The 56,744-nt window shown below is 69.4% G+C and carries 51 protein-coding genes and 3 pseudogenes (3 of these 54 only partly in view); 21 read left to right on the forward strand and 33 right to left on the reverse strand.

Features of this window, described 5'->3' with window-relative positions:
- A protein-coding gene (locus tag OHB49_RS35465; RefSeq protein WP_329164970.1) for a helix-turn-helix domain-containing protein crosses the window boundary here: on the reverse strand, positions 1-257 show its 5' end (the start). Its footprint begins 325 nt before the window's first position; only the first 257 of its 582 coding nucleotides appear in the window; its start codon is at positions 255-257; the stop codon falls past the left edge of the window.
- A gap of 146 nt (positions 258-403) precedes the next feature.
- On the opposite strand from OHB49_RS35465, the gene OHB49_RS35470 reads away from it, so the two are divergent.
- From OHB49_RS35470 to OHB49_RS35480, 3 genes are all read left to right on the forward strand, one after another.
- Positions 404-850, forward strand: coding sequence for a DUF7144 family membrane protein (locus OHB49_RS35470; protein ID WP_030976501.1), 447 nt, complete (start codon positions 404-406; stop codon positions 848-850).
- A gap of 95 nt (positions 851-945) precedes the next feature.
- On the forward strand, positions 946-2,481 hold the full coding sequence (locus tag OHB49_RS35475) for an MFS transporter (RefSeq protein WP_329164971.1): 1,536 nt from the start codon (positions 946-948) through the stop codon (positions 2,479-2,481).
- On the forward strand, positions 2,459-3,448 hold the full coding sequence (locus tag OHB49_RS35480) for a glutathione S-transferase family protein (RefSeq protein ID WP_329164972.1): 990 nt from the start codon (positions 2,459-2,461) through the stop codon (positions 3,446-3,448). Before OHB49_RS35475 ends, OHB49_RS35480 begins: the two co-directional genes overlap by 23 nt.
- A 60-nt stretch (positions 3,449-3,508) precedes the next feature.
- Here the strand turns inward: OHB49_RS35480 and OHB49_RS35485 are convergent, their stop codons facing one another.
- From OHB49_RS35485 to OHB49_RS35495, 3 genes are all read right to left on the reverse strand, one after another.
- On the reverse strand, positions 3,509-4,099 hold the full coding sequence (locus OHB49_RS35485) for a hypothetical protein (RefSeq protein ID WP_329164974.1): 591 nt from the start codon (positions 4,097-4,099) through the stop codon (positions 3,509-3,511).
- Entirely contained in the window at positions 4,096-5,589 is a 1,494-nt protein-coding gene (locus tag OHB49_RS35490) for a sensor histidine kinase (RefSeq protein ID WP_443079595.1), read from the reverse strand. The genes OHB49_RS35485 and OHB49_RS35490 overlap by 4 nt, the downstream gene beginning before the upstream one ends.
- Before the next feature lie 101 nt (positions 5,590-5,690).
- Positions 5,691-6,380: a response regulator transcription factor gene (locus tag OHB49_RS35495; protein ID WP_030976511.1), complete on the reverse strand. Its 690-nt coding sequence runs from the start codon at positions 6,378-6,380 to the stop codon at positions 5,691-5,693.
- 247 nt (positions 6,381-6,627) lie between these two features.
- Here OHB49_RS35495 and OHB49_RS35500 point away from each other — a divergent pair, with 247 nt between their 5' ends.
- The 5 genes from OHB49_RS35500 to OHB49_RS35520 all read left to right on the forward strand — a co-directional run bounded on the left by OHB49_RS35500 (position 6,628) and on the right by OHB49_RS35520 (position 12,642).
- Positions 6,628-7,536 carry a DUF3152 domain-containing protein gene (locus tag OHB49_RS35500; protein WP_329164976.1) on the forward strand — a complete coding sequence of 303 codons (909 nt, stop codon included), beginning with the start codon at positions 6,628-6,630 and terminating at the stop codon, positions 7,534-7,536.
- 341 nt (positions 7,537-7,877) lie between these two features.
- Complete coding sequence (locus tag OHB49_RS35505; protein ID WP_329164978.1) at positions 7,878-8,801, forward strand: hypothetical protein; 924 nt, start codon at positions 7,878-7,880, stop codon at positions 8,799-8,801.
- Positions 8,802-9,173: 372 nt separating this feature from the next.
- Positions 9,174-10,580, forward strand: coding sequence for a peptidoglycan-binding protein (locus OHB49_RS35510; protein ID WP_329164979.1), 1,407 nt, complete (start codon positions 9,174-9,176; stop codon positions 10,578-10,580).
- Complete coding sequence (locus OHB49_RS35515; RefSeq protein ID WP_329164980.1) at positions 10,577-11,299, forward strand: ABC transporter ATP-binding protein; 723 nt, start codon at positions 10,577-10,579, stop codon at positions 11,297-11,299. The genes OHB49_RS35510 and OHB49_RS35515 overlap by 4 nt, the downstream gene beginning before the upstream one ends.
- Positions 11,296-12,642, forward strand: coding sequence for an ABC transporter permease (locus tag OHB49_RS35520; protein WP_329164981.1), 1,347 nt, complete (start codon positions 11,296-11,298; stop codon positions 12,640-12,642). The genes OHB49_RS35515 and OHB49_RS35520 overlap by 4 nt, the downstream gene beginning before the upstream one ends.
- Here the strand turns inward: OHB49_RS35520 and OHB49_RS35525 are convergent.
- The 8 genes from OHB49_RS35525 to OHB49_RS35560 all read right to left on the reverse strand — a co-directional run bounded on the left by OHB49_RS35525 (position 12,639) and on the right by OHB49_RS35560 (position 22,439).
- The gene (locus OHB49_RS35525; RefSeq protein ID WP_329166745.1) at positions 12,639-14,024 is read right to left on the reverse strand and encodes a diacylglycerol/lipid kinase family protein; all 1,386 of its coding nucleotides are present in this window, start codon (positions 14,022-14,024) and stop codon (positions 12,639-12,641) included. The genes OHB49_RS35520 and OHB49_RS35525 overlap by 4 nt on opposite strands.
- A 43-nt stretch (positions 14,025-14,067) precedes the next feature.
- The gene (locus OHB49_RS35530) at positions 14,068-14,211 is read right to left on the reverse strand and encodes a hypothetical protein (protein WP_329164982.1); all 144 of its coding nucleotides are present in this window, start codon (positions 14,209-14,211) and stop codon (positions 14,068-14,070) included.
- 26 nt (positions 14,212-14,237) lie between these two features.
- Positions 14,238-14,894 (reverse strand): HdeD family acid-resistance protein, encoded by a 657-nt coding sequence (locus OHB49_RS35535; RefSeq protein ID WP_052190174.1) that lies wholly within the window; start codon positions 14,892-14,894, stop codon positions 14,238-14,240.
- Between the two features lie 377 nt (positions 14,895-15,271).
- A complete protein-coding gene (locus OHB49_RS35540; protein ID WP_030980061.1) occupies positions 15,272-15,469 on the reverse strand; it encodes a hypothetical protein in 198 nt (65 codons plus the stop codon).
- A 125-nt stretch (positions 15,470-15,594) separates the two neighbouring features.
- Positions 15,595-16,125: a hypothetical protein gene (locus tag OHB49_RS35545; protein ID WP_329164984.1), complete on the reverse strand. Its 531-nt coding sequence runs from the start codon at positions 16,123-16,125 to the stop codon at positions 15,595-15,597.
- Positions 16,126-16,135: 10 nt separating this feature from the next.
- Complete coding sequence (locus OHB49_RS35550) at positions 16,136-17,773, reverse strand: MFS transporter (protein ID WP_329164985.1); 1,638 nt, start codon at positions 17,771-17,773, stop codon at positions 16,136-16,138.
- A gap of 224 nt (positions 17,774-17,997) precedes the next feature.
- Positions 17,998-20,658, reverse strand: coding sequence for a LuxR C-terminal-related transcriptional regulator (locus tag OHB49_RS35555; RefSeq protein ID WP_443079683.1), 2,661 nt, complete (start codon positions 20,656-20,658; stop codon positions 17,998-18,000).
- Positions 20,659-21,002: 344 nt separating this feature from the next.
- On the reverse strand, positions 21,003-22,439 hold the full coding sequence (locus OHB49_RS35560) for a DUF2252 domain-containing protein (protein ID WP_329164987.1): 1,437 nt from the start codon (positions 22,437-22,439) through the stop codon (positions 21,003-21,005).
- 252 nt (positions 22,440-22,691) lie between these two features.
- Between OHB49_RS35560 and OHB49_RS35565 the strand changes: the two genes are divergently transcribed.
- Positions 22,692-22,922 (forward strand): DUF6011 domain-containing protein, encoded by a 231-nt coding sequence (locus OHB49_RS35565; protein ID WP_329164988.1) that lies wholly within the window; start codon positions 22,692-22,694, stop codon positions 22,920-22,922.
- Positions 22,923-22,935: 13 nt separating this feature from the next.
- Here the strand turns inward: OHB49_RS35565 and OHB49_RS35570 are convergent, their stop codons facing one another.
- Both OHB49_RS35570 and OHB49_RS35575 read right to left on the reverse strand, forming a co-directional pair.
- Positions 22,936-23,808: an acyl-CoA thioesterase gene (locus OHB49_RS35570; RefSeq protein WP_329164989.1), complete on the reverse strand. Its 873-nt coding sequence runs from the start codon at positions 23,806-23,808 to the stop codon at positions 22,936-22,938.
- A gap of 49 nt (positions 23,809-23,857) precedes the next feature.
- Positions 23,858-26,371 carry a DEAD/DEAH box helicase gene (locus tag OHB49_RS35575; RefSeq protein ID WP_030980055.1) on the reverse strand — a complete coding sequence of 838 codons (2,514 nt, stop codon included), beginning with the start codon at positions 26,369-26,371 and terminating at the stop codon, positions 23,858-23,860.
- 138 nt (positions 26,372-26,509) lie between these two features.
- On the opposite strand from OHB49_RS35575, the gene OHB49_RS35580 reads away from it, so the two are divergent.
- Complete coding sequence (locus OHB49_RS35580) at positions 26,510-27,301, forward strand: metal-dependent hydrolase (protein ID WP_030980054.1); 792 nt, start codon at positions 26,510-26,512, stop codon at positions 27,299-27,301.
- 180 nt (positions 27,302-27,481) lie between these two features.
- Here the strand turns inward: OHB49_RS35580 and OHB49_RS35585 are convergent, their stop codons facing one another.
- The 3 genes from OHB49_RS35585 to OHB49_RS35595 all read right to left on the reverse strand — a co-directional run bounded on the left by OHB49_RS35585 (position 27,482) and on the right by OHB49_RS35595 (position 31,915).
- Entirely contained in the window at positions 27,482-28,204 is a 723-nt protein-coding gene (locus OHB49_RS35585) for an N-acyl homoserine lactonase family protein (RefSeq protein ID WP_329164992.1), read from the reverse strand.
- A 73-nt stretch (positions 28,205-28,277) separates the two neighbouring features.
- Positions 28,278-30,059, reverse strand: coding sequence for an ABC transporter ATP-binding protein (locus tag OHB49_RS35590; protein ID WP_329164993.1), 1,782 nt, complete (start codon positions 30,057-30,059; stop codon positions 28,278-28,280).
- Positions 30,056-31,915 (reverse strand): ABC transporter ATP-binding protein, encoded by a 1,860-nt coding sequence (locus OHB49_RS35595; RefSeq protein WP_329164994.1) that lies wholly within the window; start codon positions 31,913-31,915, stop codon positions 30,056-30,058. Before OHB49_RS35595 ends, OHB49_RS35590 begins: the two co-directional genes overlap by 4 nt.
- Positions 31,916-32,137: 222 nt before the next feature.
- On the opposite strand from OHB49_RS35595, the gene OHB49_RS35600 reads away from it, so the two are divergent.
- The gene (locus OHB49_RS35600) at positions 32,138-32,851 is read left to right on the forward strand and encodes a hypothetical protein (RefSeq protein WP_329164995.1); all 714 of its coding nucleotides are present in this window, start codon (positions 32,138-32,140) and stop codon (positions 32,849-32,851) included.
- 81 nt (positions 32,852-32,932) lie between these two features.
- Here OHB49_RS35600 and OHB49_RS35605 read toward each other — a convergent pair whose 3' ends face one another.
- Positions 32,933-35,857 (reverse strand): FAD-binding and (Fe-S)-binding domain-containing protein, encoded by a 2,925-nt coding sequence (locus tag OHB49_RS35605; RefSeq protein WP_329166746.1) that lies wholly within the window; start codon positions 35,855-35,857, stop codon positions 32,933-32,935.
- Positions 35,858-35,989: 132 nt separating this feature from the next.
- Entirely contained in the window at positions 35,990-36,433 is a 444-nt protein-coding gene (locus OHB49_RS35610) for a MarR family winged helix-turn-helix transcriptional regulator (protein ID WP_030980048.1), read from the reverse strand.
- A 117-nt stretch (positions 36,434-36,550) separates the two neighbouring features.
- On the opposite strand from OHB49_RS35610, the gene OHB49_RS35615 reads away from it, so the two are divergent.
- Positions 36,551-38,356: an ABC transporter ATP-binding protein gene (locus OHB49_RS35615; RefSeq protein WP_329164996.1), complete on the forward strand. Its 1,806-nt coding sequence runs from the start codon at positions 36,551-36,553 to the stop codon at positions 38,354-38,356.
- 226 nt (positions 38,357-38,582) lie between these two features.
- Here the strand turns inward: OHB49_RS35615 and OHB49_RS35620 are convergent, their stop codons facing one another.
- Complete coding sequence (locus OHB49_RS35620; protein WP_313936106.1) at positions 38,583-38,720, reverse strand: hypothetical protein; 138 nt, start codon at positions 38,718-38,720, stop codon at positions 38,583-38,585.
- Positions 38,721-38,870: 150 nt separating this feature from the next.
- On the opposite strand from OHB49_RS35620, the gene mltG reads away from it, so the two are divergent.
- Positions 38,871-39,722, forward strand: coding sequence for an endolytic transglycosylase MltG (mltG, locus tag OHB49_RS35625; RefSeq protein ID WP_329164998.1), 852 nt, complete (start codon positions 38,871-38,873; stop codon positions 39,720-39,722).
- A 39-nt stretch (positions 39,723-39,761) separates the two neighbouring features.
- Here mltG and OHB49_RS35630 read toward each other — a convergent pair whose 3' ends face one another.
- The 6 genes from OHB49_RS35630 to OHB49_RS45915 form a co-directional block, all read right to left on the reverse strand.
- On the reverse strand, positions 39,762-40,919 hold the full coding sequence (locus tag OHB49_RS35630; RefSeq protein WP_329164999.1) for an NAD(P)-binding domain-containing protein: 1,158 nt from the start codon (positions 40,917-40,919) through the stop codon (positions 39,762-39,764).
- A gap of 38 nt (positions 40,920-40,957) precedes the next feature.
- Positions 40,958-42,166, reverse strand: coding sequence for an LLM class flavin-dependent oxidoreductase (locus OHB49_RS35635; RefSeq protein ID WP_313936103.1), 1,209 nt, complete (start codon positions 42,164-42,166; stop codon positions 40,958-40,960).
- Positions 42,163-43,191 (reverse strand): ABC transporter substrate-binding protein, encoded by a 1,029-nt coding sequence (locus tag OHB49_RS35640; protein ID WP_329165000.1) that lies wholly within the window; start codon positions 43,189-43,191, stop codon positions 42,163-42,165. Before OHB49_RS35640 ends, OHB49_RS35635 begins: the two co-directional genes overlap by 4 nt.
- Before the next feature lie 61 nt (positions 43,192-43,252).
- Complete coding sequence (locus tag OHB49_RS35645) at positions 43,253-44,011, reverse strand: ABC transporter ATP-binding protein (RefSeq protein ID WP_329165001.1); 759 nt, start codon at positions 44,009-44,011, stop codon at positions 43,253-43,255.
- The gene (locus OHB49_RS35650; protein ID WP_329165003.1) at positions 43,984-44,868 is read right to left on the reverse strand and encodes an ABC transporter permease; all 885 of its coding nucleotides are present in this window, start codon (positions 44,866-44,868) and stop codon (positions 43,984-43,986) included. The genes OHB49_RS35645 and OHB49_RS35650 overlap by 28 nt, the downstream gene beginning before the upstream one ends.
- 208 nt (positions 44,869-45,076) lie before the next feature.
- The gene (locus OHB49_RS45915) at positions 45,077-45,160 is read right to left on the reverse strand and encodes a putative leader peptide (RefSeq protein ID WP_311307964.1); all 84 of its coding nucleotides are present in this window, start codon (positions 45,158-45,160) and stop codon (positions 45,077-45,079) included.
- 92 nt (positions 45,161-45,252) lie between these two features.
- On the opposite strand from OHB49_RS45915, the gene OHB49_RS35655 reads away from it, so the two are divergent.
- From OHB49_RS35655 to OHB49_RS35665, 3 genes and pseudogenes are all read left to right on the forward strand, one after another.
- A complete protein-coding gene (locus tag OHB49_RS35655) occupies positions 45,253-45,675 on the forward strand; it encodes a secondary thiamine-phosphate synthase enzyme YjbQ (protein WP_329165004.1) in 423 nt (140 codons plus the stop codon).
- Between the two features lie 719 nt (positions 45,676-46,394).
- Positions 46,395-46,804 (forward strand): annotated as a pseudogene (locus OHB49_RS35660) (FKBP-type peptidyl-prolyl cis-trans isomerase).
- 198 nt (positions 46,805-47,002) lie between these two features.
- A complete protein-coding gene (locus OHB49_RS35665) occupies positions 47,003-47,554 on the forward strand; it encodes a hypothetical protein (protein WP_329165005.1) in 552 nt (183 codons plus the stop codon).
- Positions 47,555-47,939: 385 nt separating this feature from the next.
- Here OHB49_RS35665 and OHB49_RS35670 read toward each other — a convergent pair whose 3' ends face one another.
- From OHB49_RS35670 to OHB49_RS35685, 4 genes are all read right to left on the reverse strand, one after another.
- Entirely contained in the window at positions 47,940-48,134 is a 195-nt protein-coding gene (locus OHB49_RS35670; protein WP_329165007.1) for a hypothetical protein, read from the reverse strand.
- A 128-nt stretch (positions 48,135-48,262) separates the two neighbouring features.
- On the reverse strand, positions 48,263-48,703 hold the full coding sequence (locus OHB49_RS35675) for a hypothetical protein (RefSeq protein ID WP_030980116.1): 441 nt from the start codon (positions 48,701-48,703) through the stop codon (positions 48,263-48,265).
- A 175-nt stretch (positions 48,704-48,878) separates the two neighbouring features.
- Positions 48,879-49,163 carry a hypothetical protein gene (locus OHB49_RS35680; protein ID WP_329165009.1) on the reverse strand — a complete coding sequence of 95 codons (285 nt, stop codon included), beginning with the start codon at positions 49,161-49,163 and terminating at the stop codon, positions 48,879-48,881.
- Positions 49,160-49,627, reverse strand: coding sequence for a helix-turn-helix domain-containing protein (locus OHB49_RS35685; RefSeq protein WP_329165010.1), 468 nt, complete (start codon positions 49,625-49,627; stop codon positions 49,160-49,162). The genes OHB49_RS35680 and OHB49_RS35685 overlap by 4 nt, the downstream gene beginning before the upstream one ends.
- Before the next feature lie 287 nt (positions 49,628-49,914).
- Here OHB49_RS35685 and OHB49_RS35690 point away from each other — a divergent pair.
- Positions 49,915-50,918 (forward strand): annotated as a pseudogene (locus OHB49_RS35690) (IS5 family transposase).
- Positions 50,919-51,052: 134 nt separating this feature from the next.
- Here OHB49_RS35690 and OHB49_RS35695 read toward each other — a convergent pair.
- Positions 51,053-52,303, reverse strand: a complete 1,251-nt coding sequence (locus tag OHB49_RS35695) for an IS701 family transposase (protein WP_329166300.1) — start codon at positions 52,301-52,303, stop codon at positions 51,053-51,055.
- Positions 52,304-52,946: 643 nt separating this feature from the next.
- Between OHB49_RS35695 and OHB49_RS35700 the strand changes: the two genes are divergently transcribed.
- Together OHB49_RS35700 and OHB49_RS35705 are read left to right on the forward strand one after the other, a co-directional pair.
- Positions 52,947-53,861 carry an endo-beta-N-acetylglucosaminidase H gene (locus tag OHB49_RS35700; RefSeq protein WP_329165011.1) on the forward strand — a complete coding sequence of 305 codons (915 nt, stop codon included), beginning with the start codon at positions 52,947-52,949 and terminating at the stop codon, positions 53,859-53,861.
- A 727-nt stretch (positions 53,862-54,588) separates the two neighbouring features.
- On the forward strand, positions 54,589-55,194 hold the full coding sequence (locus tag OHB49_RS35705; protein WP_329165012.1) for a class I SAM-dependent methyltransferase: 606 nt from the start codon (positions 54,589-54,591) through the stop codon (positions 55,192-55,194).
- Between the two features lie 244 nt (positions 55,195-55,438).
- On the opposite strand, the gene OHB49_RS35710 is transcribed toward OHB49_RS35705, so the two are convergent.
- Positions 55,439-55,612 carry a hypothetical protein gene (locus OHB49_RS35710; protein WP_199919343.1) on the reverse strand — a complete coding sequence of 58 codons (174 nt, stop codon included), beginning with the start codon at positions 55,610-55,612 and terminating at the stop codon, positions 55,439-55,441.
- A gap of 170 nt (positions 55,613-55,782) precedes the next feature.
- Here OHB49_RS35710 and OHB49_RS35715 point away from each other — a divergent pair, with 170 nt between their 5' ends.
- Entirely contained in the window at positions 55,783-56,223 is a 441-nt protein-coding gene (locus OHB49_RS35715) for an ATP-binding protein (protein ID WP_329165013.1), read from the forward strand.
- 363 nt (positions 56,224-56,586) lie between these two features.
- Positions 56,587-56,744: pseudogene (locus tag OHB49_RS35720) on the forward strand (transposase) (its annotated part continues 7 nt past the right edge of the window); the annotation flags it as partial.
- Positions 56,719-56,744: the 3' portion of a hypothetical protein gene (locus OHB49_RS35725; RefSeq protein WP_158711316.1), read on the reverse strand. Its footprint extends 205 nt past the window's final position; only the last 26 of its 231 coding nucleotides appear in the window; the start codon falls outside the window, past its right edge — the gene reads right to left on this strand; the stop codon is at positions 56,719-56,721. The pseudogene OHB49_RS35720 and the gene OHB49_RS35725 sit on opposite strands and share 33 nt — an antisense overlap.

The raw sequence follows: 56,744 nt of genomic DNA on the forward strand, positions 1-56,744 counted from the left end.
ACCAGCTGCGGGGGCTCCGCCTCCACCTCCGTCAGCAGCCGTGACATCGTCCGCTCGTAGACCGTGCACAACCGCCCGAGCTGGGCGGCGGTCGGGCTCAGCTCGCCGCGCTCCAGGCGCGACAGCGTCGAGCGGCTGACACCGCTGCGCCGGGACAGCTCGTCCAGGGACCAGCCGTGCTCGGTGCGGAGCTCACCCAGCCGGGCGGCCAGCCGGGCATCGACGGAAGTCGGTTCCACCCCTTCGGACCCTCTCACATCAGAGATGGTATCCGTGATGTGAGAGGACTCGTGGGTGGGATCGGCCGGAATGCCGACGGAGGGCCGTCGTGCCACGCTGAGACGGGGGATCGCGCCGGTCCGGCCTGCTCGGCCGGATGGCCCTGCCACCCGAGGAGACCGACATGGCCAGTGACGCCACCAAACCCGAAGTGGGCAGCCCCGGCCCCAGCCCATGGCATGCGCCCACGTCCGGCACCACCGTCCTCGCCGCAGCCCTGATGATCTTCGGTGGAGCGATGGCGATCCTCGAGGGGATCGCGGCCATCGCCAGGGACGACCTGTTCGTCGCGACGCGTCATTACGTCTTCCAGTTCAGCCTGGCGGGCTGGGGCTGGGTCCACCTCATTCTGGGCATCGTCATCGTCCTCGCCGGCTGCGCCGTACTCACCGGAGCCCTGTGGGCGCGTTACTTCGGTGTGGCGGTCGCCGGACTGGGCGCGATCGCCAACTTCCTCTGGGTGCCGTACTACCCCTTGTGGGCCATGACGCTGGTGGCCGTCAACATCTTCATCGTCTGGGCGCTGTGCACGGGCATGCACCGTGAAGCGGGCCAAGGCTCGGCGCCCTGACCCGGCCGTGCCCGGCGGGCGGCGAGCGTCACGCGTTACGGCACTCGGCCCTGTCCCGGGTGAGGAATGGCGACTCGCCGCCTAGTGTGCGAGTCATGCCGGAGAGCGCAACGTCCCAGGGAGGCGCGGCGGGGCGCGAGAGCGAGATGGCCCCGGCGCCCGACCCCCGCCGCTGGCAGGCACTTGCCGTGTGCCTGGTGGCGGGCTTCATGACGCTGTTGGACGTGTCCATCGTCAACGTCGCCCTGCCTTCGATCCGCAACGACCTGCGGAGCCCGGAATCCGATCTGCAGTGGGTCCTGTCCGGCTACTCCCTCGCCTTCGGGCTCCTCCTCATCCCCGCCGGGCGGCTGGGCGACGCCCGGGGGCGACGTGAGGTGTTCCTGGCGGGGCTGGCCGTGTTCACGCTGGCGTCGGTGGCCTGCGGAGCCGCCCCGTCCAGCTTCTGGCTGGTGGTTGCCCGGGTGGTTCAGGGCCTCGGCGGAGCCTTGATCTCGCCGCAGATCTCCGCGTTGATCCAGCAGATGTTCTCCGGCCAGGAGCGGGGCCGCGCCTTCGGCATGTTCAGCACGGTGGTCGCCATCTCGACCGCCGTCGGCCCCCTGCTGGGCGGGCTGCTGATCCAGGCGGCGGGAAGGGAGGGGGGCTGGCGCTGGGTGTTCTTCGTCAACCTGCCGCTCGGCCTTGTCTGCTTCCTGCTGGCCCGGCGCCTCCTCCCGGACACACCGGCAGCGGGCCGCGTACGGCCGAGGGACCTCGATCCCGTCGGCGTACTCCTCCTCGGTGCGGGCGTGCTGGCCCTGCTGCTGCCCTTCATCCAGGCACAGCAGTGGCCCGGCGACGGGAAGTGGCTGCTGGTGGCCGTGGCCGTGGTGCTGCTCGGCGTCTTCGCCTGCTGGGAGGCCCGGTGCGGCGGGCGTGGAACCGTGCCCGTCCTGGACATGTCGCTGTTCCGGATGCACTCCTACTGGCTGGGCTGTCTGCTGAGCCTGCTGTACTTCGCCGGATTCACCTCGATCTTCTTCATCAGCACTCTCTACCTTCAGGCCGGACTGCACTGCACCGCCCTCCAGGCCGGACTGGCCATCACGCCGTTCGCTCTGGGGGCGGCGGCCGCCGCCGGACCAGGTGGCCGGTTGGTAGGCCGCTACGGGCGACCGCTGGTCGCCGTGGGGCTGTCCATGGTGGTCGTCGGACTCGGCGCCACCGTGTTCGCCGTGCACTTGGTCCCGGGCAGCGGTGTCGCCTGGGCGATGGCGGCCCCGCTGCTCCTGGCGGGTGTGGGCAGCGGCCTCGTCATCGCCCCGAACCTGACCCTGACCCTGTCCCAGGTGCCGGTGGTCGGCGGCGGGAGCGCCGCGGGCACGCTCCAGACCGGCCAGCGCGTCGGCTCGGCGATCGGGATCGCCGCGGTCGGCTCGGTCTTCTTCGCGCGGCTTCCCTCCGCCGGCTGGAGGGCCGCGTTCGACAGCGGGCTCATCGTCTCCGCCGCCTTCGTGCTGGGCGCGCTCGTCCTGGCGATGACCGATGTGGGGATTTCCCGGCGGAACACGAGACGTACCCAGGGCCTGTCCGGCCCCGGCCCGTCCGACTGGAAGGGAGACCACGATGAGCCCCCCCACCGGCAGTGAGCCGGACGGCAACGCAGCGTACGGACACAAGCCGTTCAAGCGGTCCAGGAGCCACTTCGCCGACCGGATCACGGCCGACGGCCGCGACGGCTGGCCGGTCGAGGCGGGCCGCTACCGGCTAGTCGTCAGCCGTGCCTGCCCCTGGGCGAGCCGGTCACTCGTCTCCAGGCGGCTCCTCGGCCTGGAGGATGCCCTGTCGCTCGCCGTGGCCGACCCGATCCAGGACGACCGCAGCTGGCGCTTCACCCTGGACGAGGGCGGCCGCGACCCGGTGCTCGGTATCGCCTATCTCAGCGAGGCGTACGAGGCGCGCGAACCCGGCTACCTCGGCGGTGTCAGCGTGCCCGCGATCGTGGACGTACCCAGCGGGAAGCTCGTCACCAACGACTTCCAGCAGATCACCCTGGACTTCGCGACCGAGTGGACCGCGCTGCACCGGCCCGGAGCGCCCGATCTCTACCCCGAACGGCTGCGGGACGAGATCGACGAGGTCATGGACGGCATCTACCGCGACGTGAACAACGGCGTGTACCGCGCCGGATTCGCCAGCGGTCAGGAGGAGTACGAAGCCGCGTACCACGATGTGTTCCGCAGACTCGACCTGGTCTCCGAACGCCTCAAGGACCAGCGCTACCTGGTGGGGGACACGCTCACCGAGGCCGACATCCGGCTGTTCACCACACTCGTGCGCTTCGACGCCGTCTACCACGGCCACTTCAAGTGCAACCGCTCGAAACTCACCGAGATCCCGGTGCTCTGGGCCTACGCCAGGGACCTTTTCCAGACCCCCGGATTCGGCGACACCGTCGACTTCGACCACATCAAGCAGCACTACTACCGGGTGCACACGGGCATCAACCCCACCGGCATCGTGCCCCTGGGCCCCGACCTCTCCGGCTGGCGCACGCCGCACCACCGCGAGGAGCTCGGGGGCCGCCCGTTCGGCGACGGCTCCCCACCCGAGTAGGGGCTACAGACCGGTCGAGCGATGGTCTGCACCGGGACCGGGGTCGTGCCCGGGCTCCTCCTACGGCTGGAGAGGGTCGGGACAGGAGTCGTCCGACTGCTTCATCGACCATCCGTCCCCGAGCACATGGACGCTCGTGTGTCCGGGGGAGCGTTGCGCATCGACGGGCGGAGCCGAAGTGGCGCCGCCCCGATTCGCGTCCGCGGACAGCGTGGCGAACGGCAGGGCCACGTGAGCCACCGTGCACGCCAACTGCCGCATGGCCGGGTGGCTGAGGGGAGGGACACCTTTGGGGAGCTGGATGGAGAAGGTGTTGTCGCCGCTGATCGCCACGTCCGGTGTATCCGTCAGGCGGGGCAGCTCCGTGGTGGCCGTCACGGCCTCGCTCGTGGTCGGTCCGCCGAAAAGCAAGCGCACGACGGCCCCGAAGTCCGCGGGGTCGCCGACCTTGCGGGAATAAGGCGCCAGATCACCGTTGTGCAGGAAATAGAGCGGGATGACGGCCGGCGGCGAGGGCTTCGGACCGGGAGAGTACATGCCGCTCGCCGGTGCGCCGGCCTGGATGACGTCGGACGGGGGGACTCCGCACGCCGAGAGCGTGAGCGCGGCCGTGAGCCCGGCCAGCAGCGCCGCCATGCGCGAGCCCCTCACCAGGCACTCCCTGTGGCGTCGTCGGCGGCGGCCGCGGAGTCGCGGTGCAGGGGGAGTTCGACCGTGAACACCGCGCCGCCCTCGGGCAGGTTCGCCGCACTGATGCGTCCTCCGTGCAGGTGCACGTTCTCCGCCGTGATGGCCAGGCCCAGCCCGCTGCTCTCGCTTCTGGTCCGTGTGGTGCCGGCCTTGTAGAAGCGTTCGAAGATGTGCGGCATCGCTTCCTCCGCGATCCCCGGTCCGTTGTCGGTCACCTCGATGACGGCCCACGCCACGTCCGCTCGCTCCTTCCTCACGTCCATGCTCAGCCGCACCGGCGGCGCCCCGTGCCGCAGCGCGTTGCCGACCAGGTTGGCCATCACCACGTCGAGCCGGCGCGGATCCACGCGTGCTCTGAGCACACCTGGTCGGGGCAAGCGGGTCTCCACCTGGCCCTGCCACCCCCGAGAGGCAAGGGTGTGCTCTACGAACTCGGCCAAGTCGATCTCGTCCAGGTTGAGTTCAGCCGCGCCCGCGTCGAAGCGGGAGATCTCCATCAGGTCGTTCACCAGCACGCTCAGCCGACCGGTCCCCTCGCTGATGAGCTGCAACGCCTCGCCGGTCTCCCGGTCCAGGCGCAGCGCCTTCTCGTCCAGCACGTCGGTGACCGCCGACATCGCCGCCAGCGGCGTGCGGAGCTCATGGGAGACGTCCGCGACGAAGCGGCGCGCCTGGGCCTCCAGGCGGCGCAACTCCGCGACCGACTCCTCCAGCGCGGCCGCCGTGTGGTTGAAGGATTGCGAGAGGTCGGCCAGTTCGTCGGAGCCGTTGACGGCGAGCCGGACGTCGAGGTGCCCCTCGGCCATCCGGCGTGTGGCCCGGCGCAACGCCCGCACGGGACGGAGAACGCCGCTCGCGGCCAGCAGCGCCAGGACGACGGCGAGGCCGAGTGCCACCAGGGTGGCGTGCTCGATGGCGCTGACCATCGCTTCGACGTAGGCCTGTTCGGTGTTCTGCGGCACCACCAGGTACATCACGAGGCCCGAGAGCTTGGAGTCCGTACCCTCGCCGCTGTCGTACGTGACCGGCATCCCGACGACGAGGTACGGATGCCCGTCGACGTTCACCCGCTGGAACACCGCGGCACGTGTGGTTGCCACGGACCGGCGCAGTTGCGGGCTCAGCATGTCGAAGTCGGCACTCGGCGCGAAGGCGCGGAGGCTGCCGTACGTGGCCATCACCCGCCATCCTTGTGCCTGGTTGGCGTGGAGCACCTGGTTCACCGCCGTCTGCAAGGCCGGCTGGCTCGGCGGCAGGGGAGTGTAGACAGACACGGCGTCGATACTGGTCCGGAACTGCCGGATGACGGAGTCCTGGCTCTGCTGCAGCACCCCCGTGCGTGCCTCCCGGAAGGCGAGGGCTCCGGTGCTCAGGGCGCCGGCCACGGCGACCAGGGCGAAGGCCACCACCAGGCGGGAGCGCAGGCCCCGCAGTGCAAGCGGGACGTGCACCAGGGCCGACCGAAGGAACCGCACCGGCCGGGGTCCCCGCCCGGCTGTGACGGCCTCGGGCTTCCGTACGGTTCTTCGTGGCCGTACGGATGTCCGGCCGCTCACCGGTTACCGAAGCGGTAACCGAAGCCGCGAACGGTCTGGATGTACCGGGGGTCCCCGCCCAGCTCACCGAGCTTGCTGCGCAGTCGCTTCACACAGGCGTCCACGAGCCGTATGTCGCCGTGGTAGCTGTGCTCCCAGACCGCTTCCAGCAGCTGCTGGCGGCTGAACACCTGGGCGGGCGAGGCCGACAGGGTCAGCAGCAGCCGAAGCTCGGAGGGGGCGAGCGCGACGGGTTCACCGCGGTGTGTCACCACGAGCCCGGCCCGGTCGATGACCAGCTCGCCGTGCGACTCCGCCCTGGGTCGGACGGCGTCGGAGACCGTCGCGTCCTGCCTGCGCAGCACGGCCCGTATTCGCGCGTCGAGCACCCGGGCCTGCACGGGCTTGACCACGTAGTCGTCCGCGCCGGCCTCCAGCCCCACGACCACGTCGATGTCGTCCCCCTTGGCGGTCACCATGATGATCGGCACCTGGTCGCGATCCCTTATCCGCCGGCACACGTCGAGGCCGGACATGCCGGGCAGCATGAGGTCGAGCACGACGACGTCCGGATGGAAGGGGCGGAGCTGTTCCAACCCCTCTTCACCTGTTCCGGCGGCGAAAACGTCATGCCCCTGATATCGCAACGCCAACTGGACGGCCTTACGGACATCTGGGTCATCTTCGACAAGTAGGACTCGTGGCACTTTGACAGTATGCACAGATCGTGTTCGGTGACCGTTCTGGAGGAGGGTCACTTCCGGGAGCTGTTACAGAAGGATCACAACGGATGGGGATGTGCGGGCGGTCTCCGGTCGGCGTGCCGTCGGGCGGACAGTCCTGTCGAACCGTCCTGCCGGTATGAGCGGCGCGAGTCGCCGGAAGGTCGCTCGTTACTCTTTCGTGACCATCCGAACCAATGGCGATCATCTGACCTGACCAGTGTCAGCTGCCATGCATTCGGCACGAGAGCGGGAATCCGCACCGCCCACCGGCAGCGCCGTGGCCTCCGACCGCGTCGGCCGTCAGCACCGGTCATCCCATCGCGGTGGCCGTCGGCGCCGTTCCTCCCATCGCCGGGGTCTTCCGCGCCGCCGGGGCCGGAGCTATCTGGCCGGTGTGCTGGTGGCCGCCGGCCTGCTCGGCTCCGCGGTGTTCTTCCTGGACGGCGGACGAAGCGACGCGTCGAGCGGTGCGCCGCGCCCGCGGAGCACGATCATCACCCCCACCCCGACCCCCACCCCCTCGCCGACGCCCTCGCTGACGCCGACCCCCACCAAGATCGACGTCCCCTCGACGGGCACCGGCACGTTCGTCACCGCGCATGCCAGTGGCGCGAAGGTCGGTCATGGTTCGCATCTGCTCCGCTACGTGGTGGAGGTCGAGACCGGGCTCGACATCTCGCCGACCCAAGCGGCGAACGAGATCGCCGACATACTTGCCGCCCCCCGGGGCTGGACCCACAACGGGGTTTCCTCGTTCCAGTTGGTGGGCGCGGGGGAGCCCTACGACCTCACGGTGAAGATCGCGACACCGGGAACGGCGGACGCCTTGTGCTGGGAGGGCATCCACCAGGACACCGAAGGCGAATACAACTGCGAGATCCACAACGGGGTGGTGGTGAACCTCAAGCGCTGGGTCGAGGGCTCGCCCACGTTCGAGGGGCCGATCCATGACTACCGGGCGCTGATCATCAACCACGAGATGGGGCACTTCCTGGGCCACCCGCACATGACCTGCGCGGGGCCGGGGCAACTGGCCCCCGTCATGATGCAACAGATCAAGGGCCTGCACGGATGCATCGCCAACGCCTGGCCCTATGACAAGAGTGGTCACTTCGTCTCCGGGCCGCATGTGACGTGAACCGGCGGCGACCAGGCGCGCTTCTGACGGTGCGCACTCGCAGCGGGCCGCTTTGCGGCCTGCGTCGGGGCGACACCTGGCGGGCAGCCGGAAAACCGGCGTTACAGCTTGGTCATGGTCCGAACCAGCGGCCATCACCTGCGGACACCAGTCTTGGACTCAGTGACAACGCCCCGGTCGTCAAGGCCGGCGGGTGACTCTCACGGTGCAGTGTTCCGGTGCGAAGACGCGCCGGTGCTGTCGGTGTGAGGAGTGGGCAGCGCCTCTCGATCCCAAGCTTCCCCTGGCTTCCCCATGGCCTGTCACGGGACATCAACACCCTCTCGATCGGATGGAAGAGAATGTCTGGATCCCGCACTGTTCGGAAACTGGCCGTAGCGGTGAGTCTGCTGCCGCTGCTGGCGGCTTGCGGCACCGAGGCGGCTTCTCACTCGGCGGGCGGCGGGAAGGCCCCGGCCGGGTCGTCGGGGCAACTCGACGTTCCCGCGGACGCCGGCGCGGACCTCAAGAAGCAGTACCTCATGGAGAACGCGATCGCGTCCTGCATGAAGAAGCAGGGGTTCACCTATACCCCCGAACCCCCCATGGATCCCGTGTCCTCCTGGGCCCATGACGGGGCGGACTACGAGCTGACCAAGAAGTTCCGGCAGAAGTACGGCTTCGGCTACTCCGCGGCCGCTGTCTACCCCGATGATCCCCAGGTGCCGGGCAGCAAGGCGGCGACCAAGCCCTCGGCCAACGCGGAGTACGTCGCCACGCTCACTCCCGCGCAGAAGACCGCCTACGACAAGGCGATGGGAGGCCCCCCGGACCCGAAGGTCGGCGCAAAGGACTGGACCGGTTGCGAGGGGACGGCCGACAAGAAGGCCTACGGCTCCGCATCTGCCCAAGAGCGTAGCGCCGCAACCGCGTCCCGGAACCAGGCGAACGCGCAGGCACTCAATGGCGATCAGAAGCTGGTCAGCCTGGCGCAGTCGTACGCCTCGTGCCTGAAGAAGGACGGCATCCCCGTCACGACCACGCAACCGACCGGCATCGGGGAAATGGTGAAGCTCCAGGCGGCCACGTCCGTTCCCGCCGGAGCCCGTGGGTCGGGCGCCGCTGCGGACGAAACCTCCGAGGAACCCATGAGCAAGGAAGAAGGTCTGCCGCTGCTCACCAAGGAAATCGACCTGGCGATGAAAGACCTGGAGTGCGGCAAGGAATTCCGGGCCGCCTACTTCCCGAAGTTCCTGAAGGCGCCGGGATCCACCGGTGCCGGGTGAGGCAGCACCGGAACCGGGTGAGCAGCCGTCCCCAGCAGTCGGGGAAGGCAGCTTGAACAGCCTGTGACCACCTGGTCGTCCGCGTCGGCTGCACGGGACAGCAGGGGAAAGGAACAGCCCGGTGCCGCCCACAACGACGGCACCGGCTGTTCGTGACCTGTTTCGCCGTTCCCGGACAACACCCACTCTCGTGATCGAATGGAAGAGAATGTCTGGATCCCACACCGTTCGGAAACCGGCCGTAACGGTGAGTCTGTTGCCGCTGCTCACGAAGGACATCGCCTTGGCGATGCAGGACCTGGAGTGCGGCCAGGAACCCCGGGCCGTCCACTTCCCGGAGTTCCTGAAGGGCTCGTTCCACGGAGGTGCCGGATGAGGCAGCGCCGGAAACGTGAGAGCAGCCGTCCCAAGCAGCTGGGGATCATCATTGCCGCGGTGGCGCTGGTGGGAGTGGGCGGTTGGTTCGCCGGATCGCAGATGCAGTCGCCGGCGGATGCGGCTGCCGCACACCGGGCGCCGAAGGCCGGACCGGTCACCGCTGCGGTCGAGCGGCGTTCGCTGACCGCGAGTGTGGTTGCCCAGGGCTCGGTGGAGTTCGCCTCACCGCAGAGTCTGCTCCTGGCCGGGCCTGTCGGCCCCCCGGATGCCGGCTCCGGGGGTTCCGGGTCCACCGACGCCATCGTCCAGCGGGTCACCAAGGCACCGGTCGCCGGGTCTGAGGTGAAAGAGGGCGACGTGCTGATGCAGGTGAGCGGCAGACCGGTTCTGGTACTGCGTGGATCCGTACCGATGTACCGCACGCTGGGGCCCGGCACGTCCGGGGACGACGTCAAGCAGCTCGAGCAGGCTCTGACCCGGCTCGGATTCAACTCCGGTGGGAACACCGGGAACTACGGGCAGGGGGACGCCGCGGCGGTGAGCCGCTGGTACAGGAGCAAGGGCTTTCACGCGCAGGAGCCCGGTGTCGCGGACAAACAGCAGCTGGGAACGCTTGAAGCGGCGGTGACCAGCGCACAGCAGGCTCTCCTCGCGGCCAAGAATCCGGGCAGCGGCTCCGAGGGTTCCAGCAGCGGCACCGGCACCGGTGGTGAATCCGGAAAGCTGCAGCTCAAGGCAGCGCAGCAGCAGTTGGACGCGGCCAACGCCGCGCTCTTCGCCTTCCAGGCCGGCTACGGAACCAAAGTCCCCGCAGGCGAGGTCGTCTTCCTGCCGGATCTGCCGGCCCGGTTGGACAAGGTGTCCGTGAAGATCGGTGACACCCCGTCCGGGCCGGTCGGCACCGTGACCAGCTCCAAGGTCGTGGTGCAGGCCGTGGTGCCGAGCAATGATGCCAAGTTGCTCCACAAGGGCATGACAGCGCAGGTGGAGACCCCCGACGGCAAGAAGGTGGAGGGGGAACTGGTGGCGCTCGGCGACGATGTGCCGAAGAACGATGCGGGGAACGGTAAAGACCCGGCGGGCACATCGGGTGGCGGAGGCGATGATGCGTCGGCTCCTGTACCGGTGCAGATTTCCATCCCGTCGGGCGAGCTGACCAAGAACGCCAACGGGTCCGCGAAGGTGACCATCAAGGTGGGCGCGTCGAACGGGGACGTGTTGACGGTGCCCATCGCCGCGCTCCACACATCGGCCGACGGGCAGGCCAAGGTACAGGTCCGGCGCGGCAGCAAAGTGGTGGATGTCTCCGTCAAGGCGGGTCTCTCCGCGGAGGGACAGGTGGAGGTCACGCCGTCCGGTGACGCCCTGAAGGAGGGCGATCAAGTGGTGGTCGGGCAATGACCGAACTTCTGACGTCCTTCGTGCCCGACGCCGATACCGTCATCCAACTGGTCTCCGTCGACCGGACCTTCGACTCCGAACCGCCGGTGCATGCCCTGCGGGACGTGAACCTGACCGTCCGGCGAGGCGAGCACCTGTCGATCGTCGGTCCGTCCGGTTCCGGCAAGTCGACGCTGCTCAACACCCTGGGACTGCTGGACCGCCCCACTTCGGGCGCCTACTGGCTCGACGGCGTGGAGACCAAGACGCTCGGTGACCTCGAGCGCACCTCGCTGCGCGGCAGCCGGATCGGATTCGTCTTCCAGTCCTTCCATCTGCTGCCCTACCGGACGGTGGACGAGAACGTCATGTTGGCCGAGGCCTACCGTCGGCCGCGCCCCGGGCACGGCCGTGCCGGCCGCCGCACCAGGGCCGAGGAGGCGCTGGAACGGGTGGGCCTGGCGCACCGGTTCGGCTTCCGGCCGGACAGGCTCTCCGGTGGTGAAAGGCAGCGTGTGGCGATCGCCCGTGCGCTGATGAGCGAGCCTGCTCTGCTGCTCTGCGACGAGCCCACCGGCAACCTCGACAGTGAGAACACCGAGTCGGTGCTGGACCTCTTCGACGAACTGTGCGACCAGGGCATGACTCTGGTCGTGATCACCCATGAAGAGGCGGTCAGCAAGCGGGCCGACAGGCGCGTAAGGATCAGCGACGGACGGCTCACGGAGGAGAACCGATGAGGGCCCGAGCACGTGTCCTGGAGCCGGCCGCCCCGGTGGATCCGGCAGACCCGCGGATCGCCGACCGGTACGCCGACGGACGGCACACCGCGCGCCGGGGACGTGCACGGCGTCGCGGCAGGGCCAGGGTCGTCGAGCGTCCCTGGATGGACTTCAGGGACCTGTGGACCGAGGCGCTGGCGGGGGTACTCGCCCGTCCGATGCGCTCCGCCCTGACCACACTGGGCACGGTTCTGAGCATCACCACCCTGGTCATCACCATCGGGGTCTCGTCCACGGCGGGCAATCAGATAGTCGGCCGGTTCGATGCCCTCACCGCCACCTCGGTCACGGTGGTGGTACCCCCGCCGCCCCCGTCGGCCGATCCTGTCCCTCTCGTGGACTGGTCGGGTGTCGACGCGGTCCGGCGGCTGGCCGGGGTCGATTCGGTGGCGGCGATCGCCGACTCCACCGCAACCGCGAGCGTCCAGGTACGTGCAAATGACGTGGTGTCCCCCGGGGACGTCACCGGTCAGACCATGGCGGTCGTCGCCGCGTCCCCCAGGCTGCCCGCCGCGGTGCGCGGCAGGATGACCGCCGGGCGCTTCTTCGACGACGGCAACATCGCCAGGCACGACCGGGTGACGGTGCTCGGCGACCAGGCCGCACGACTCCTCGGCATCAGCTCCGTACAGGACTCTCCCGCGGTCTTCCTGAAGGGCCAGCCCTACACCGTGATCGGGATTCTCGGCGGAGCCGAGCGGGAACAGCAGCTCTCCACCGCGGTGATCCTGCCGCCCACGACAGCCGAGGACCAGTTGGGCCTGGGAACGGTGACCCGGGTACTGATCAACACCGCACTGGGCGCGGCGAAGCAGGTTGCCCACCAGGCACCGATCGCGCTGGCTCCCGGAGCCGAGGACGCCCTCGCCGTAACGGCACCGCCCGACCCGGCCAAGGCACGCAAGGGAGTACAGGGCGACGTCAATGGCCTGTTCCTGGTACTCGGACTGGTCTCGCTGGTGGTCGGGGCCATCGGTATCGCCAACGTGACGCTGGTGACGGTCATGGAGCGGATCGGGGAGATCGGACTGCGCCGCGCCCTCGGCGCCTCACGACGGCAGGTCGCCGGCCAGTTCCTGGTGGAGTCGACGACCATCGGACTCCTCGGCGGCGTCATCGGCGCCGTCCTGGGCATGGTCGTCGTGGTGGCCGTCTCCGCCATCAGGAACTGGACTCCGGTCCTGGACGTCCGTCTCGCTCTCGGCGCTCCGGTCGCCGGGGCCCTCGTCGGTCTCCTGGCCGGTCTCTACCCGTCACTGCGGGCCTCCCGCATGGAGCCCGTCGACGCTCTGCGCTCCTAGGTCGTGTCCGACGAATAGCGCCTCATTCGTGCCGCGCGGTGCTGTTTTTCCCGGCCCGGGAACAGACGGCCCAGCGCCAGTCGTGCCACGCGCGGCCAGTCGGCCGCCGCCCCGCGGATCCGCGGCGCGTGGGGGCGACGGCGCGGCACGCGGACCCGGAGCGCCCCGGGCGCGCTGCGGCACACGACGGGTGACGGCAGAACGACGTGCTCTCCGTCGATGCCGACAGGGAGGGTGTCTGTGTCGGCATCGACGACAACCATGCCGGCGCTCAGCCGGACGAGTCCCCCGGACCGCCGCGGACCGCGCACCATGCGCGCCGCCTGAGCGGTGTTGCCGACCCGCACGCACACGACACCGAGCAGTCCCGAGTCCAGCCGCTCCCGGCGCCCCGGATGGGCCGCGTCGACGGCACGTCCGTAGGGATTGTTGCTCACGAGCAGCGCCTGAAGTGCATCGACGTACGTCCGGTCGGCCCGCGTCCGCAGCCTGGGCGCGTCCTCGCCGGTGAGGAGGCCGGGGAGGGTTCGCAGGGTTGTGCGGGCTTTTGCATCCCGGTACGCGGGGTCGGTGACGACGGACGCGTACGTGCCGAACGAGGCGTTGTTGACGAAGACCCGGTCCGCGGCGTACCCGAGGTCGATGCGGAGTTCGACACCGAGGGTCAGGGCTTCCAGGGCGGCCGCCGGATCGTCGCGGTCGAGGCCGAGATCGAGGGCGAAGTGGTTGCGGGTGCCGGCGGGAATCACCACGAACGGCAGGTCGTGGCGCGCCGCGACCTCGGCCACCAGCGCCTGGGTGCCGTCGCCGCCCGCCACCGCCAGCAGATCGGCTCCCTCTGCGACGGCCTGCCGGGCCAGCCCGGCGACATCCTGGCCTGCGTCGAGCAGGGCCACCCGGCAGCCTGCAGCCCGGGCCTTCTCCACCAGGCCGAAACGACCCACCTTGCCTCCGCCGGAGCGCGGATTCATAAGGACCCAGGGGGCGTGGGGCGCCTCGGCGACAGCCTGTTCGGACGCGGCGTGACCACGTGCCAGGGCCGTACGTGCCGCCGTGACGGCCAGCAGCCACAGGCCCAGGGACAGCAAGGCCGGCCCCAGCATGCCGAACGTGGCATACAGGGCGAGGACAGCGACCGGCGCGGTCACCGACAGAACCGCCCCGAGGGCACGGAGCGCACCGGTGTGCGCCAGGGTCCACCACACCCCGACGGCGGCGAGTGCCAGTGCGGCGATGCCGGCCAGCGCCCACAGAACGCTCCGCAGACCGGCGGCGACGAGCGGTACCAGGATGCTGCCCAGCAGGGCGAGTACGGCGAGGCGGGCGCGTCCGGCGTCGCCGTCGCGCGAGGTCGAGGCCCTTGCCTTTCGCGCCCTGTTGATATCACCGCTCTGTGGCCCCACTTGTCGGCCCTCCGCTTCCGTCTCACGCCTTGTGCGTCGGACGTTCCTCAGACAGGTCGTGGATGTTGCCGCGCTGAACCACGCTCAGGGCCCGGATGATGAAGCCCGACATCGCGATCATCACGACCGACCACACCGGGCGACCCGAGGACGTGGTCGGGGCCATGGCTGCCCCTTCCGCGACCGGCGCGGTCAGGCCGTCGCGGCGGGCGCGCCTGGTCTGCGAGGGCGTGCTCGGCGGAACGCGGCCCGCCAGGCGAGGGCGACCACCGCCTCGGCCAGACCGAGCAGGATCAGCCAGAGGCCGAGCAGCCGGGTCAGGGCCCGAGCCGATTCGGTCGGCAGGGCGAGGACCACGATCCCTGCGACGATGGCGAGCACCGCCGCTCCCAGGACGACGCCGCGGTGTGGCAGGTCCTCGGCCGTGAGGGCCGTGTAGAGGGTGAGGATCCCGGACACGAGCCAGACGACCCCGACGACCAGTGAGAGCGCGGCGATCGTCTGCAACGGGTTGCGCAGGCAGAGGACCCCGGCCAGGACGTACAGCACCGCCAGCAGGAGCCCGGGCAGCCGTTCGTGCCCCTGACGCGCGAAGACGGCTACGAACCGGAACGCTCCGGTCGCCAGTAGGTACAGGCCGACGAGGACGGCCAGGACGTGCAAGGTTGCCTCCGGCCAGACCATGACCAGGACGCCCGGTACGAGCGTCGCGACAGCCGAGCCCAGGAGCCAGGTCCAGGAACCGCCGAGCCGTGTGAGCGCGTATGCGGTTCCATCTCCCGGACCGGGGACCTCCCCGTCGGGCTGGTCCGGCCCGGTAGGCGATGCCGGGTTACGCGGCATGGTCATGGCTCCTCCTCCCGTGAAACGGCCGGACGCCTTCGCATCTACCGCCGCGCCGTGGGTGGGACTCCAACCGGTGTGCGTGGGACGCCGGGGGTGCGCGTGCACGAGAGACGGTGTGCTCTGCGCAGCCTCTCTGGCTCCACTGTCACGCCTGCCACCGGGTGCCGGGTCACCCGCCACGGGTGATCTGTCGGCGCATCGCGCGGCCCCAGGGCCCGAAGTCGCGCCGTGCGCCGGGCGGGCCAGGCGGGACTCCGCGACTCGGCCCAGGCCGTTGGGCTGCGCCTGCTCCCCCGTTCGACCGGATGTACGGGGCGGTGGTGGGCGGAGCCGTCCTGAAGCGAGAAGTCGTGCAAGATGGCCCGCACCACCCGCCACCCTCACTCCGGCACCTGCCGCATCTCCATGACGCGCAGACCCAGCGACTGGCAGCGAGTCAGCAGGCCGTAGAGGTGAGCCTCGTCCACGACCGTGCCGAAAAGGACGGTCTGGCCGGACATCACCACATGGTCCAGCTCCGGGAACGCGTTGGCCAGCGTCTCCGAGAGGTGCCCCTCGACTCGGATCTCATAACGCACGAGCGGTCCTCCCACCGGACTTGCCTGGACGCTCTTCACCGACTGGCTCGGGACAGGCGGACGGCGCCCGTCCCTGCGATCCTCCGCCGCTGCGCACCTCACGGACCTCACCCCGTAGAGGTGACTCAATGAGTCAGAATGATCTTGAAAGAGATGATCAGCAGGCCCAGCAGCAGGTTGACCGATGCGGTGATGGCCACCAGCCGCCGTGAGGCGCCGGCGCGGCGGGCCGCGGCGACGGACCAGCCCACCTGCCCTGCGACGGCTACGGACAGTGCCAGCCAGAGGGCACCGCGTACGTCCAGTCCCAGGAGCGGGCTGACGGCCACCGCGACGGCCGGCGGGACAGCGGCCTTGACGATGGGCCACTCGGCACGGCACACGAGCAGGATCCCCCGACGGTCCGGAGTGTGCTGGGCGAGCCGTGCCCCGAACAGATGGGCATGTACGTGTGCGATCCAGAACACCACGCCGGTGAGCAGCAGCAGCAGCACCAGCTCGAAGCGGGGGAACGACCCCAGGGAGCCGGCTCCGATCACCACGGAGGCCGCGAGCATGGAGCCGTAGACGCCACCCGTGTAGTCGGCGCGTGTCCGGCGTTCGGCACGGCGCGCCCTCCGCTCCGCCGGTCCTCCCTCGGCTCTCGTCCTGTCCACCGGTGGCCCCCTACGCTCGGTCCGTGGATCCGTTCGCCCCGGCCGGAGCGGCACCGGAACCGGGCTCAGGCGGGCGGCCGCTCCGTGCGGTCGGCAGATGCGATGTCATCAGGAAACTGACGAGAGCGACGCCGCCCGTGGCCAGGATCGCCGCCTTCAGACCGTCGAGCTGCGCCGAGGCATAGGAGTCCGTGACGGCTTCGACTTCGGACGGTGGCAGTCCGGCCCGCTCGGCCGCCGAACGCACCTGGTCGGTGGAGACGAAGGTGATCCCGGCCTCGAGGCGGACACCGACCTGCTCGCGGGTTTCCGCGGACAGCCGGGGTTCGTCCGCGACCTGCGTGGTGAAGGCGTGGGCCAGCGCGCCGACCAGGATCGATCCGATGAGCGCGGTGCCCAGCGCCGAACCCAGGTTCTGGGCCGTGAACTGGAGTCCTCCCGCCTCGCTGCGTTCCTCCTCGCCGACGCCGGACTGGACGATGTTGCCGAGCTGCGAGGCGAGCAGGCCGATGCCCACACCCAGCAGGGCCATCGCCCCGGCGAACTGCGCGTCGTCGATGACCGGGTCGATGGTGGCCAGCAGCCACACGACGGCCGCCGCCAGGATCGCCAGGGCCAGCCGTACCACCCGGCGCGGTCCCATCACCCGCCCCAGCGGGGACGCGCACAGGGAGGTCACCAGCATGGTGGCGGACACCGGGAGCAGGCGCAGGCCCGTCTGGAAGGCGTCGAAACCCTGTACCACCTGCAGGTACAGCGGGATGGCGAAGAACAGTCCCAGCAGGATGAGGTTCTGGCTCAGCAGGGTCATCAGGCCGGCCCGCAGCACGGGTCTCCTCAGCAGGGACAGGTGCACGAGCGGGTCGGTGCCCCGGTCCTCCCGCCGTCGCTCCCAGTGCCGGAAGACGGCCAGGACGGCCACGCCGGCGCCGACGACGAACAGTGTCGGGGCGAAGCCGAGGACGGTGAAAGGAGGGTTACGGGGCTGCACCCAGCCCCACGTACTGCTCTGCAGCACGCCGAGCACGCCCAGCGCCAGCCCCACCGCGGAGAGCGCCGCCCCGACCCCGTCGAGCCTCGGCCGCGGTCCGGCCGGGGCGGGCGACGGGATCACGCGGCGGCACAGCAGGACGGCCAGGACGACCACGACCTCGCCGGCGAAGACGAGCCGCCAGGTGAGGTACGTCGTCATCCAGCCGCCCAGCATCGGGCCGACCGCGATCCCGGCGCCGGCGAGACCCCCGATGACCGCATAGGCGACGGCCCGGTCCCGGCCGCGGTACGACTCCGCCACCAGGGCGGCCATGGCCGGCAGCACCATGGCGGCGCCGAGTCCCTCGATGACGGACCAGCCCAACGTGAGGACCCACAGCGTGGGCGCCACGGCGGTCAGGGCGGACCCCACGCCGTAGACGACCAGCCCCACGAGGAACATGCGGCGCCGCCCCAGGATGTCTCCGAGCCTGCCACCGACGATCATGAACGCCGCCATGACCAGCGCGTACAGGGTGATGACGGCCTGGATGGCGGTGACCTCGGTGTCGAAGTCCTCCACCAGTTGGCTGATGGACACGTTCATGACTGAGGTGTCCAGAACCATCAGGAACTGGGCCGTACCGAGGGCGACCAGGGCCCACCAGTGCTTCACGCTGTCCCACCTCGCCGAAATCGGGCCCTGTACGCCGGCGGAGCCGGTCAGCCGGCGACCGGCAGATGTTCCGCGTTCCTGCGATCGCCTCCGACGTACGTTTCCCCCATCGCACCCGACGCGGGCACCGCGCGCCTCACCCGTCACGGGGGAGGGCCGCCCCTGACGCCTGCCCGCGCCGCTACCGGTGGGCGGGGTGCGCACCGAGCGCTTCCCCGCGTCCGTCACAGAAGTCCGAGGTCGCGTGCCCGGCGCACCGCGTCGTTGCGCCGGTTCACGGCCAGCTTCCGGTACACACTTTTGAGGTGGGTCTTCACCGTGTTGACCGATACGTAGAGATCGGCGGCGATCTCCTCCGTGGACATCATCCGGGCCAGCCGCTGGAGTACGTCCCGCTCGCGTCCGCTCAGCTCGACCGCGACCAGAGGCGGGGGCCCGGGCTCCGGCCGGAGCCGTTCACCGCCCCGGCGCGGCGGGCCGGGGCTGAGCCAGCCCTGTGCCAGCTCGTGCAGCGGAGCCGAGGCCAGCAAAGGCTGGACCCACGCTCCGGCCCGGAGAAACGGGCGCCGCAGCCGATCGCGACGTGCGTCGAGGAGCGCCCGCGCGACGAGCTTGCGGGCAGTGACCGCGTCTCCTGCCTCCGCTGCGGCCCGGGCCTTGACCAGTGCCGCCCCCACGGTCACCGCAGGGCCGGACCTGCCATCGGTGCGGATGTTGTCGAGCAGGCGCACGGCGGCATCGGTGCGTCCTGCCGCGATCTGGATCGCTGCGGCCTCCACGGCGCATACCGCTTGTTCACCAAAGACACCTCGGAGCGCCTCGGCCGCGCTGTCCGGCCGCCCGTCGGCGAGATGAGCGGCGGAGGCGACGACGGCCGCATGACTCGCGACCCAGGGCGAGGCCACGGCGGCGGGGACCGCCAGGTTCGTCGCCTCGACGGCGGCGCGCGCTTCTCCTCTGTCCAGGAGCAGCCGGGAAGCGGCGATGGCCCGTGCCGCCGCCGGCACCGGATCGCGTGTTCCCGCAGGCGCCCGGGCAGTTTCCTCCAGGAGGTCCTCGGCTCTGCCCAGTTCGTGACGGTCCACGGCCACAGCGGCCAGGACCAGACGGCCGATACCGGAACCGTACGGCTGGGGCAGGCCGCCCCGCTCCCCCTCGGAGACCGCGGCCAAGGCCTTGCGCTCCGCCCGGCCGGGCCAGCCGTTCAGATAGTCGATCAGAGCGAGGTGCCCCATGGCCTCCTCCCGGGGTAGCACGGTGGCGGCCCCGCCGGCAGCTGCGGCCGCTTCGGTCAGGGCGGCGCGCGCGTCCTCGTAACGCCCCGCCCACAGACGCGCCGAGCCGAGATGGGTCAGCAGTAGAGCGATCAGTTCGGGGTGCTTGTCCAGCAGACGGGTCGGGATCTCCTGCCGCAGCTCGGCGGCTGCGGCGGCGGCCCTCTCGGCCTTCGGCGTACTACCGGTCAGCCGGGCGGCCAGCGCTTCCAGCAACGCACAGCTCAGCCGGACCTCCGCCAGGTTCGGCGTGTCGTCGGCCAGATGCCCCTCTGCACGGCGCAAGCGGCCCAGACCGTGATCCAGGTCGTGCCGGGACAGGGCGTGGGCCGCCCGGACGAGGTCGGCCGCCGGGCTTCTCGCTTCGGGCCCCATGCGGGCGAACACATGGGACGGAGCACCCGAGCGTAGACCCGTGAAGAGCTGGCCGATCGCGAGGTCGTCGACCAGGGCTCCGGCGGCGAGGTCCCAGTCGCCGGCGGCGGCGGCGTGGGCGAGTGTCTCGGACAGAAGCCCGGAACGGCGCAGCCACCGCGCGGCCCGCCTGTGCAGTTCCGGTTCCAGGCCGGGCATGCGCTCGCGCAGGTGGGCCCGGAGGATCTCCCGGAAGAGCGGATGGAGCCGGTACCAGGAGTGTCCGAGCCGCTCGACGAACGCGTTCTCGCGGTGCAGCCCGGCAAGGACGGGTTCGGCGTCGGTCCGCAGGGTCAGCGCGTCGGCCAGCTCGGGGCGGAAACGCTCCAGGACGCTGACGCGCAGCAGTAGGTCCTGGGTCTCGTCCGTTCTTCCCCGCAGGACCTCGGCCAGCAGGAAATCCGCGACCGCGCCGTGGTCCGCCTCGAACTCCTTCAGGTAGAGCTCCGGGTCGGTGCTCTCGCACGCGGCCAGGGCAGACAGGCGCAGTCCGGCGGCCCAGCCCCGCGTGCGCTCCACGAGGGCGCGTACGGCGTCAAGTGGAAGGACCAGACCGTGCAGTTCCAGCAGCGTGACGGCCTCCGCCGGAGTGAAGGCCAGCTCGGCGCCACGGATCTCCGTGAGCTCCCCGGCCGCCCGGTAACGGTGCAGAGGCAGCAGAGGCTCGGTGCGGGTGACGAGGACGAGGCGCAGCCCCTGCCCGGCGTGGTGCAGGACGAACTCCAGCTGCTCAGCGACTTCCGGAGCGGTCATCCGGTCGTACTCGTCGAGCACAAGGACCACGGGCCGCTCACGTGCGTTCAACTCGGCGGCGAGTGCTGTCAGTAGCCTGCGGTCCACCCCGTCGGCATCCGCAGGCGCCCAGGCCACTCCGGTCGCCGGCGCGCCGCAGGCCCGCAGGGACTCGACGACGTACGCCCAGAAGACCCCGGGACGTCGGTCTCCCGCTTCGCCGGTGAGCCAGGCGACGGGCTGGCGCAAACCGGCGGCCCAGTCGGCGGCCAGCAGGGTCTTGCCCGCCCCGGCTGCGCCGTTGACCAGCGTCAACGGCGTTCGGAGAGCCTGATCGAGATGGTCGAGAAGCCGCTTGCGCCGCAGGAACGTGTCGGGCCGCGTGGGAAGGGCGAACCGGGTGCGCAGGAACGGATCCCCCAGGGGATCGGAGTAGGAACCAGCTGGAACGATCGACACGTGCACTCCTCGTTCGTCCCGGTCGGTCCCGGCCACGACGCTCACCACCCCTGTCAGCCAGGGGCACGCCACGGGTGGAGTCGTCCATCGCCAGCATCCCAGCCTCACGCCCGGCGCGCGCGGTGGCGCAGGTGCTGCGACGGCTCGCGGAGTGCGCAGACGGTCGGCCGGCCACTCGCTCACGCTGCCGTATCCGTCAGGGGCCTCAGCGTCAGAGCCCTCAGGCAGGCGCCGGCCCGCGAGCGTTCAGAACGTGATACCACGCGGGGGTGATTCGCCCGGGACGCCGGACCGTAGCCCTGCGGTGGGTACCGCACTTCACCCCCCATGGACCCGGGCGGGCGTACGGATCACCGTCGGTCGCCGGCCGGCTCCGACGCGGAGAGCCGGCCCGCGCGTACCGCCTCGACCAGACCCTGATGGTCCCGCTCGTTCAGGTCGGCGTACGCCTCGGCGAACGTATGGAGCGCACGGTCGAACGCGTCGCCGCGGCCCAGGTACGCGGCGATGGCGATGCGGTCGCCGGATCTCGCGTGGGCACGGGCCAGCGTGCTGCCGCAGACCTCGCCGAACGTCCTCAGGCCGGCCGGCGTCATCAACTCCGGATCGAGGCCGCCCTTCCAGTCGCGCAATTGGCGTACGTAGAAGTCGCGGCGCCGCCCGTCGATCCCGTCCGCCCGCGTCCAGCCCAGAAAGATGTCGCTCGCGGCCTGCATCAGTCGCTGCCCCGCAACCACCCGCTCGCCCTCGCTGCGGTACTCGCCGGCACCGACGTGCGGAGCGAGCACCGAGGTGCAGGCCTCCTTGGCCTGCAGGAAGAGCGGGTCCCGGCCGTCCCTGCCGGTCAGGAGGATGATCCAGCACCGGGTGCCGACGCTGCCCACGCCGACCACCTTGCGGGCGGCGTCCACGAACCGGAAGTCCCCGAGGAGGGAACGCCGGTCCGACTGGAGACTCCGGGCGTAGCCCCTGATCAGCCCGCGCAGCCGCTCCTCCAGTGCGTCGCGCTCGACCTCGGGCAGCAGATCGGTCAGCGGAACCAGCAGCGGCGGGTCCGCGGCGATCCGGACCTGCCCCTCGACCGTTTCGGTCAGCTTGGCGAAGGCCTGCAAGCTGTCCCGGGTACGGGCCTTGTCCAGGGCCCGGCCCAGGTTCTTTCGGCCGCCCGTGGTCAACTTTCGGGACGCCATGGCTACAAGGCGGTCCGCGTCGATCCTCGCGTACCAGACACCGAGATTGGTCATGCAAGCGAACCGGATCATCGCCTCGCGGTACGACCGGACCGCCGCCGGCACCACGCGGGCGCGCTCCCGGTCCGTGAAGCCGTTCGCACGTCCGGCGACCGCGAGACTGGCCGCCAGCCGCTTCACGTCCCATTCCCAGGGGCCGGGCAGCGATTCGTCGAAGTCATTGATGTCGAAGACCAGCTGCCGTTCCGGGGAGGCGAGCAGCCCGAAGTTCAAGAGGTGTGCGTCTCCGCACAGTTGGACCCTGATACCGGAGTCCTGGGTGGTGGCCAGATCGGCGGCCATGATCGCGGCGGCGCCCCGGTAGAAGCGGAACGGCGACTCGGCCATCCGGCTGTAGCGGATCGGGACGAGCTCGGGAACCCTGGTCGCGGACTGGGCGCCGAGGATGCCCAACGGGTCCGGCCGGTCCGACGACGGTGCGAACCCTGCGTGGCCGGAACGGGGTGTGCGGCGGCGGGCGGCCTTCCCACGGGCGGCCCGCTCCGCGGGCGTCAGGGGCGGTACGGCACCGAGCGTCGACGCACTGTCCCGGCTCATCGAAGACCCTCCTGACCGCTTCCTTCCCCGATCATCGCGGGCCGTGCCGGTTCCGGCATCATCTGGTGGGCCGTGCCCCGGGCAGCGGCGGAGGGCGCAAGGACCGAGACCCGTTGCCGGTCACTTCCGCCGTCGTCCCAGGGGGTCCCGAGCCAGCTGTCGAAGCTGCGCAGAAGTGCCACCAGCGTTGCGCCCGCCGCTGTCTGCGTTCGGATGTCGCAGATCAGACCGGGGACTTGAGAGGATCGATTCGTGGAGTCCTCTGAACCATTGCCCGGGTCCGACATCGAGCCCCTGCCCGAGGCCGGACGGGCCGTGAACCGCCGACTGGTCCGGTGCCGCCTCTGCGGCCGCCCGCTCACCGGTACGGACTCGCGCCGAACCGGTCTGGGCCCCGCCTGCAACGCCAAACTGCACCCCGCCGCACCGGACATCCGCACCCGCCGTCACGAGGTCGAACAGGACCCGCTGCCCGGTACCTGAGCGGCGATGGCGGCTATGAGTCGAGGCGGCGGAACAACCCCTCCTGCACCACGGACACCAGCAGATTGCCGCCGCGGTCATAGATCCGGCCGCGCGCCAGTCCCCGTCCACCCGTCGCGATCGGCGACTCCTGGTCGTACAGGAACCACTCGTCGGCCCGGAACGGCCGGTGGAACCACATCGCGTGATCCAGCGACGCCATGTCGAAGCCGCGTGGTCCCCACAGCGGCTCCACCGGGATGCGGACCGCGTCCAGGAGCGTCATGTCGCTCGCGTACGTCAGCGCGCATGTGTGCACGAGTGGGTCGTCGCCCAGCGGGCCGACCGCACGCATCCAGACGGCGCTGCGCGGGTCCGCGTCCTTGGTCTCCTCGTGCGTCCAGCGAAGCCGGTCGACGTACCGGATGTCGAACGGCTGGCGCCGGGCCATCCGCTCCAGCGCGTCCGGCAGCGCCCCGAGGTGCTCGCGGACCTCTTCGGCGACCGTCGGCAGCTGCTCGGGGTCCGGGACGGTCCGGGCGGGCGGCAGCTGGTGCTCGAAGCCGGCCTCCTCCGGCCGGTGGAAGGACGCCGTCAGATTGAAGATCGTCCGGCCCTGCTGGACGGCGGTGACCCGGCGGGTGGTGAACGACCGCCCGTCCCGCACCCGTTCCACCTCGTAGACGATCGGGATCCCGGGCCGGCCCGGCCGCAGGAAGTACGCGTGCAGCGAATGGACCGGCCGGTCCCCGTCGGTGGTGCGGCCGGCCGCCACCAGCGCCTGTCCGGCGACCTGGCCGCCGAAGACCCGCTGCAGGGACTCCTCGGGGCTGCGCCCGCGAAATATGTTGACCTCGATCCGCTCCAGGTCGAGCAGGTCGACCAGGCGCTCGGCGGGGTTCGTCATGCGTTTCGTCTCCACTCTCGCAGCGCTGCCGTGCGTATGGCGAGCGCGGTCACAGCTGGCCGACCGAGGTGACCCTGACGACCGCCCGGCCCTCTTCGTCGGAGGCCGCCAGATCGATCTCCGCGCTGATGCCCCAGTCGTGGTCGCCGTTCGGGTCGGCGAACGTCTGCCGCACCCGCCACAGGCCGTGCGCGGCGTCCTCGTCGATCTTCAGTAGCTTCGGCCCGCGGGCGTCCGGACCCGTGCCCAGGTCCTCGTACTCGTCCCAGTACGCGTCCATCGCCTCGCCCCACGCGTCCTCGTCCCAGCCCGCGTCGCCGTCCAGGTCGCCGAGCTCGGCGACCTTGTCCAGCGCGGCCAGCTCCACCCGGCGGAACATCGCGTTGCGGACCAGCACCCGGAAGGCGCGGGCGTTGGCGGTGACCGGCTTGACCTCGTCGGCCCGCTCCTGCGCCTCCTCGGCGGTCTCCACCTCCGGGTTGGCGAGCTGCTCCCACTCGTCGAGGAGACTGGAGTCCACCTGCCGCACCATCTCGCCGAGCCAGGCGATCAGATCCTCCAGGTCCTCGGACTTCAGGTCGTCCGGGATGGTGTGCTCAAGAGCCTTGTACGCGCTCGCCAGGTACCGCAGCACGATCCCCTCGGTACGGGCCAGCTCGTAGTTCGACGTGAACTCCGTGAACGTCATGGCGCGTTCGTACATGTCACGGATCACGGACTTCGGCGAGACGGGGTGGTCGCCCACCCACGGGTGGCTCTTGCGGTACACGTCGTACGCGTGCCACAGCAACTCACTCAGCGGCTTCGGGTACGTGACGTCCTGGAGCAGCTCCATCCGCTCCTCGTACTCGACACCGTCCGCCTTCATCTGGCCGACCGCTTCGCCGCGCGCCTTGTTCTGCTGGGCGGCCAGGATCTGCCGCGGGTCGTCGAGCGTCGACTCGACGACGGAGACCATGTCCAACGCGTACGACGGCGACTCGCCGTCCAGCAGGTCGAACGCGGCCAGCGCGAACGTGGACAGCGGCTGGTTCAGCGCGAAGTCCTGCTGGAGATCGACGGTGAGCCGCACGATGCGGCCCTCCGCGTCCGGCTTGTCGAGCTGTTCCACCACACCGCCGTCCAGCAGCGAACGGTAGATCGCGATGGCCCGGCGGATGTGGCGCAGCTGCGCCTTGCGCGGCTCGTGGTTGTCCTCCAGCAGATGCCTCATCGCCGCGAAAGCGTTGCCGGGACGCGCGATCACGGACAGCAACATCGTGTGCGTGACCCGGAATCGGGAGGTCAGCGGTTCCGGATCGGACTGGATCAGCTTGTCGAACGTGGTCTCCGACCAGGCGACGAAGCCCTCGGGGGCCTTCTTGCGGACCACCTTGCGCTTCTTCTTGGGGTCGTCGCCCGCCTTCTTGACGGCCTTCTCGTTCTCGATGACATGCTCCGGCGCCTGCGCGACGACGAAGCCCGCCGTGTCGAAGCCGGCCCGGCCCGCGCGGCCGGCGATCTGGTGGAACTCACGGGCGCGCAGCGTACGGACCCGGGTGCCGTCGTACTTGGTGAGCGCTGTGAAGAGCACCGTACGGATCGGGACGTTGACGCCGACGCCGAGGGTGTCCGTACCGCAGATCACCTTCAGCAGACCGGCCTGGGCGAGCTTCTCCACCAGCCGCCGGTACTTCGGGAGCATGCCCGCGTGATGCACCCCGATGCCGTGTCGCACATAGCGGGAGAGGTTCTGGCCGAACTTCGTGGTGAAGCGGAAGTTGCCGATCAGGTCGGCGATCTTCTCCTTCTCCTCCTTGGTGCACATGTTGATGCTCATCAGCGACTGCGCCCGCTCGACGGCCGCGGCCTGCGTGAAGTGCACGATGTACACCGGTGACTGCCGGGTGTCCAGCAGTTCGGTGAGCGTCTCGGTGATCGGGGTCAGTCGGTACTCGTAGCTCAGTGGGACCGGCCGGGTCGCCGAGCGCACCACGGAGGTGGGACGGCCGGTGCGCCGGGTCAGGTCCTGCTCGAACATCTTGACGTCACCGAGCGTGGCCGACATCAGGATGAACTGGGCCTGCGGCAGCTCCAGGAGCGGGATCTGCCAGGCCCAGCCGCGGTCCGGCTCCGCATAGAAGTGGAACTCGTCCATCACGACCTGGCCGATGTCGGCGTGCTTGCCGTCGCGCAGCGCGATGGACGCGAGCACCTCGGCGGTGCAGCAGATCACCGGGGCGTCCGCGTTGACCGAGGCGTCGCCGGTGAGCATCCCGACGTTCTCCGTACCGAACAGTTTGCACAGGTCGAAGAACTTCTCCGAGACCAGTGCCTTGATCGGTGCGGTGTAGAAGGTGACCTTGTCCTGGGCCAGCGCCGTGAAGTGCGCACCCGCCGCGACCAGGCTCTTTCCGGAGCCGGTGGGGGTGGACAGGATCACGTTCGCCCCGGAGACCACCTCGATCAGCGCCTCCTCCTGAGCAGGGTAGAGGGTGATGCCCTGGGTCTCGGTCCATGACGAGAAGGCCTCGAAGAGGGCGTCCGGGTCGTCGGTCGGGGGCAGCTGATCGATAAGGGTCACGCCCCCATCTTGCCTGCCTTCTGCCCGGATGAGGGAACCGGACGACCGGACGAAGATCACGGACGATACGCTGCCCACTCAACTCGGCCGCATCGCAACGGCGATGGCGGCCGGACAACTCTGGGGGCGGGAAGAACCATGATGGGACCGGCACACTCACTGTCCGGGGCGGCGGCCTGGCTGGGGGTGGGCGCGGCGGCGGCTGCCGCGGGCCATACGATGCCGTGGCCCGTCCTGGTCGTCGGTGCACTGATCACCGCGGGCGCCGCGCTCGCCCCGGACCTCGATCACAAGTCGGCGACCATCTCGCGGGCCTTCGGACCGGTCTCGCGCGGACTCTGCGAGATCGTCGACAAGCTCTCGCACGCTGTCTACAAGGCGACCCGGGGCCCCGGTGACCCGCGCAGGAACGGTGGCCACCGGACCCTGACGCACACCTGGCTCTGGGCCGTCCTGATCGGTGCCGGGGCCTCCGCCGCGGCGATCGCCGGCGGCCGATGGGCGGTCCTCGCGATCCTCTTCGTCCATCTGGTGCTCGCTGTCGAAGGACTGCTGTGGCGGGCCGCCCGGATGTCCAGCGATGTCCTGGTGTGGCTGCTCGGCGCGACCAGCGCCTGGATCCTGGCGGGTGTCCTGGACAAGCCGGGCAACGGCTCGGACTGGCTCTTCAGCGGGCCCGGCCAGGAGTACCTCTGGCTCGGGCTGCCGATCGTCCTCGGTGCCCTCGTGCACGACATCGGCGACGCGCTGACCGTCTCCGGCTGCCCGATCCTGTGGCCGATCCCACTGGGCCGCAAGCGCTGGTATCCGGTGGGGCCGCCGAAGGTCATGCGCTTCCGGGCCGGCAGCTGGGTGGAGCTGAAGGTGCTGATGCCGGCGTTCATGGTGCTCGGAGGAGCGGGCGCGGCGGCCGCCCTCAACTTCATCTGACCGCCGTACCGTCGGCCGGCCGATGAGCACCGACTCGATGACCTGCAGTAGTCGCAGTTTGCGCTGAGTCACCGAGGCGAAGAGCCGGTCCGGACAGCCGGCTGCTCTTCGGTCCGGACGATCGCGTCCGCAGTGCTCCCTTCGCGGCAGTCGTGAGCGGGACGTTCGGCCGGGGCGGCGTCAGCAGTTGAAGTCGTCCGCTGCGCGGGACGGTTCCCAGACCGCGCAGTCGTGCGCGAAGAGCACACGTCGCGGGTCGAGGCCGGCCAGCCTCTCGACCCACGGTCGATAGGTGGGCAGCGGCTGTTCCAGACCTTCGAGCTGTGCGTGGCGGGCCAGCTGGTCCGCTGCGAAGTCGGAGGCGAAGTCGTGTGCCTGACCGGCGAGCACGACGGTGCCGTCGCTCTGCCGGACCACCAGCGACTGGTGACCGGCGGTGTGGCCAGGGGTGGGAATGATCCGCACTCCTGGCCAGACCTCGGCTTCTCCGCTGATCTCCTCGTAGCTCGCGTCGGGGAAGTCGACGAGTTCGTCGATGGTGTAGCCGCCCCGGCGCGCGGCGGCCAGCTCCACGTCCTGCACCAGGATCGGCGTGCCGCCCAGCAACCTGTTGCCCCCGCAGTGGTCGAAGTGGAGGTGGCAGTTCACCACCAAGGAGACATCCGAGAGAGAAACTCCGGCGTCTGCGAGGGCGCTCTCCAGCCCTCGGCGCCGGGGGCGGTAGTGAGCTTCGGTTCCGGGATCGGCGGCCCCGATGCCGGTGTCGAAGAGGATCAGTCCTTCGTGGCGCCGGACCAAGTAGGCGAGCACGGGTTCGACCCGCGGCTGCGGGCCGCCCGTCTCCGACGCGGGTCGGACGAAATAGCCCAGGTCGAGGCGGCGGATCTCCGTGTTGTCGGCCATCCGGCCATGGTGGCAGCCGGTGCTCCTCTCCCCTTCATGTTTCGCTGTCCGGAGAAGCCGCCGGACACGCCGGTCAGCCGTGCCAGGACCGCCACAGCGCCGCATAGGCGCCGTCCGCCGCCACCAGCTCGTCATGGCTGCCCAGTTCGCTGATCCGGCCGCTCTCGACCACCGCGATCACATCCGCGTCGTGCGCGGTGTGCAGCCGGTGCGCGATCGCCACGACCGTACGGCCGTCCAGCACCCGTGCCAGCGAGCGTTCCAGATGCCGGGCCGCCCGCGGGTCCAGCAGCGAGGTCGCCTCGTCCAGCACCAGCGTGTGGGGATCGGCCAGCACCAGCCGGGCCAGCGCGATCTGCTGCGCCTGCGCCGGGGTCAGTGACAGACCGCCCGAACCGACCTCGGTGTCCAGCCCCTCGTCCAGCGCCTTCGCCCAGCCGTCCGCGTCGACAGCGGCGAGCGACGCCCACAGCTCGGCGTCCTCGGCACCCGTACGGGCCAGCAGCAGATTGTCACGCAGCGAACCGACGAACACATGGTGTTCCTGGTTGACCAGCGCCACATGCGTACGTACCCGCTCCGCCGTCATCCGGGACAACTCCGCACCACCCAGCGTGACTTCACCGGTGCGTGGGGCGTAGATCCCGGCAAGCAGCCGCCCGAGCGTGGACTTGCCCGCACCGGACGGGCCGACCAGCGCCAGGCGCGTGCCCGGGGCGACGTCCAGCGACACCTTGTGCAGGACGTCGACCCCGTCGCGGTAGCCGAAGTGCACATCACCCGCCCGGACGTCCCGGCCGTCCGGCACGACCGCCGTCTCGCCCGCGTCCGGCTCGATGTCCCGGACGCCGACCAGCCGGGCCAGCGACACCTGCGCGACCTGCAACTCGTCGTACCAGCGCAGGATCAGACCGATCGGGTCGACCATCATCTGTGCGAGCAGTGCACCGGTCGTCAGCTGTCCGACGGTGAGCCACCCCTCGATGACGAACCAGCCGCCGAGCATCAGGACCGCGCCGAGGATCGTCACGTACGTGACGTTGATGACGGGGAACAGCACCGAACGCAGGAACAGCGTGTACCGCTCCCACGCCGTCCACTCCTTGATCCGCCGGTCCGACAGCGCCACCCGGCGTGCGCCGAGCCGGTGCGCCTCCACCGTGCGCCCCGCGTCCACGGTCTCCGCGAGCATCGCCGCGACCGCGGCGTATCCGGCGGCCTCCGAGCGGTACGCGGACGGCGCCCGGCGAAAGTACCAGCGGCAGCCGAGGATCAGCACCGGCAGGGCGATCAGTACGGAGAGCGCCAGCGGGGGAGCGGTCACGGTGAGCGCACCGAGCAGCAGCCCCGCCCACACCACACCGATCGCCAGCTGCGGCACGGCCTCACGCATCGCGTTGGCCAGCCGGTCGATGTCCGTGGTGATCCGGGACAGCAGATCACCGGTCCCGGCCCGCTCCAGCACCCCCGGCGGCAGTCCGACCGACCGGACGAGGAAGTCCTCGCGCAGATCGGCCAGCATCTCCTCGCCGAGCATGGCGCTGCGCAGCCGCATCATCCGCGTGAACACGGTCTGTACCACCAGCGCGAGCGCGAACACCACGGCGGTGCGCTCCAGATGGAGGTCGGCGACCCCGGTCGACAGGTCCTCGACCAGCCCGCCCAGCAGATACGGCCCGACGATCGAGGCGATCACCGCGACCGCGTTGAACGAGATGAGCACGGCGAACGGCTTGCGGTGGCGCCGCATCAGCTCCTGTACATAGGCCCGTACGGTGGCGGGGGTGCCGACCGGCAGGGTCGTGGCCGACTCCGGGGCGGCCGGGTCGTACGCCGGTTGTGCGACGCCGATCATGCCCTCTCCTCGATTTCTTCGATCGATTCGATCGATTCGATCTCGTCGATCTTGTCCAGTGCGGTCAGGGCCGCGATCTCGTCCTCGGTCTCACGGGTGACGACCGCCCGGTACCGCGGTTCGGTGCGCAGCAGCTCGCGGTGTGCACCGACCGCGACGACTGTGCCGTCGTGCACCAGCACCACCCGGTCCGCGAGATCGAGCAGCAGAGGCGACGAAGCGAAGGCCACCGTCGTACGACCGGCGCGCAGCGCCTTGATCCCGGCGGCGACCCGGGCCTCGGTGTGCGAGTCGACGGCGGACGTGGGCTCGTCCAGAACCAGCGCCTCAGGGTCGGTGACCAGCGAGCGGGCCAGCGCGAGCCGCTGGCGCTGTCCGCCGGAGAGCGACCGGCCTCGCTCGGTGATCCTGGTGGTCATCGGGTCGCCGTCGGTGGCGACCGAGGCCTGCGCCAGCGCGTCCAGCACATCACCGCACTGGGCGGCGGACAGCGCGTCCTCGGCGGTCACCAGACCGGACGACGGCACATCGAGCAGCTCCCGCAGTGTCCCGGAGAGCAGCACCGGGTCCTTGTCCTGGACCAGCACCGCGGTCCGGGCGGCCGCCAGCGGAAGCTCGTCCAGGGGCACGCCGCCGAGCAGGACGGACGGGGTCTTGTCCGGCGCTTCCTCGGGGGCGTCGTCCGCCGTGTCCGGTTCCGCGCCCACCTGGGCGTGTCCGCCGAGCCGTTCGGCCAGCCGGCCCGCCTCGTCCGGGTCGCCGCAGACCACCGCGGTGAACAGACCCGACGGTGCCATCAGCCCGGTGACCGGGTCGTACAGGTCACCGGCCGGCACCGCGTCGACGGTCGAAGGCTCGGCGGTGCGGTGCAGCGAAAGCACTCGGACGGCCCGCTGCGCGGACGGCCGCGAGAAGGAGTACGCCATTGCGATCTCCTCGAAGTGCCGCAGCGGGAACAGCATCAGTGTCGCCGCGCTGTACACCGTGACCAGCTGACCGACCTCGATCCGGCCGTCGTGGGCCAGCGTCGCGCCGTACACGACCAGCGAGATCAGCAGCACGCCCGGCAGCAGCACCTGGATCGCCGAGATCAGCGACCACATCTGCGCGCTCCGCACCGCAGCCTTGCGGACCTCCTGCGAGGCTCTCCGGTAGCGGCCGAGAAAGAGCTCCTCGCCGCCGATACCGCGCAGCACCCGCAGCCCGGCGACGGTGTCCGACGCCAGCTCGGTGGCCTTGCCGGCCTTCTCGCGCTGGAGGTCGGCACGCCGGGTGGCTCGGGGGAGCAGCGGCAGTACCGCCAGCGCCAGGAGCGGCATGGCGAGCACCACCAGGACGCCCAGCGACGGCAGATAGAGGACGAGTCCGACGCAGATCAGTACGAGAGCGGCGGCTGCGGCGGCGAAGCGGGAGAGCGCCTCGACGAACCAGCCGATCTTCTCGACGTCGCCGGTGGACACGGCGACGACCTCGCCCGCGGCGACCCGGCGGGTCAGCGCGGCGCCGAGCTCAGCCGTCTTACGGGCCAGCAGCTGCTGGACGCGGGCGGCGGCAGTGATCCAGTTGGTGACGGCGGTCCGGTGGAGCATGGTGTCACCGACCGCGATCAGCACACCGAGGATCGCGATGAGCCCGCCCGCCAGCGCGAGCCGGCCGCCTGATCGGTCGACCACCGCCTGCACGGCGAAGCCGACGGCCAGTGGCAGCCCGGCGATGGAGCACTGGTGCAGCAGGCCCCAGGACATGGACTTGAGCTGGCCACGGATCTGGTTGCGGCCGAGCCAGAGCAGGAAGCGTGGGCCTGACCGGACATCAGGATCGCCAGGATCTGAATACGGAAGATCGCGAATCTGCATGACGTCCCATGGTTCGGAAGGGCGGAGATCTGTCGTAGACCTCGAGGAACGGGTGGGGGGACCAAACCGTGCAAGGTTCGCGTCCTGCCGGGGTCCGAGGCAAACGGTTTTTTGCTCGACGGTAAAGATTCGGCTCGTATTCGAGGCAGGTCACAGGCGGTGAGCCCGGCCGCTCGGCCGTGGTGCGAATATGGGCGGATGCGAATAACCGGTCGGGTACGAATGGCTGTCGCGGCAGCGGCCTGTGGTCTCATGCTCACTCCCCTGACAGCGTGCGGCAGCTCGCCCCAGGGGCAGCAGGACGACACGAAAGCCGGTGGCGCAGCGAACCGGAAGGCGCCGACCGCCGATCTGAAGCGCATTCCCGACGTGGGCGACCGGCTGTACGCGCAGATCCCCGGGAACTCGCGTCAGGTCGTCGCGGTCTACGGCGTGGGCAAGAACTCGGCCGACTCCACCGTCGTGCTGTACACCAAGCACGGCGCCACCTGGGACACCACCGGCAGCTGGAAGGCCCACAACGGCAGGAAGGGCTGGACCACCGACCATCACGAGGACGACAAGCGCAGTCCGGTCGGCGTATTCACGCTCACCGACGCGGGCGGTGCCCTGGCCGACCCGGGCGCCCTCCTCCCGTACACACAGTCGGCGTCGATCCAGGCACCGCGCTACTGGTCGAAGCCGTACTGGCACGACTTCGACTACGTCATCGCCATCGACTACAACCGCGTCAAGGGCACTGCGCCCAACGACCCCACGCGCCCGCTGGGACAGTCGAAGGGTGGCAGCATCTGGCTGCACATGGACCACGGCAGCGGTACGTCGGCCTGTGTGAGCCTGCCCAAATCGGCCATGCAACTGCTGCTGCGCACCCTCGACCCGAAGCAGCACCCGGTCGTGGTGATGGGCGACAAGGCCACGCTCCGAGCGGCCTGACCACGCCCCCTCCGGCCGCTCCTGCGAGAGGGAGCGGATCGCCGCGGGCGTGGGCAGGTGCGCGGTCGTGCGGGGAAGGCGTCAGGGACGCGTCGCCCGCTCCAGTTCCATCAGGACCGAGTAGTACTCGCGCCCCGTGGCCCGGTCCATGCCGATCTCGCACATCCGGTTGGCGGAGAGATACGCGTCGTACTCGCGGGAGTTCACCTCGGCGGCCTCCTTCGCCGTCGCCGACGCCGTCAGCTCCTTGTGCAGCATCCCGCGGTCGCCCGCGAACGCGCAGCACCCGGCGTCGTCCGGGACGACGACCTCCTCCGCGCACGCCTCGGCGACCGCACGCAACTGGTCCACGTCACCCAGGTGCTGCATCGAACACGTCGGGTGCAGGACCGCCGAACCGGTCTTGCGCAGGATCGTCAGCTCCGGCAGCAGCTCGTCGGCCGCCCATACGAGGGAGTCGACGACGGTCAGCTCCCGGTGCAACTCCCGGTTCTCGTCGGTGAGATACGGCACCACCTCATGGGCGATACCCAGCGTGCACGACGAGGCGTCGACGACCAGCGGAAGTGTGCCGCCCGCCGTCCAGCCCCAGGCGGCCTCGACGATGCGGTTGGCCATCACCGCGTTGCCCTCGTCGTACCCCTTGGAGTGCCAGATCGTCGCGCAGCAGGTTCCCGCGACGTCCTCCGGGATCCACACCGGCTTTCCGGCACGGGCCGACACGGCGACGACGGCCTGCGGCAGCGAAGGGCCGCGATGGCCCTCGGGGCCGCCGAAGATCCGGTTCACGCAGGCCGGGTAGTAGACGGCGCTCGCTCCGACCCGCGAGGTGCGGGGCAGCTTGCGAGCGGCCGCGCCGGGGATCTCCGGCAGCCACTCGGGCACCAGATCGGGGCGTACGGCCTTGCGGGCGAGCCCGGTGACGGTCTCCAGCAGCCGGTCGCCGATCCTGTCCGCTGCGGCGACCGCCAGCCGCGCCGAGGCCTCCACCGCCCTGAAGTTCTTCGCCGTGAGCGCCGCGATCCGCTCCTCGCGTGGCGAGTGCCGCTGGTGGCGGAAGTCCTTCATCATGGCGCCGGTGTCGATGCCGACCGGGCAGGCGAGTTTGCAGGTGGAGTCGCCCGCGCAGGTGTCGACGGCGTCGTAGCCGTACGCGTCGAGCAGTTCGGTCTCCACCGGCGAACCGTTCGGCTGCCGCATCATCTCCCGCCGCAGCACGATCCGCTGGCGCGGAGTGGTGGTCAAGTCCCCGCTGGGACAGGTCGGTTCGCAGAACCCGCACTCGATGCACGGGTCGGCGATCAGCTCGACCTCGGGGATGGTCTTCAGCCCGCGCAGATGGGCCTTCGGGTCGCGGTCCAGGACGATCCGGGGCGCCAGCACCCCGTCGGGGTCGATGACCTGCTTCGTGCGCCACATCAGCTCGGTCGCCTTGGGGCCCCACTCCAGCTCCAGGAACGGAGCGATGTTGCGGCCGGTGGCGTGCTCCGCCTTCAGCGATCCGTCGAAGCGCTCCACGGTCAGCCGGCAGAAGTCGTCCATGAACGCGGCGTACCGGTCGACGTCGGACGGCTTCGCCGCGTCGAAGGCGAGCAGGAAGTGCAGATTGCCGTGTGCGGCGTGACCCGCGACGGCGGCGTCGAAGCCGTGCTCCGCCTGGAGCCGGAGGAGGGATTCGCAGGCGTCGGCGAGCTGCGACGGCGGGACCGCGAAGTCCTCCGTGATCAGCGTCGTACCCGACGGGCGGGAGCCGCCGACTGCGGTGACGAAGGCTTTGCGGGCCTTCCAGTAACCGGAGATGGCCTTGGTCTCTCGGGTGAACTCATTGGTCACCGAGGCGACCGGCGCGACAAGATCCAGCCCCTTGACGGCCGCGGCCGCCGCACGCTCGTACGCCTCCTGCCCCGGCTCGTCCGGAGCCCGGAACTCCACCAGCAGCGCCGCGGTCTCCTTGGGCAGCTCGGCCCAGTCGGCCGGCACGCCCTGGACGCTCACCGAAGCGCGCAGCGTATTGCCGTCCATCAGCTCGACGGCGATCGCCCCCGCCTCGTTGAAACGGGGCACGGCAGCCGCCGCGGCGGTCAGCGAGGGGAAGAAGAGCAGCGCGCTGGAGACCTTCCGGTCCAGCGGCAGGGTGTCGAAGACGACCTCGGAGATGAACCCGAAGGTGCCCTCCGAGCCGACCATCAGCCCGCGCAGGATCTCTACGGGCGTCGAGCCGTCCAGGAAGGCGTCGAGCCGGTACCCGTTGGTGTTCTTGATCTCGTACTTGGCGCGGATCCGGGCGGTGAGCTCCGCATCCGCCTCGATCTCCGCCTTGAGGGCCAGCAGCTCCTCGCACAGCCGAGGCTCGGCATGCGCCAGCAGCTCGTCCGCCGTCGGGTCGGCTGTGTCGACGACCGTGCCGCTCGGCAGCACGAAGGTGAGCGAGGAGACGGTGCGGTACGAATTACGGGTGGTGCCGGCGGTCATTCCGGAGGCGTTGTTGGCGACGACCCCGCCGATCGTGCACGCGATGGCGCTGGCCGGGTCGGGGCCCAGCAGCCTGCCGTAGCGGGCGAGGGTGACATTGGCGCGCATGACCGTGGTCCCGGGACGGATACGGGCCCGCGCGCCGTCGCCCAGGACTTCGATGCCCGTCCAGTGGTGGCGGACGTCGACAAGGACGTCCTCGCCCTGCGCCTGGCCGTTCAGACTGGTGCCGGCGGCCCGGAAGACGACTTCCCGGCCCTTGCCGTGCGCGTACGACAGGATCGCCGAGATGTCGTCGATGTCCTCGGGGACCACGACGACCTGGGGAAGGAACCGGTAGGGGCTGGCATCGGAGGCGTACTTCACCAGGTCGGAGACCTTCCACAGCACCTTCTCCGGCCCCAGCAGGGCGGTCAGCTCGCCGCGCAGCGGTTCGGGTGTGCCCGCCGCCCGGCCGTCGAGGACCCGATCGGGGGACGCGGAGCGCGCCGCACCAGGACGGAGGGCTTCGGGCTTCGGCTCCAGCAGCGGCATGACGACGGTCCCCTCGGCGGTTCGGTGCGGTACTCCCACCTTTCTACCAGCGAAGATCCGCACCGCTATGACCGGTACTACCAACCGTACGGCTCGCAGACATCGGCGGGCCCGCAGCCATCGGGACGACCCTTAGCAGCGGCGCTCCGGCATTCCGGCGACGAGAGCGGACAGCAGTCCGCCCAGCACCTCCCGCTGATCGGCCGTCAATGGAGCCAGGATCTCCTCTGCCGCCGCCCGGCGCGCGTCGCGCAGCGACCGGAGCGTGGCACGGCCCTCGTCGGTGAGCTCGATCCGAACCACCCGGCGGCTGTCCGGATCAGGGGTGCGGCGCACCCGGCCGCTCGCCTCCAGCGCATCGACCAGGCTCGTCACGGCGCGCGGCACGACATCCAGGCGCTGCGCGAGATCCGCCATCCGGGGCGGTCCGTCGTAGTGGGCGACCGTGCGCAGCAGCCGGAACTGGGCCGGGGTGATGCCTATCGGCTCCAGCTGGCGGCTTTGGATGCGGTGCAGCCGGCGGGTCAGCCGCAGCAGCTGCTCGGCCAGCAGGCCGTCGGAGTCGGGGGAGTCCATACGGGAACAATATCAGGACTCCGTTCATTGTGAGTATAGGTAACAATGAGCTATGCTCTCAAAAGTTCGACGGCTGCCCGCGGCCGTCTTCCTCTGTCACGCCTGTCGAAGGAGCCCATGAAATCCGACGAACCCACGTGGACGCCCCCGCCCAGGGACGGCACGCAGCCACCCGCCGAGCTGCGCCGGATCTTCCGCCTCTTCCACCCGTACCGCGGCCGGCTCACGCTGGTCGGACTGCTCGTCGGCGCCTCGTCACTGGTCTCGGTGGCCTCGCCGTTCCTGCTGCGCGAGATTCTCGACACCGCCATCCCCCAGGGTCGTACGGGACTGCTGTCGCTGCTCGCCCTCGGCATGATCCTCACCGCCGTCATGAACAGTGTCTTCGGCGTCCTGCAGACGCTGATCTCGACCACGGTCGGCCAGCGCGTCATGCACGACCTGCGCACAGCGGTCTACGCCCAGCTGCAGCGGATGCCGCTCGCCTTCTTCACCAGGACCCGCACGGGTGAGGTGCAGTCCCGCATCGCCAACGACATCGGCGGGATGCAGGCGACCGTGACCTCCACCGCCACCTCGCTGGTCTCCAACCTCACGGCGGTCATCGCCACCGTCGTCGCGATGCTGGCGCTCGACTGGCGGCTCACCCTGGTGTCGCTGGCACTGCTGCCGGTCTTCGTCTGGATCAGCCGCCGGGTCGGCCGTGAGCGCAAGAAGATCACCACCCAGCGCCAGAAGCAGATGGCCGCCATGGCGGCGACGGTCACCGAGTCCCTCTCCGTCAGCGGCATCCTGCTCGGCCGGACCATGGGCCGGGCGGACTCCCTCACCAAGGGTTTCGCCGAGGAGTCCGAGCGGCTGGTCGACCTGGAAGTACGCTCCAGCATGGCCGGACGGTGGCGGATGTCGACGATCGGCATCGTCATGGCCGCCATGCCCGCCGTCATCTACTGGGCCGCGGGCCTCGCCCTGCAGTCCGGCGGACCCGCCGTCTCCATCGGCACGCTCGTCGCCTTCGTCTCACTCCAGCAGGGCCTCTTCCGGCCCGCCGTGAGCCTGCTCTCCACCGGAGTGCAGATGCAGGCATCCCTCGCGCTCTTCCAGCGGATCTTCGAGTACCTCGACCTCAGAGTGGACATCACAGAGCCCGAGAAGCCCGTCCGGCTGGAGAAGATCCGCGGCGAGATCCGCTTCGAGGACGTCGACTTCAGCTACGACGAGAAGAGCGGCCCGACCCTCAGTGGTGTCGATGTCGCCGTGCCGGCCGGTGGCAGCCTCGCCGTCGTCGGACCCACCGGCGCCGGCAAGTCCACGCTCAGCTACCTGGTGCCGCGGCTCTACGACGTCACCGGCGGCCGCGTCACGCTCGACGGCGTCGATGTACGCGATCTGGACTTCGACACGCTCGCCCGGGCCGTCGGCGTGGTCTCCCAGGAGACGTACCTCTTCCACGCCTCGGTCGCCGAGAACCTGCGCTTCGCCAAGCCGGACGCGACCGACGCCGAGATCGAGGCGGCCGCCCGCGCGGCACAGATCCACGATCACATCGCCTCACTGCCCGACGGCTACGACACCCTCGTCGGCGAGCGCGGCTACCGCTTCTCGGGCGGCGAGAAGCAGCGCCTGGCCATCGCCCGCACGATTCTGCGGGACCCGCCCGTCCTCATCCTCGACGAGGCGACCAGCGCCCTCGACACCCGCACCGAGTTCGCCGTGCAGGAGGCGATCGACGCACTGTCCGCCGGGCGCACCACCATCACGATCGCGCACCGCCTCTCCACCGTGCGCGACGCGGATCAGATCGTCGTCCTGGACGGCGGCCGGACCGCCGAGCGCGGCAGCCACGAGGAATTGCTCCAGCTGGACGGCCGCTATGCGGCGCTCCTCCGCCGGGACACTCAACTCGCCCCCGTAGCAAGCTGATCGGGAGTTCCGGACGCACTCCGGTCAGAGGTGCGGGGCCGGTTCTCCCACCCCCTGACCCGGGTCCGCCGCACCCTCGGCGCGCTCGCCGAAGGGGTCGGCGTGGTACCCGACTTCGCCGCGCTGCCCGCTTTCGTCGGGCCGGGGCGCCGGGGCTGCCGCCGGGCACACGACGGCGCCGCCGCCCCCGTGGGACGGGGAGCGACGGCGCCGGGTGGAGCAATGGTCAGACGAGCCAACCCACGAAGTGGACGATGCCGGCGAGCAGGCTGGTGATGAGGTTCATTCGGTATTTCTCCTCGTACATGGTGCATATGTGGGACTGCGCAGTCGCGGTCTGCAGCCCGTCGTGTGCGCCCTGCAATCATCCGGCGCCGCAGAGGAGTTGAGTGACGATAGGCCATACGATCACGCGTTCCAGCGAACATCCGATCCCCTGTTCGTGTGTTCTGCCGCGCCATGCGGGGGCCGTGTCGTCCGCGCGGACGGGTCGGTGCCCGGATACCGTGCCCGCATGGTGAACGAGTCCCTGGACACCCGGCGCCACCACTGGACCCGGCCGACCCCGCGCGGGCGTCCGGCGCTGCTGGCAGGCGTCGTCCTCGTCCTCGGCGTCGCGGTAGCCGTCCTCGTACTGCTGCTGGCCAGGGAGGGGATGTTCGGGCCGCCGCCACGCACCCTCGTCATCCCCGAGGGTCGGCGGGCCTCCCAGGTGTACGCGGCGGTGGACAGGTCCCTCGATGTGCCGCCGGGCACGACCAGGAAGGCCGTCGGCAAGGCGGACCTGGCACTGCCGCCCGAGGTGAAGGGCAACCCCGAGGGCTATCTGTTCCCGGCGACGTACCCCGTCACCTCCGGCACCACTCCGACGAGCCTGCTGACGTACATGGTCGACACGGCGCGGCAACGATTCGGCGCGGATCACATCGCCGCAGGGGCCAGGCGCAATAACGTATCCGTTCACCAGGCCTTGACGATCGCCAGCATCGTGCAGGCCGAGGCGGGCACCACAGCTGACATGGGCAAGGTGTCCCGGGTCATTTACAACCGGCTTGCCAGGGGCATGCCGCTCCAGATGGACTCCATGCTCAACTACGCGCTGAGGCGCAGCACCCTGGACACCACCGCCGACGACACCAAGATCGACAGCGCGTACAACAGCTACGAGCACAGGGGCCTGCCGCCCACTCCCATCGATAACCCGGGGGAGCAGGCGATGGAAGCGGCGATCACACCGACGCCGGGCCGATGGCTGTACTTCGTGACGGTCGCGCCCGGGGACACCCGGTTCACCGACAGCTATGCCGAGCATCAGCGGAACGTCCAGGAATTCAACCGCAACCGGCTTGAGGCGAGCGGCAGTTGAAGCGCGTCCGGCACCCCTGCGGCGGCACGCGGGTCAGTGTCACACCAGCGTGGCGGCGGGTTCGCCGCCACGCTCCACAGCCGTGTCCGAGGCTGTCCTGTCTGCAGTGGTCCCGTCCCCGGGGGCCTTGAGCAGGCGGGTGATCGCGTGCACCGCCGCTCGCCCCGCCCGGTTGGCCCCGATGGTGCTCGCGGAAGGTCCGTACCCGACGAGCTGGATGCGCGCGTCCCGTACGGCCTGCGTGCCCTCGACCCGGATACCGCCGCCGGGCTCGCGCAGCCGCAACGGTGCGAGATGGTCGATGGCGGCCCGGAACCCGGTCGCCCAGAGGATGACGTCGGCCTCCACCGAGCGGCCGTCGTCCCAGGTCACCCCGGTCGGAGTGATCCGGTCGAACATCGGCAGCCGGTCGAGCACCCCCTCCGCGCGGGCCCGCCGGACGGCGTCGGTGAGCGGCAGTCCGGTCACACTCACCACACTCTGCGGCGGCAGCCCCCGCCGTACGCGCTCCTCCACCATGGCCACGGCGGCCCGCCCCTGATCCTCACCGAACGGCCCCTCCCGGAAGACCGGCGGCCGGCGCGTCACCCAGAAGGTCTCCGCCGCCACCTCGGCGATCTCCATCAGATGCTGCGTTCCGGAGGCCCCGCCGCCGACCACGATCACCCGCTGCCCGGCGAACTCCTGCGGACCCGGGTAGTTCGCGGTGTGCAGCTGGCGGCCCCGGAAGGTCTCCTGGCCCGGGTAGCGCGGCCAGAACGGCCGGTCCCAGGTGCCCGTGGCATTGATCAGGGTGCGGGTGGCGTACGTACCCTCGGAGGTCTCGACCGACAACCGCCCGCCGTCGCCCTCGCGCACGGCACTCACCTCGACCGGCCGGTGAACCCGCAGACCGAAGGTGCGCTCGTAGGCGTCGAAGTACTCGCCGATCACCTCCGAGGACGCCCGGCTGTCATCGGCGCCGGTCAGTTCCATGCCGGGCAGCGCGTGCATCCCGTGCACCTTGCCGTAGGTCAGTGACGGCCACCGGAACTGCCACGCGCCGCCCGGCCGCGGGGCATGGTCGAGCACGACGAAGTCGCGGTCCGGCTCCAGGCCGACGCGCCGCAGATGATAGGCGCCGGACAGACCTGCCTGTCCGGCGCCGATCACGATCACATCCACTTCGCGTGCTTCGCCGGCCCCAGAGTTGTTCACGCTTCTACCAACTGTGCGGGGGTCCGGGATCTTCCCGGTCAGCGACCCCCGGCGATCAGCAGCGGTGCGCCGCCCGGCGCGGACGCCGGGCGCCCGTTCGCGGCAGGCACTCCGAGCAGCGGCGAAGCGGGAACGGTGGACAGCAGTCCGCGCGCCGCCAGCTCCGGCGTGACCCCCTCACCGAACCAGTACGCCTCCTCCAGATGCGGGTAGCCGGAGAGCACGAAGTGCTCCACACCCAGCGCGTGGTACTCCTCGATCCGGTCCGCGACATCCGCGTGACTGCCGACCAGCGCCGTGCCCGCACCGCCTCGCACCAGACCGACACCCGCCCACAGGTTCGGCGAGATCTCCAGCTTGTCGCGCGAGCCGCCGTGCAGGGCCAGCATCCGCTGCTGTCCCACCGACTCGCTTCGCCCCAGTGCCTGCTGCGCAGCGGCGACCGTCTCCGGATCGAGATCGCCGAGCAGTCGGTCCGCCGTCGCCCAAGCCTCCTTCGCCGAGTCGCGCGAGATGGTGTGCAGCCGGATCCCGAACCGGACGTCGCGACCCTGCTGCTCCGCGAGCCCGCGGATCCAGTCGATCTTCTGCTTCACATCCGCCGGCGGCTCGCCCCAGGTCAGATACACATCGGCGTGTGCGGCGGCCACGGGCCCGGCCGCCGCCGACGACCCGCCGAAGAAGATCTCCGGCAGCGGGTCCGGCGGCAGCGCCGTCAGCCCGCCCTCCACCTGATAGTGCTCACCGTCGAAGTCGTACGGCTGCCCGCTCCACACACCCCGGACCACCGAAAGGAACTCGGCGGTCCGTGCGTAACGCCGGTCGTGATCCAGATGGTCACCGAACCGCCGCTGCTCGGTCGAGTCGCCGCCCGTCACCACATTGAGCAGCAGCCGGCCTCGGGTGATGCGCTGATACGTCGCGGCCATCTGCGCCGCGAGTACCGGCGAGATCACCCCCGGCCGGAACGCCACCAGGAACTTCAGCCGCTCGGTGTGCTGCGCCAGCGCCACCGTCGTCAGCCAGGCGTCCTCGCACCAGGTGCCGGTCGGCGTCAGCACTGCCTCGAAGCCCAGCTGCTCGGCCGCCTTGGCGATCTGTGCCAGATACTCGATATCGGGCGCCCGGACCCCGCTCACCGGAGTGATCCGGTCCCGCTTGATCCCGCCGTCGGTGTACGCGTGGCGGTCCACGAGCGTGCGGCCGTCACCGCCTGTGGGGAGGAACCAGTGCAGATGAACGTTCATGACGTGGCCTTTCCGTACGAGCGGGGGGCTGCCGAGGACGCGGGCAGATCGCGGTTGAACCGGGTGTCGACGTAGTCCTTGAAGGTGAACCGGCGCGGAATGAGTTTCAGATCGGCGAAGGTGTCGGCGATCGCCTGCTCGGACGCGATCGCCGCCGGGTCGACGGCAACGGGCACCCGCGTCCCGTAACTGCGCTTCACGGCGTCCAGGGCGACGGCGTACGGCAGCCCGGTCTCTTTCGCCCAGACCTTCGCCCACGCCTCCGGATGCTTGAACACCCAGCTCTGCGCCCGTTCCAGACGGACCAGCAGATCCCCGATCGCCTTGGACTTCCTGGCGTCCTTCAGGGCCGCGGGAGAGGCGACCTGGAAGCTCAGGCCGTTGACGATCCCCTCACCCGTGGTCAGCACCCGCACCTGCCCACTGCGCAGGATCTGCGAGGTGTACGGATCCCAGATCGCCCAGGCGTCGACCTTGCCCCGGCTGAACGCGGCCAGCGCATCGGCCGGCTGCAGGAAGTTCAGCTTCACGTCCGAGAGGCTGAGCCCCGCCTTCTTCAGCGAGGCAACGAGCTGGAAGTGGGCGGAGCTTCCCTGGGCCACCGCGATGGACTTGCCCTTCAGCTGCGCGGGCGTCTTCAGCTCGGAGCCCTTCGGCACCACGATCGCCTCGCCCGCCGATGAGCCATGGGAGGCGCCCACCACCACGATCTTCGAACCGGAACCGGCGGCGAAGACCGGAGGTGTGTTGCCGACACCGCCGATGTCCACGGCCTTGGCGTTCACCGCCTCAAGCAGTGGCGGCCCGGAGGTGAAGGTCGACCATTTGATCCGGTAGTCGAGGTGGTCGAGCTCTCCCGAGGCCCGCAGGATCGCCTCGTAACCTCCCTTCTGGTCACCGACGTCGAGTGTGACGCCACCCTGGCCGTCGGTGCTGTCCGTGGTGGATGCGGACGAAGCACCACCGCAGGCGGTGAGCAGCAGGGCGAGCGGCAGAAGCAGAGCGGGCAGGGTACGGCGTCTCATGACATGCCTCTTTCCGAAGGTCGAACGCATAGGGAAGATGTGCTGGTCAGGGGTGTGCTGGTCAGGCGGCCTTCGCCGGAGCGGCGTCCTCCACGACACCCAGTTCGGTCAGCAGCCGGGAGCGCAGGGCGGCGAACTCAGGACTGCCCACGGTGCGTGGCCGGTCCAGATCAACGGGCGTCTCGTACGCGATGCCGCCGTCCCGCATCACCAGTGCACGGTCGGCGAGCAGCAGCGCCTCGTCCACGTCATGTGTGACGAGCAGCACCGCGCAGCCGCGCCGCTGCCAGAGCTCGGCGACCAGCTGCTGCGCCTTGATCCGGGTCAGCGCGTCGAGCGCACCGAAAGGTTCGTCGAGCAGCAGCAGATCGGGTTCGCGCACCAGGGCCCGCGCCAGCGAAGCCCGCTGCGCCTCACCACCTGAGAGTGTCTTGGGCCACGCCCCGGACCGCTCACCGAGCCCGACCTCCTCCAACGCCCGCTCGGCCACCGCCCGTTCGGGCTTGTCCGGCAACCCGAGCAGCACATTGCGCCAGACCCGCTTCCACGGCATGAGCCGAGGCGCCTGGAAGGCAACAGCCCGCCGCTTGGGCACCAGTACCGTGCCCGTGATGTCGCGGTCGAGCCCGGCCAGTACCCGCAGCAGAGTCGACTTCCCGCAGCCGCTGCGTCCCAGCAGCGCGGTGAACTCCCCGGCGCGCAGGGTGAGATCGAGCCCGTCGACGACGGCCCGCCCGTCGAAGGAACGGGTCAGTCCCTCCACCCGCACGGCGGTGTCGTGGGACCGGGCGCTCACTGGCCCGTGAAGGTCGGTCGCCATTGCAGCAGCAGCCTTTCGAGTATCCGGACGATGACATCGGCGGTGAGACCGAGGAATGCGTAGACGACCAGGCAGACGACGATGACGTCGGTCCGGAAGAACTCCCGGGCCTGGTTCATCAGGAAGCCGATTCCGGCGTCGGCGTTGACGGACTCGCCGAAGACCAGTGCCAGCCAGGCGGTGGCGAGCGAATAGCGCAGCCCTGTCATGGCCCCGGGCAGAGCACCCGGCAGCACCACATGCCGGATGAGCCCCCAACGCCCGAGCCCCAACGACTGTCCCGCTTCGATGAGTTGCTCGTCGACGCCCCGGATGCCGGCGTACACGTTGAGGTAGAGATGGAAGGCCACGCCGAGCGCGATCAGCGCCACCTTCGGGGCCTCACCGATCCCCAGCCAAATGATGAACAGCGGGATCAGCCCCACCCAGGGCACGGTCCGCAGCATCTGTACGGTCGCGTCCACGAGATCCTCGCCGAGCCGGGACAGCCCGGACACCAAGGCCAGCGCGGTCCCGACCACGCCGCCGAGGACCAGGCCCGCGGCAACCCGCTGGAGTGAGATCCCCATCGCGGACGGCAGGGTCCCGTCGGCGATCAGATCCGATCCGGCCCGGGCGATGGTTCCGGGCGAGGCGAGCACATCGGGATGCAGGACACCCGTCGCACTGAGCACCTGCCACAGCGCGAGAAGCAGCACCGGACCGATGGCTCGCCGCAGCGGGCGGGGTACGGACCGCAGTCGTGAGCCGCGGGCGGACTCCGGCACGACGGGCTCGAGTTCGACTGCCGTACAGGGATCGGATGTATCGACTTCCTCTGATATGTCCGGCGGGGCGAGGGCATGGCCAAGGGTCATGAAAGCTCCACGAGCAGTCCACGGACGGGGAGAAGGCACGCCTCGACAGCCCGACGCCCCGACGGCGGACCCGCTACGGCACGGGAGCTACGACAGGGGCAGGGCGAGACGGCGTACGACGAGGCGCCTGCGGCAACAGAGGGGTGCGCAAGCCAGGTGCGGGCCGAAAGAACCCTTGTTCACCTGCGGAATACGTGCTGAAGGAACGTCAGCAACCGCGACAACACGCGGCAGAGGCCACCCGCAGCAGGTCGATGTGACCGCGCGAAGTGAGCAGAGCTGAACGGAACATGTTGCCGAACGTAGCGACGCATCTAGGAACCGGTCAATGCTGTCTCGGCACGTGGACGCACCATCTTGCGCCACGAGCGAGAAGATGGGGGCATGCCCGATGCCTTCACCACCAGCGTTCTGCACCTCACGACCGGTGACACCGAGACGGTCACCGACCTGACGGACGACTGCGAACGGTTCCTCAGCCGCGCCGCCGTCGGCCGGGACGGCCTACTCAACATTTTCGTGCCCCACGCAACCGCCGGAATCGCCATCCTGGAAACCGGCGCGGGGAGCGACGAGGACCTCCTTGCCACCCTCCACGCACTGCTGCCCGCGGACGACCGCTACCAACACCGCCACGGCAGCCCCGGCCACGGCCGCGACCACGTACTGCCGGCCCTGATCGCACCGCACGCCACTTTGCCGGTGATCGGCGGACGGCTGGAACTGGGTACGTGGCAGTCGGTGTGCCTGGTCGATACGAATCGGGATAATCCCAAGCGTCAGGTGCGGCTGAGCTTTCTCGGCTAGTCGGTCGCTTCGGTGGGACTGTAGAGGGGAAGTCCGGCCGCGCCAACTGAGTGGTGCGCACGGTTGCCCATCGGTCGCGCGTTACTGAGCTTCGCCCCATCTCGGGCGCAGGAGAAACTCCCGTTCGTGTCGTCCGCCTGTTCCCGATGACGCACCACGTGGAGTGCGCGGCGGTCCCGGAGCGGTCCGCGAGGATCAACGACAGCAGCCGCAGGACCAGTGCACAGCCTACGAAAGCGAGCCCGGCGCCACCGACGCACAAGCGCGCCGTGGTCAGCGTTTTCGTAGACCGACTCATTTCTGTAGTCAGGGTCTCCCTTGAGCAACGCGCAGACGAAACACGGCCCGAGACGCGCCCTGGTCTCATATGCCTCAAGATCGAGCGGAGTGCGGTCTACTGACGACATGGAACTTCTTGAGGTCGGGAAGTTCTTCCTGACAGTCAGCTGATGAGCCAGCCTTGCTATGGCCACTTCCCTGTAGTGGACACGGCCTACACTCCGCCGCAGTTGGACGATATCCGCCCGGATTGCGTCCGGCGGGCAGGTGCCTACGCGGTCACTCCGGGGCGCGCATCGATCGGTCTTTGACCCGCCTCCGGGGCCCGGGGTGCACCTTGAAGCACGGGCATTGCCGTAGCGTGATCGCCTGCCGCATGGAATGTCCATGTGTCCGGTCGGCCCGTGCGAGGGATTCCGGTGGCGAGCGATGGGACCGTGATGAGCGAACTGACGAAGCCCAGAATCGTGGTTCCGGAGGGTGTCGCGACCACCGAGTTGACGATCCGGGACCTCGTGGGTGGGGATGGACCCGAGGCGCAGCCGGGCAGGGTCACTATGTAGGGGTCACGTTCGCGTCCGGAAGGGAGTTTGACTCCTCCTGGGAGCGGGACCGGCCGTTCAAGTTCGCCGTGGGCGGTGGCAAGGTCATCAAGGGCTGGGACCGGGGGGTAAGGGGAATGAAGGTCGGCGGCCGGCGCGAGATCATTGTTCCCCCGCGTCTCGGTTACGGCAGGCAGTCACCCTCTCCGTTGATCCCGGCGGGCTCGACGCTGATCTTCGTCGTGGACCTGCTCACGGTGGTGGGCGGGCCCGCCGGAGCGAGGCCCGGCTTGACCGGCTCGGCCTGAACCTGGCGCTTCTGAGGGGCTGGGGGCCCTGTCGCTCCCACGTAAGGACAGATGCACTCATCGACCAGACACCTCCTCAACCCATGGCGCGTGAGGTGACGGCCTGCCAAGGGTGTGCCCGGTCCCGGATTCCGGCACATGGAGACCAGCGGATTAGCGTTGGCCTGGTCGAGACGCTCGGGCATACGCCCGGCCTGGATGGGGGATCCCGAGACAATACTGCCAGCAGATGCGTCCGCTCCCGGCGATCAGCCGGCCGACAGCGGCACATGGAGCGTCACCGTCGAAGACCTGGCATCTGACCACAATCTCCCCGACAAACCGGCTGTCCGCGACGGTCGGATATACCTCAGCGCCATGCGCGGGCTTCGGGCCGAGCTGAAGGAGATCCAGAACAGAGAACCCCCGGGCACCTCTACCTCGGCTCGCGATCCAGATCGAGAATTGCTCTGGCCGCACTTCCACAGTCGGCGCGAACACGCCATCCGTGCACACATCATGGATGACATCGGCGCCCACGCGATCGTCGAAGACGCCCAGCGAGGCTTTCCACGTGAATCAGGAGACCTGACGGTGGACCTGGCCGAGGTGTGGCTGGAGGACACACTCCTTCCGCGCACCAGCGCACCCTTGGGAGACATCGGCTTTCAGGGCGATGCTGCGTGTTCTCACGGCCTGGTACGAGCGATCTCCCGGCGAGTTCACGGTGGACTGGGAATGGGGCGAGCTGATCGACAACGCGGCCGCTGAAGCCCTCCGGAACAACACCTCTCGGCGCTACAACGCCATGAAGGCGGAATCGGCCGCCGAAGACTCTACAACGAGTTCAGATCCTTGTGTATCGCTGCCCGGAGGAATTGCGGCAAGGACGAACTGAATGCCGACCCCATCCTGCTCCGAACCAATAACTCGGAAATTTCGAAGCGTCGAGGGCAGGTGACACTGAACGCTGCGCTCCTGGCTTCGGGGGCAGGTCGCGGAAGGGACCGGGCGGCCCTGTGACCTGGGACGCTGGGCGGATTCGCGCCGCTGACCTGCGCAGATGGCCTTTCGGCTGTTTCACGCTCGTGCTCGTTGACGCGGCCGGAAGTCCCAGAACGCCCCAGAGGGCTCCCAGCCCGACGCTCTTTCGGCTCTAGTCAGGGTGAGGCAGCGCGGTGAGGGGGATCAGCCGCTGCGCGGGAAGCTGAGGAAAGTGGCTGACTGCGGCTGGCTGCACAAGAGCCCCGACGGGAAGTTGGCTGGCGATACGGGCGATGCCGACGCCCTTGTCGTACAGGGCGAGGGCCTTGGGGAGCACGCGCTGTGTTTCCGGTTCGGCCTCAGTCATGGCTGCGGCAATCGGCGACATCGACCCGTAGCTGGGCACAGGCGAGCAATGTGGGTCAGCTCGTGCCAGGACAGGTCGGTGTGGGCCGACGGTTCGGCTCGACGCGAGTGTGCGCTGGTGATCCCTGGTCAGCGGCGGCCGGTGGCCAGGATGACGAGGAACTGGCCGCCGCCCGGCTCGATGTCGGCGGTCACCGGCAGCCCCGGTACCAGTCGGGAGAACCGGTCCACCAGCCAATCCGCCGCCTCTTGGGCGTCCCGCTTGGTCGGACAACGGCCCACCATCTCGCGGCCCCCCTTGCGCTCCAGCCTCCCGGCAACGGTGATCAGCGGCGCGGGTTCGACCACGTACAGACGGTCCGGCCAGGCGATGACCACCTTGACCGCGCCCTTGCGGGTGTTGCATCCGCGGTGCGCGAGCCGCTCGGCGACCTTGGCCTTCCGGTCGGCAGTCCGGCTGTCGACGCTGGGTCCCCGCGGGTCGTTCACCGACTCGTCGGGGTCGACCGCTTCGTCACACACCCAGCACCGCCAGCCGTCGCGCTCGGCCACATCATCAAGGAGACTCATCCGAGCAAACTAGCCTGCCCGGCCGCCACCCCGCGCACCAGGGCCCCAGCAAGGTCTCCACACCGGCCAACAATGCTGCAACGCCTGGCAACCAGCGTCACCGATGCTTTGACCTGTGTGAATGCCGATACGTTGATGACCCACCAAAGTATCGAGGCGGTGGGCCCGAGGGTCATCAAGGCATCGACGATGAACTCTGGTGGGCCTGGGCCGTCACCTTGATGACCAGGGGCACGTAGATGTCGCCTGCCGGGTTAGCTTCCTCCAGCTTCTGCAAGAACCGCTGGTAGAAGGCACTGTTGCGGGAGGACGCGGTCATGGTGACCTGCTGCCCGTCCGTGACACGCAAGCCGCCGTGGACCCAGGTCTCCTCCGGTCCACGGCTGTACTCCAGCTCACCTTTGATGCGGTGTCCGTCCGGCGACCAGCCCGGCGTCGGCGGGAAAGTACGCGGGATCACCGGCCCGAGTTCGTCGACGCAGACGACCGTCGCGTCCTCGGGCGGGCAGGTGTAGAGGCCGACGACCCGCGTCCTTTTCCCTCGAAATCCGGATCCTTGGAACGGATCCAGGAACGCGTGCGGCGCCATCGCACGCCCTCGGCCAGCAGGATTCTGCGGACCTGCGAGCGCCCCACCTCAATCCCCAGTTCCCTTGCCCGACCCGCCAACGCGTCCAGGGTCCACTCCGGCGGTCCGGCCTCGTCCATGGCCTCGAGATCCCCGCCCGGCTGGACCATCAGTCTGCGCGGCGGGGGCTGCCCGACCAGGGCGATGATCCTCGACCGCTCGAGTTCGGTGATCCGCCGCTTGCGGCCCTGCCCGCCCAGATCCTCCAGACCCTCGAGACCGGAACGGTTGAAACGGTGCAGCCAACACCGCACCGTCTTCTGGCTGCAACCCAGTTCAAAGGCGATCTCGGGCACCCGAGACCCGGCCTAGCTCAGCTCGACCAACCGCGCCCGCATCACCAAGTCCGCCGGCGTCTTCCGCGCTCGAGCTAGCCGCCGCACCACCGATCTCTCACCCGAATCACGGCTCTGTCGCGCCCGCAACACCACCCCGAACCACCCATCCCGACCACCCCAAACAACCCCGCCACCAGCATGTATACCCACTGAAAGCGGAATCCAGCACTAGGGCGCGTATCGAGTCGTGATCAATCTGCGGGATTCGCCCTCGTGGTGGGGCCTGGACCGGTAGATGTTCTCGCATGACGCGAGTGCAACTGGCGGACACGGAGTGGGAGTTCATCGAGCCGTACCTGCCGATCGGCGAGTACGGCCCGTACCCGGAGCGGCTGCGGCAGCAGTTCGAGGGGGTGATCTGGCGGTTCAAGACGGGCGGGCAGTGGCGGGAGATGCCGCAAGAGTTCGGTGCCTGGTCGACCGTCCACAACCGCTTCCGGCAGTGGCGTGACGCCGGCGTCTTCGAGGCCCTGCTGGAGGGGCTGATCGCGGAAGCTGCGAAGCGGGGCGAGGTGGACCTGTCCCTGGTCAGTATCGACTCCACTACCGTGCGGGCTCACCACGACGCCGCCGGAACGCACCTGGACCAGGACGTCGTCGCCGCGCTGGAGAAGGCCGCCGCCGAGGAGGAGAAGGCCCGGTCAAAGGGGGCGGCCTCGAAGAACAAACCGGGTCGGACACAGAAACCAGTCCCGGGCGGGAAGAGCGACGACGTATCCGGCGTCGGCGCAAACTGCGGCTGAAGGCCGCTCTCCTCGGACGCTCCAGAGGTGGGCAGACCAGCAAGGTGCACCTCGCCGCCGACCGCAAGTGCCGCCCGCTGGCGTTCGTCCTGACCGCGGGACAGGCCGCGGACAGCCCGCATTTCATCCCCGTGCTGGGGAAGATACGGGTCCGCGGGCCCGTCGGCCGCCCCCGCACCCGGCCGGACGCTGTCGCCGGGGACAAGGCCTACTCGTCCCGCGGTAACCGGGCCTACCTACGGAAACGCCACATCAAGGCAGTCATCCCGGAGAAGAGGGACCAGGCCGCCAACCGGACGAAGAAAGGCTCCAACGGCGGCCGGCCCGTCAGCCACGACACCGACCTCTACAAGGAACGGAACACCGTCGAGCGCCTGATCAACAAGCTGAAGGCCTGGCGCGGCATCGCCACCCGATACGACAAGACCCCCGACAGCTACCTCGCCGGACTCCACCTGCGCGCCTCGATGATCTGGATCAAAGACCTCACCCGGACCACCCATTGATCACGACTCGATACGCGCCCTAGTAGGGCTTGGTCAGGTTCGTATGGGGGTGGGTATGTTGCGGTGGCAGGTGGGGCAGGCGCCGACCCAGAGGGCGAGGAGTGTCTGGAGTTCGCGGAGGACCTGGTAGAGGCTCAGACCTGCGCTGAGTCTTTTGGGTGGTGTGCCAGTCGTTGCAGGGTGCAGAAGGCATGAGCTGCGGAGACGAGGGTGACGTGGTGATGCCAGCCGTTCCAGGTGCGGCCTTCGAAGTGGGCAAGTCCCAGGGCCTGTTTCATCTCGCGGTAGTCGTGCTCGATGCGCCAGCGTAGTTTGGCCAGCCGCACCAGTGTGGCCAGCGGCATCCCGGAAGGCAGGTTCGAGAGCCAGAACTGCACCGGCTCGGGCTCGGTGGCGGGCCATTCGGCCAGCAGCCAGCGCTCTGGTAGTTCTGGACCGTCGCCGGCTGTGCGGGCACCGCGTCCGGCCGGTCGGACGCGCAGAGCGACGAAGCGTGAGTGCATGCGCTTGAAGCCGCTTTGGCCCTGGCCTGGCCGGGATCCTTCCCGCCAGGACACCGGTCTCGCAGCAGCCCGGCCGGCCGCGATGACCAAATTTTTCATGGTCTGTGCAGGCTCGGGATACTGCATCTTCGGTGGCCGGCCGGTGCCCGCATAGGCAGGCTGGACAGGCCGGGCGCCGGCCCGATGGGCGGTGTGGCGGGAAGAAATGCCCACCGCATAAGGCAGGTTGCGTTCCTCCAAGCCCAGACGGAAGGCGGCGGCATCACCGTATCCGGCGTCCGCGACGACCAAGGGGAGGTCGATGCCCCACGAGCGGGTCTCATCGATCATGTCCAGGGCCAGCTGCCACTTCTCCACATGCCCCGCCTGGGAGGGAATGCCGCAGCGGCCCCGGCGGGCGACCTTGTCCGCATCCGCCTCCGGCGAGCCCGGATCCCAGGAAGCGGGCAGGAACAGCCGCCAGTTCACCGCGGCCGAGGCATGATCGCGGGCCAGGTGCAACGACACCCCGACCTGACAATTGGTGACCTTGCCCGCGGTGCCGGTGTACTGCCGGGACACACACGCCGAGGCGTCCCCGTCCTTCAAAAAGCCGGTGTCATCGACGATCAGCGCCTCCGCACCGATCACATCCTGCATCTTCCAGGCCAGCCGGGCCCGCACATGCGCTGGATCCCACGGGCTGGTAGTCACGAAGTGGGCCAGTGCCTGCCGGTTGCCGTCCTCGCCCAGACGCGCCGCCATCGGCTCCACCGACTTGCGCCGACCCTCCAGCAGCAGCCCACGCACATACACCTGCCCCCACCGCCGCTGATCCGCACGGAAGAACCCGTCGAACATCTCCGTCGTGAATGCCTCCAGGTCCTCCCGGACCCCGGCCATCTCTTCAGGTGTCACACCACCTCAACGACACTCACCAACAAGCAGACACGCCACCCACGAGTGAAGCTGACCAAGCCCTACTAGGGGTCAGCCCAGATACGGCCCACCATGCGACCGGTCCAAGGTCGGCGCCTGAGCTGCGCCGGGTCCGCGCCGAGACGCCAGGAATCCTCAACCGCCGCACCGCCGCGCCGCCGACGGCTGTTAGCGGGATGTTGCTATATCTCCCCGGCTCGCCGCTCTTCGCGTCTCTATTGCTGTGATCACCGATCCACGCAACTCCGGAACTCGCGCTGACTCTCGGTGAGTGGGCGAGCGTGGTGGTTTCGCGCTGCTCGCCCGGCTTCCCGACGTTGAGGTAGGGCTCCGGCCGATTCATACGCATCACCTCGTCACCGGTCCTCCGTGACGCGGCCTGGGTCCCCGAGGGTCCGCCGATCTCTCACAGGAGTATGTCGACCGTTGATCTACATACATCAACTCGTGTGCCAAGGCACCGGGTTGTGGTGAATCGTGCATGGGAGTCGTGAAGAGTTCGCGTACGATTCTCGGGATTCGGTCACAGGAGCGGAAAACTCGGAGGGCTCACTCGGCGCTTCCGAACAGGTCGGGCGCCGACCATGCGATGGGAGACCGATCAACGATGTTCACTCTGGTATGGAGCAGAGTGCGGACGGCCGCGCTCGCGCTCTCGGCCGTAGCGGCCCTCGCCTCCGGCACGACCGGCGCGGCAGCGGCCCCCGCCCCTGCTCCCGCGAAGCAGGGGCCAACCTCGGTGGCGTACATCGAGGTGAACAACCACAGCATGCTCAACGCCGGCAAGTACACGCTCGCCAACGGCGGCGGCAACGCCTTTGACGTCGCCGTGATCTTCGCGGCGAACATCAACTATGACACGAGCACGAAGGCGGCATATCTGTACTTCAACGAGAATGTGCAGCGCGTCCTCGACAACGCCGCCACGGAGATACGGCCGTTGCAGCAGAAGGGCATCAAGGTCGTCCTCTCGGTGCTCGGCAACCACCAGGGTGCAGGGTTCGCCAACTTCCCGTCCCAGCAGGCGGCGTCGGCGTTCGCGAAACAAATGTCGGACACTGTGGTCAAGTACGGCCTCGACGGTATCGACTTCGACGACGAATACGCCGAGTACGGCAACAACGGCACCGCCCAGCCCAACGACAGCTCGTTCGTGCACCTGGTGACGGCAGTGCGCGCGAACATGCCGGACAAGATCATCAGCCTCTATAACATCGGCCCGGCCGCGTCGCGCCTGTCCTACGGCGGCGTCGACGTCTCCTCCAAGTTCGACTACGCCTGGAACCCGTACTACGGCACCTGGCAGGTCCCCGGCATCGCACTGCCCAAGTCGAAGCTGTCGCCGGCGGCCGTCGAGATCGGCCGGACCTCGCAGAGCACTGCCGCCGACCTCGCCCGTCGCACCGTCAGCGAGGGATACGGCGTCTATCTGACGTACAACCTCGACGGCGCCGATCGCAGTGCCGACGTCTCCGCGTTCACCAGGGAACTGTACGGCAGTGACGCCGTCTACACGCCGTAAGGCGGCCACACGCCCCGGCACGCGGTGCTCCCTCGGGGCCTGCCGCATCCCATAGCGCCGCGACCCGTGCAGGCCGCGCTGTCGACAACGATGTCGGGGGCGCGGTCACACGCCTGCCTGCTGCCCCTCTTACGGGTCAGGAGGCAGGCCACATCTGAATGACCCAGACCTCCAGTGGGTCCTCGTGGGGACCGTCAGGAGGGAAAGGATCGAGGGCTAGGGGCCCTCAAGGTGATCCCGCCCCCGGCACAGCACCCGAAGACGTCGGTGACCGCCAGCCGCAGCACCCCCGCCGGGACCATGCCTCCGGTGGCTGACACCGCCTCCAGGTGTGGGGCCACCAGTTCACGGACCGTCGCGGCCACCCGTTGCAGTTCCTGACTGTCCGCGAGGACATGCCATGGCCGCGCCACCAGGCAAAGACCCTCGGAGGACTCCCCGGCGGATGGGGCAGGAACGACAGCATTCATCGACGCCTCCTCGGCGTTGAACTGGGTATGCCGGAAACTGCCGACCACCCCCGTGAGCCGGACGCAGAAGAGGTCCTAGGACTGCATGGTTCTCGACGCACTCCTGCGGTGAGCCGTGCGGCCACTGACAGCACGATGCCACCGAGGAGCACATGAACGAGCCCGTTGCGCCGGATGCTCCCGCTCGGACCGAAGGGTAGTGCCGTGAGTCCAGCCACTTCTTCGCGTAGCTACACGGGCGCCCCATGATTGGCCTTATGAGTCGCTGGACGGATTTGGCCGGGAAAGCATCCGGGGAGGACTACGCCGCACGATTCGCGACCCTGGCCCGTAGTGGCAAGAACGTGCACGGTGAGGCGCAGTTCTGTGCAGCTCTCGTGCCTGTCGGAGCGCGGGTGCTGGACGCCGGGTGCGGTACCGGACGCGTCATGATCCGGCTCGCGGAACTCGGGTACGAGTGTGCCGGGGTGGATCTTGACGCGTCGATGCTGGCAGTGGCGCGGATGCAGTCGCCTGGACTGCCCTGGTTCCAGCTCGATCTGGCCGAGTTCGAGCCGGCCCTGCTCGGCATTGCGGGAGGCTTCGACCTTGTCGTTGCTGCGGGAAATATTTTCCCGTTGCTCGCCCCCGGCACTGAGACCACGGTGGTTGAGCGCCTGTCCGCGGCACTGCGTCCGGGCGGCCTGCTGGTCGCCGGCTTCGGCCTGGACGAAGCCCACCTGCCGGTGCTGCCCAACCTCACACTGTCGGACTACGACGACTGCTGCGCCGCGGCCGGACTCACCCTCGTCGACCGGTTCGCCACCTGGGATGCCGACCCTTATGGCGGCGGCGGTTATGCCGTCAGTGTCCACCATCGGTGAGGGCGTACCGGACGTCTTGGTTGCCGCGTCCAACAGGCAGGCTGGGGGCCACTGTGCACCGTGGGCAACTCCCTGGAGGTAACCAGTTGTCGGCGGTCATTCCCCCGATGGTGCAGGGCGGCACTTAGGAATAGCCAGGTCGACCAGGGTGAGTTGCCTTAACGGGGGTTTGGTGGACACGTCTTGCGTGGTGCGGGGGAGGAGGCTTGATGAGCTCGCCCGCGCCGGGTTCCCGCCGGCGTCGTCAGCGTCTGCGGGAAGGGCGGCGGCCGACTCCGATTCCCGCGACGTGCAGGGCAAGAAGTGCCAGGCCCAGGAGCATGAGGTTCACGGAGGAGAAGACGTCGTTGGTGGTGATGTCTGCTGCGTTGATCAGGAAAGCGATGACGAACAGGACGGCCGCGGCTATGCCGAGCATGGGGTGCTCCTCTCGAAGGGGGTGAAGTGCGTGTGCCCTGACATCCCAAGGGCAGACCCCGTTTCCGCTTCGGCTTCGGGACGCCGGCCGGGCTGTGTGCCGGGGTTTCCGGGGTGTCCTTCGAAGCCGGGGGTAGGAGGGTGCGAGGAGAGTGGAGTGAGGGAGGGCCGATGGCGAAGGACACGTCGCTGCGCGCGGTGGGATGGGCGCAATCGTTTCCGGTGTCGCAAGGGGTGCGGGCCGGCCGTCGGTGGACGCGGGGGCACCTGGTGTCCCTGGAGTGGACCGAGAACGCCCCCGAAACAGTGGACGCGATACTACTCAGTGTCTCCGAGCTGATTACCAACGCACACGTGCACGCGCACAGCGACGCCCAGCTGGTACTCACCTGGGACAGCCACTGCCTGCACGTGAGTGTCCACGACTCCGCCCCCCTGCCCCCTGCCAAGCAGCCCGAAGACCTCACGACGACCGGAGGGCGCGGACTGGCCATCGTCGACGCACTCGCCGACGGCTGGGCCACGCATCCGCAGGCGTCGGGCAAGACTGTCACCGCGTGCTTCGTGCCACCAGGTGCTCCGAAGCCTCGGCATGGCTGGGACGTCAGCTGAGTTCCGGGCGGAAGTGACCCGGAGCCGGAGGAAGGGTGTCCCGGTTTGACCCGGCGCACGCCTCACGCCCGTGCCGCCCGACATGCGTGTGGCCAGGCCGTGCTGGGCGCATCGTGGAGAGGGCGCGTCGCGCTCTCAGGAGCCAGTGCTTGAAGGCGTCCTTCGCCTTCTCCGGTCTGTCATGTGGAGCCCGCGGCCCCGGTAATCTGAGGGTGTCTTAACGGAGGTTGGTGGACACGAATCGGGATAGTCCCAACCGTCAGGTGCGGCTGAGCTTCCTTGGCTGACATATGTGACGGAACTGTAGCGTCGAATTCCGGCCGCACTGAATTCCGCCCGGCTCGTGCGTGATGCCCTGTTCGCGCGATCATCTACGTGCTGGTCAGCGGGTGCGCCTGGCCGGCCCTGCCGCCGCGCTTCGGCACATCGAAGTCAACCGCGCATCTCCGGTTCATGATCTGGTCGCGCGCCGGCGTGTGGGGCTCAGCAAGATTTTCATCGGCCTTCCAGGTCGATGAAGC

The organism is Streptomyces sp. NBC_01717 (assembly GCF_036248255.1).
In the GTDB taxonomy this organism is placed as follows: Bacteria; Actinomycetota; Actinomycetes; order Streptomycetales; family Streptomycetaceae; genus Streptomyces.

Coding starts and splice junctions, on each gene's coding strand:
- OHB49_RS35530 (WP_329164982.1), bottom strand. CDS start 14,211: ATGGCCCCGACCACGTCCTCGGGTCGCCCGGTGTGGTCGGTCGTGATG.
- OHB49_RS35560 (WP_329164987.1), bottom strand. CDS start 22,439: ATGAGCCGGGACAGTGCGTCGACGCTCGGTGCCGTACCGCCCCTGACG.
- OHB49_RS35705 (WP_329165012.1), top strand. CDS start 54,589: ATGAGTCGCTGGACGGATTTGGCCGGGAAAGCATCCGGGGAGGACTAC.
- OHB49_RS35710 (WP_199919343.1), bottom strand. CDS start 55,612: ATGCTCGGCATAGCCGCGGCCGTCCTGTTCGTCATCGCTTTCCTGATC.
- OHB49_RS35520 (WP_329164981.1), top strand. CDS start 11,296: ATGAGGGCCCGAGCACGTGTCCTGGAGCCGGCCGCCCCGGTGGATCCG.
- OHB49_RS35600 (WP_329164995.1), top strand. CDS start 32,138: ATGGCTGTCGCGGCAGCGGCCTGTGGTCTCATGCTCACTCCCCTGACA.
- OHB49_RS35580 (WP_030980054.1), top strand. CDS start 26,510: ATGATGGGACCGGCACACTCACTGTCCGGGGCGGCGGCCTGGCTGGGG.
- OHB49_RS35700 (WP_329165011.1), top strand. CDS start 52,947: ATGTTCACTCTGGTATGGAGCAGAGTGCGGACGGCCGCGCTCGCGCTC.
- OHB49_RS35480 (WP_329164972.1), top strand. CDS start 2,459: ATGAGCCCCCCCACCGGCAGTGAGCCGGACGGCAACGCAGCGTACGGA.
- OHB49_RS35605 (WP_329166746.1), bottom strand. CDS start 35,857: ATGCCGCTGCTGGAGCCGAAGCCCGAAGCCCTCCGTCCTGGTGCGGCG.
- OHB49_RS35640 (WP_329165000.1), bottom strand. CDS start 43,191: ATGAGACGCCGTACCCTGCCCGCTCTGCTTCTGCCGCTCGCCCTGCTG.
- OHB49_RS35670 (WP_329165007.1), bottom strand. CDS start 48,134: ATGACTGAGGCCGAACCGGAAACACAGCGCGTGCTCCCCAAGGCCCTC.
- OHB49_RS35695 (WP_329166300.1), bottom strand. CDS start 52,303: ATGGCCGGGGTCCGGGAGGACCTGGAGGCATTCACGACGGAGATGTTC.
- OHB49_RS35650 (WP_329165003.1), bottom strand. CDS start 44,868: ATGACCCTTGGCCATGCCCTCGCCCCGCCGGACATATCAGAGGAAGTC.
- OHB49_RS35610 (WP_030980048.1), bottom strand. CDS start 36,433: ATGGACTCCCCCGACTCCGACGGCCTGCTGGCCGAGCAGCTGCTGCGG.
- OHB49_RS35585 (WP_329164992.1), bottom strand. CDS start 28,204: ATGGCCGACAACACGGAGATCCGCCGCCTCGACCTGGGCTATTTCGTC.
- OHB49_RS35570 (WP_329164989.1), bottom strand. CDS start 23,808: ATGACGAACCCCGCCGAGCGCCTGGTCGACCTGCTCGACCTGGAGCGG.
- OHB49_RS35645 (WP_329165001.1), bottom strand. CDS start 44,011: ATGGCGACCGACCTTCACGGGCCAGTGAGCGCCCGGTCCCACGACACC.
- OHB49_RS35675 (WP_030980116.1), bottom strand. CDS start 48,703: ATGAGTCTCCTTGATGATGTGGCCGAGCGCGACGGCTGGCGGTGCTGG.
- OHB49_RS35665 (WP_329165005.1), top strand. CDS start 47,003: ATGGGGGATCCCGAGACAATACTGCCAGCAGATGCGTCCGCTCCCGGC.
- OHB49_RS35535 (WP_052190174.1), bottom strand. CDS start 14,894: ATGACCATGCCGCGTAACCCGGCATCGCCTACCGGGCCGGACCAGCCC.
- mltG (WP_329164998.1), top strand. CDS start 38,871: ATGGTGAACGAGTCCCTGGACACCCGGCGCCACCACTGGACCCGGCCG.
- OHB49_RS35500 (WP_329164976.1), top strand. CDS start 6,628: ATGCATTCGGCACGAGAGCGGGAATCCGCACCGCCCACCGGCAGCGCC.
- OHB49_RS35515 (WP_329164980.1), top strand. CDS start 10,577: ATGACCGAACTTCTGACGTCCTTCGTGCCCGACGCCGATACCGTCATC.
- OHB49_RS35510 (WP_329164979.1), top strand. CDS start 9,174: ATGAGGCAGCGCCGGAAACGTGAGAGCAGCCGTCCCAAGCAGCTGGGG.
- OHB49_RS45915 (WP_311307964.1), bottom strand. CDS start 45,160: ATGTTCCGTTCAGCTCTGCTCACTTCGCGCGGTCACATCGACCTGCTG.
- OHB49_RS35475 (WP_329164971.1), top strand. CDS start 946: ATGCCGGAGAGCGCAACGTCCCAGGGAGGCGCGGCGGGGCGCGAGAGC.
- OHB49_RS35590 (WP_329164993.1), bottom strand. CDS start 30,059: ATGATCGGCGTCGCACAACCGGCGTACGACCCGGCCGCCCCGGAGTCG.
- OHB49_RS35635 (WP_313936103.1), bottom strand. CDS start 42,166: ATGAACGTTCATCTGCACTGGTTCCTCCCCACAGGCGGTGACGGCCGC.
- OHB49_RS35505 (WP_329164978.1), top strand. CDS start 7,878: ATGTCTGGATCCCGCACTGTTCGGAAACTGGCCGTAGCGGTGAGTCTG.
- OHB49_RS35615 (WP_329164996.1), top strand. CDS start 36,551: ATGAAATCCGACGAACCCACGTGGACGCCCCCGCCCAGGGACGGCACG.
- OHB49_RS35595 (WP_329164994.1), bottom strand. CDS start 31,915: ATGCAGATTCGCGATCTTCCGTATTCAGATCCTGGCGATCCTGATGTC.
- OHB49_RS35715 (WP_329165013.1), top strand. CDS start 55,783: ATGGCGAAGGACACGTCGCTGCGCGCGGTGGGATGGGCGCAATCGTTT.
- OHB49_RS35470 (WP_030976501.1), top strand. CDS start 404: ATGGCCAGTGACGCCACCAAACCCGAAGTGGGCAGCCCCGGCCCCAGC.
- OHB49_RS35655 (WP_329165004.1), top strand. CDS start 45,253: ATGCCCGATGCCTTCACCACCAGCGTTCTGCACCTCACGACCGGTGAC.